The sequence below is a fragment of the Paenibacillus medicaginis genome, from assembly GCF_042138635.1.
Classification (GTDB): Bacteria; Bacillota; Bacilli; order Paenibacillales; family Paenibacillaceae; genus Paenibacillus; species Paenibacillus medicaginis.
In genome coordinates this window covers 57,672-115,342 of record NZ_JBHIRY010000008.1, presented here as the reverse complement: position 1 = coordinate 115,342, position 57,671 = coordinate 57,672, and the positions used below count along the sequence as shown (strand labels likewise).

Sequence of the window (57,671 nt, the reverse complement as noted above, 5' to 3'; positions counted from 1 at the left end):
ACCGTGTTCACAGGAACATATATGGCCGCTTTTTCGTATCCCGGGGTCGCAGCGGCACGAATCTCCCGGGTATTGTTCATAACGATATCCCATGGCTGCAGACCGGCCAGATCATATATTTCAAACAGCCATTTGGCAAAGCCGTAATCCCAGGCTCCCTCGAACTTTAGCGCCGTCGCCCAGTCATAAGGAGCGTCGAAGCCTTCCCCCGTTACCCCGAAGCGCTTCCCTTTCTTATGCCAGCTCCATATTCCGTGCGCCCCATAAGTAATGCCTGCGGCCGCGCCCGATAGCAGACTCTGCCAGGCCGCTTTGCGGACATCATAACGGGTATACCTTCCATATACCCTGCGGCTGTACCCCATCATCTCGTAGCATGGCTCCGCGTTCAGCACCGGTCGGGTCACGGGTTTGTTATAAAAATCCAGTGCCATCTCATACGACATATGCTGAAATTCGGAATTATGCCCGGACTGGTACATATAGAAGTCCAAATCCGGATCATTAACAAAAACCTCAGGCAGTTCAACCAGCCGACCCTGGATATGCAGCGTAGTGAGGCACTCCGGGCTGATCTCCTTTACAATGCTGAGTGCGGTCCGGTAATACTCTTTTGCCCGTTCAGATGGAAAATCCGTATCACCGCTGATCACATAAATCGGATGAAATTTGGAAAATAGGCTGGCAGCATACCGCACATACGGCTCCACCGCCTCAAGTGGCATTTTTTTCTCCTCACGCAGCTGCCCTGCCCAGGTGTTGGGAATATAATTGCACCAAAGCAATACCAGAGCAGGCACGAAGCCTCGATCCACCGCCATTTGCACCATCTGCTGCGCTCTGGCGAAATAAGCCTCGTTCAGGGCATGAAAGTCGAAGCTGCCGTCCGGGTTGACCGCAAACGGCTTGATATCGAGATCGCTGCCGCTCGCATCCCACTGCTGCAGCAAATTGATCTGCAGGACATTGAAGCCCTGGCTTCTGCGGTAATCCAAATAATAGACCCACTCTTCAAGCGTGATGTTCGTAAATGCGCTCCAGACTGTATCTGCCAAATAGAAAAAAGGTTTTCCCTCATGGACAAAATGCCGCCTATCACCTGATAAATCAAGCTTAATCATCTGTTAGCCACCCTTCTTTTCAAAAAAGGAAAACGGCAGGTTGCTCCACCGTTTTCCGCTGGTTCACTGGTTTTACGAAGTCACCATGCTTGCCTCTGTATCCGTCCGGCCTTCATGGCGGGCTTCTTCCTCCGCTGCGCGCTCTTTGACAAGCGCCTGTCTGTCAAGCGCTCTGAAGAACGGATAATAGATCAGCATACATACCGGGATCAGCAGCAGCTGCGCAAAGGCGAGCCGCCAGCTGCCTTCAATGATGCCCAATGCAAAGATCGGTGTGCCGAAAGGCGGATAAATCCCGATCGGCGCAGGCAGAAGTCCGACGGTCGTTGCGAAATAACCGATAATGCAGCAGACGACCGGGGCAAGGATAAACGGAACAGCCAGAATGGGATTCATAACAACCGGGATACCAAAAATCATGGGTTCATGAATCGAGAAAAACGTTCCCGGAAGGCCCAGCTTGCCAATCGTGCGAAGCTGCTTGCTCTTGGCCAGGAAAGTCAACAGCAGGGCGAAGGCAAGCATCGGCGCATAGTTGGCGAAGATCGACCAGAAGGCCAGACCAATAATGTTCGGAAGCGGGCTGCCGGCTTCGAAAGCATTCAGATTGGCAAGGTCAAGACTCATCCAGATCGGCTTCACGATGGCCAGGGTCACGATGGCTCCATGAATGCCGAACATCCAGAGCAGCTGCATGACGATCAACGCGATAATCAACGCTCCGAGCGAGCCTCCCAATCCTTCCAGTGGCACCTGCAGATAGCTGTAAATCAATTGGTGCACCGTGACATAAGGGGTCTGCATAAACACCCCGGCAATGATCACAAACACGACAACAACCAATACGGCGGGAATCAGCCCCATAAATGTTTTAACGACGGTTGGAGGCACGCCATCCGGCATTTTAATGGTCCAGTTGCGGTCAACCACCCAGATATACATTCTTGCCGCCAGAAGTCCGACGAACATAGCCACAAACAGCCCTTGCGCACCCAGCCATTGAAACGGAAGCGCCCGGACCGTATCGAAGGTTTCGACAGGCGTCAGCACAAGAAATGACAGCAGGGCGGTTGCGGCCGGAATCAGCGGGTCTTTGTCAAACGATTGCGCCAGCCTGTAGGCGATGAAAAAGACGGCATAAAGCGAGATAATGCCGGTTGTCATCGTGGACCCGAGACCGATAATGCTTTTAATCGGAGCAATCAAATTTTGATAGGGCTCCCAGGCCAGCGCAGAGAACAGCGTCGAAAACGCGCCGATGATCAGGAAAGGCAGCGTGGACATCAAACCGTTGGAGATCGCACTCATATAACGGTTTTTCTGGATTTTCCCCGCAAACTTCTGCAAATTTTTAGTGGTGTTATTTGAAATAGCCATCATGGTCAACTCCTGATTAAGAGTTATGGTAAAACTTTTTTAGAGAACGCTTTCAATTTACTGTGCTTCATTCCAGCCTTCTAAAATAAACAACGGGTTGACGCCAAGCTGCCCAATTACAGCTTTAAGGCATCGGACAGCACCTTTTCACCGTTCATCATGCCATAATCAGTAATATTGATCACGCTGACCTTGATTCCTTTCGGTTTATACTTTTGTCTGAATTCATCTTCCAGATACCCTACCTGCGGTCCGATCAGCAGAATGTCGGTTTTGTCGGCATATTCGGGAAAATTGCTTTCCGACATCGCTCTGATTTCCACATCCATGCTGTCTTTTTGAGCAGCCTTCTGCATTTTCTGAACAAGCATGCTCGTAGACATTCCCGCTGCACACACCAGTGTAATTCGCTTCATCATGATTCCTCCCCGATATTGACAGTCTGTTAGTCTTTGTGTTCGTATTGGCTGATTCTGTTGTAAAGCTCTATCATATGTGCCGCCAAGTCCTTGATTGTAATGGCCGACATCAAATGATCCTGCGCATGAACCATCAGCAGTGTTACGTTATGCTCCGTCCCTCCTGCCTCCTGTTGAATCAGACGGGTTTGCAATTTATGCGCTTTCACAAGTTCGTTTTTGCTTTCCTCCAAACACGCCGCTGCTTGTTCCGCCTGCCCCTTTTGTGCATAGTTAATCGCTTCCATGGCTTTGCTTTTCGCGAAGCCAGAGCTAGTGATAAGGCCCATAATGATTTCTTGGTACTCATCCATGACGACACCTCGTTTGTTTCAATTTACGGATTCAGTGTACCGCATACTTTTCGAGATATATATTCATTCCTTTTCCGCTGTGAACGGAAATGTCTTCGCAAGGAAATCAATAAAGCCTGTGTTTAACAATCATCCGCGAAAATTCACTGAAATTTTCGCAGTCCAGCAGCTGCCGAATCATATCCGGGCTGTCCGCGATCCTGATTAACTGATCATACATTTCCGTAGGAGAGTCGGCGCCGTTTCTGCTGATGCTGAGCAGACAAACGAATTGCACCGGCTTACCGGCCCAGTCGATAGGTTGCTCCAGCGTGCAAATCGCCCATACGGTACGGCTGCTCTGTGGAGTAATGGGATGTGGGATAGCAACAAGATTCCCGTATGAAGTCGGGGCGGCTTGCTCCCTTTCCAGCACTAAACCCACAAATGCCGCAGCCGATTGAACCAGTCCCATATCGTGAATTTTGGCGCCAAGAAAAGAAATGACCTCTTTCCGCGATGTGAAGTTTTGCCTTAAAAACACAAGTTCCTCCATAACATAACGAAAGGTAACCTCCCCTTCTTCCGTCAGCAGATTCCTGATTTTGTGCAGATCGCCGTCGCCGAGAAGTGTCTCAACGACCACAACGGGAACAGGCAGCGGGTCTTTGATCGGGATCGTGCTTACCAGAAAATCGATATTTTCCAGAGAAAGCTGCTTAAGCTTGTAATACTCGGTCGTACCGGCAATCTCCAGCTGTGAACCGAATTTGCTTTTCAGCTTGTAATAGAGAAGGCGTGCGCTTCCTACACCGGAGGTGCAAACCACCAGACAGCGTTTAGGCCGCTGCATGCCGGGGGATCTCTCCATCGCTGCCCCGATGTGAATCGCCAAATACCCCATTTCAGCTTCGGGGATGCTCGTGTTCATTTTGCTCTCAATGAGTTTGGCAGCAATGACTCCCGCCTGAAAAGCCAGCGGATAACGGGTCTTCACCTGATCCAGCAGCGGATTGCGGATACTCATGCTGTATCTGATGCGATTGAGAGCGGGCTTCAGATGCAGACAAATCCCCATGAATAGCTCCTGGTCCTCTTTTATGCCCAAATTCAACTCTCTCTCAATCTCTTCAATAATCTCTTTTCCCAGCTCATATATTTCCCGATCAATAAGCTTCTCCACATCCGTTTCTTCCTTGCCGCCTGCGGAAATTTCGTTAAACCACCTGGTGCCGCCCAGATGCATGGCAATATAAGCAATCTCTGCTTCTGGAAAAAGAAGCTTGAGTTCTTTTTCAATAAGGCTGACGATCCGCCGGGAAGCCTCGTATTCCTCCATCTTGCGAAAATGCTCCAATTCATCAGACAAACTGCATAACTGGTTTCCTTCCCTGATGCGCCTGCAGGCGATAGCGATATGAGTAACCAAATTGCTGAAAGCGATATCAGATAACACCACATTGAACTTTTGCGTCTGCTCCAAAATAATGCTCTGAATCACAGTCATTTCTTGCGGAGTAACGATGGATGCAAACCCGCTCTCACGGCTGGCGGTCCCGCCCCCCGAACGGTTCACAACAAATTCGGACATGCAAAAACGGAGCCGTACCTCGCTTCCTTCCAGACGGACGCCATAATTCGGACGCGCATCGATGCTTACCTCATAGAGCTGTAGTGTTTTTTTGACCTCCCGGAAATCGTTCTGCACCGTAGACCTGCTGACATACAATTCATCCGCCAAATCTTCAAGCTTCAAATAACCGCCTGCCAGCAGCAGCCGTCTGATCAAATAAAGCTGGCGGTATTCCGGCAAGCCCGGATCATCAGGCTCGTGGTACGAAAACAGCTGCTGCAGCAGCTCCTTGAACGCACGATCATCATGAATTTTCAATTCGTAACCTCTGGACCTTACAGGCTCAATCGTTGCTCCCCGTCCGGCCAGAAATTCGTCCAGCTCCCTGATATCATTGCGGACGGTCCGTGAAGTAACCTGTATTAATTTAGCCAAATGCTCACTCTTGACGGGCGCATCCGCAGCAAGCAAATGCTGCAGAATTGAAATCATACGGGTATTCATGCTGACCACCTTCTGAACCCTTGGATTTTGGTTGCATTACTTTATTTTAGAAAATCAGTTAGTTTCCCATCCCTTGTCATGTGATATATGAAGTTTACATCGCGCTTATTTTCAATGCAATGTTTATAAAAATTAATAAATTTAATTTAGTTTATATTTAGTTTATTTCGTGAATTATCAACTAAACTTATTATTGACACCGCTTTATATCGATGTTACGATGGCGTCATAAATGATATAACAGTCTAATGTTTAGTTTATACAACTAAACAAATCTCGATTTTTAGTTAATTCACCCCACTTTATCCATCCATGAGGAGACATGATTTATGAAAAAGTTGAAACTGGGTTATGCTCCGACACGCCGTTTTACGTTCAGCGCCGAAGATGCCTTCAAGTACAAGGTCGCCATTCGCCAGCAGATTGAAAGCTTTGGCATGGACATCGACATCGTCGATCTGGAAGGCCTGAATCAGGAGGGGCTGCTCTATGACGATCACATCAATGCAGACTTGATTATTAAACGCTTTAAAGATGAAGAAGTGGACGCCGTCTTTTTCCCGCACTGCAACTTTGGCACAGAGGATACCGTGGCCCGTGTAGGCAAGGCGCTCGGCAAGCCTGTACTGCTGTGGGGGCCGCGCGACGAGGCTCCGCTTGCGGACGGCATGCGCCTGCGCGATACGCAATGCGGACTTTTCGCGACAGGCAAGGTGCTGCGCCGGTTCAATGTTCCTTTTACTTATGTGACGAACAGCCGGGTCGAGGATGCGGTATTTGAAAGAGGCTTTACCAATTTCGTGGCAGCGGCCAACGTTGTGCGCCAATTTAAAAGCCTGCGTATTCTGCAGATTGGCCCCCGTCCCGCCTCTTTCTGGACGATGATGTGCAACGAAGGCGAACTGCTCGAAAGATTCGGAATCGAGATTCATCCGATCACACTTGTGGATATTCAGCTCAGATCCAAGAAGATCGCTTCCGACAACAGCCCTGAGCTGCTCGAAACAATCGATTACATTAAAGAAAAGCTGGATTACAGCGAGGTTACGGAAGACGATGTGAGAAGAATTGCCGCATTGAAGGTAGCCATGAAGTCCTTTGCCCGCGAAACCGGCAGCTCCGCCATCGCCATTCAATGCTGGTCCTCCTTGCAGGACGCCATGTCCATCATGCCTTGTCTTGCCAATGCGATCCTGACCGATGAACAGATCCCTGTTACCTGCGAAACAGACATTCACGGTGCCATTACTTCCATCATGGTGCAGGCTGCGGCCATGAACGAAGCTCCGACCTTTTTCGCTGACATTACGGTTCGCCACCCTGAAAATGAAAACGGCGAGCTCCTCTTCCATTGCGGGAACTTTCCCGTCTCCCTTTCCGTCGAGCAAAAACCGAAGCTGCGCAAGCATTTCCTGTTCGATGACCATTCACCGGGAACGCATGAGGGCCAAATCAAAGGCGGCGGCATGACGATTGCCCGTTTTGACGGCGACCACGGCGAATACTCCATGTTCCTCGGACGCGCAAAGGGAATCGAAGGCCCGTATACCCGTGGCTCTTACGTATGGGTTGAAGTCAATGACTGGCCGCTCTGGGAAGAGAAGCTTGTCAAAGGACCTTACGTTCACCATTCCGTAGGCATTCATGCCAACGTTATTCCTGCTCTTTATGAAGCCTGCAGTTATATTCCGGGGCTGACTCCCGACCCTGTCGATCCGACGGAACAGGAAATCCAGCGCTGGCTGCGTGGTTCTGACCTTGCTGGCAAATAAACTCCAAGGAGGACATTATGGATATTCAAGCATTGAAAATCAAAGCCGCCCAGATCCGCATGGATCTGCTGACCATTATTCACCGCGCCAAAACGGGACATACCGGTGGTTCGCTCAGCAACACGGATATTTTGACCGCCCTGTACTATGAAGTCATGAATATTGACCCGTCCAACCCGAAATGGGCCGACCGCGACCGTTTTATTGCAAGTAAAGGCCATTCCGTGGAATCGCTGTGGTGCATTCTCGCCGACCTGGGCTTCTTCCCCAAAGAGGAGCTTGAAACGTACAGCCAGTTCGGAACACGTTTGATCGGGCATCCGAACAACAAGGTTCCCGGCATCGAAATGAATACCGGCGCGCTCGGTCACGGCCTCCCCATTTCCGTAGGCATGGCCCTGGCGGCCAAACGCGATGGCCGCTCCTACCGCGTATTCTGCCTGATGGGTGACGGCGAGCAGGCGGAAGGCTCCAACTGGGAAGCCGCCATGGCCGGAGCCCACTACAAGCTGGATAATCTCGTCGGCATCATCGACCGCAACGGGCTGCAAATCAGCGGTTCAACGGAAGATGTCATGGGGCTGGAGCCGCTGGAGGACAAATGGGCTGCCTTTGGCTGGAACGTCATCTCCATTGACGGTAATGACATGGAACAGCTGGTTAGCACGTTCCGCTCTGTACCTGAAGTTGAGGGCAAACCAACACTCATCGTAGCCAACACCGTCAAAGGCAAAGGAGTATCCTTCGCTGAAAATGTGCCGGCCTGGCATCACCATGTTCCCAATGATGAACAGTTGGAGCTTGCCCTGGCGGAATTAAGCGCAACTATAGAGCAATTAAGTCAAGAAGGGCAGGTGCACAAATCATGAATAAAATTCCGAACCGGCAGGTCATCTGCGAGACATTGCTTGAACTGGCCAAAGACGATCATGACATTATGGTGCTGGCCAGCGATTCGCGCGGCTCTGCCATGATGGCCCCTTTTGCCAGCACTCTCCCCGAGCAGTTCGTCGAGGTGGGCATTGCCGAGCAGAATATCGTAGGCATGTCGGCAGGACTGGCGCACAGCGGCAAAAAACCGTTTGTCACCTCTCCCGCCTGCTTCCTCAGCATGCGCAGCATTGAGCAGATCAAGGTGGATGTCGCCTACTCCGGAACAAATGTGAAGCTGATCGGCATCAGCGGTGGTGTCAGCTACGGAGCGCTGGGCATGTCCCATCATTCCGTGCAGGATATCGCCGTGGCCAGAGCCATTCCGGGCCTGGCAGTTATACTTCCCGCCGACCGTCATGAGACCAAGAAAATGACCGAAGCGCTGGTGAACTACAACGGAGGTGTGTATGTCCGGATTGGCCGCAACCCGGTGGAAGATGTGTACGAATCGGATGACTATCCGTTCGAAATCGGCAAAGCCGTCACCATGAAGGAAGGCACGGACCTGACCATCATTGCTGCCGGAGAGACGGTTCGAGTCGCCCTGGACGCCGCCGAAGCGCTGGCCTCAGAAGGGGTCTCCTGCCGTGTGCTCAACATGCATACGATTAAACCGCTGGATGAGGCTGCGATCATCGCCGCCGCGCGTGAAACCGGACATATCATTACCGTCGAGGAGCATAGCATATTCGGCGGTCTGGGTGCAGCCGTCGCTGAGGTTGTCGTGCAGAACCAGCCTGTGCCCATGAAGGTATTGGGTATTCCAGACGAACCGGCCATTGCGGGCAAATCAGCCGAGGTATTCCAGCATTATGGAATCACCGGCGAGAATATCAAGCAGATCGCACTTGAGCTGATTAACAAGTAAAGGGCGGGTCGGAATGAAAGACAATGCGAAGTTTATATTGGCAATTGATCAGAGCACTTCCGGTACGAAAGCTCTGCTTGTCAATCATGATGGTGCCGTTCTGGCCCGCAGCTCCATGGAGCACCGCCAGTATTATCCGCGCCCCGGCTGGGTCGAGCATGATCCTCTTGAAATCTATGACAATGTCAAAAAGACGGCGCAGGCCGTTCTTGAGCAGGCCGGTGTTGAACCGGCTTCGCTGGCAGCGCTGACGATTACGAACCAGCGCGAAACGGCGCTGATCTGGGACCGCTTCACAGGGCGGCCAGTATATAACGCTATCGTATGGCAATGCCAGCGAACGGCCGCAGCATGCTCCCGCTTGAAGGAGGAAGGGCATGAACCGCTGATCCGGGCGAAGACCGGACTTATGCTCGACCCTTATTTCTCCGCTGCCAAGTTCAGGTGGATTCTGGACCATGCGGAAGGAGCGGCTGATCTGCTTGCCGAAGGAAGGCTGCTGGCAGGCACCATGGACAGCTGGCTTGTCTGGAAGCTCACGGGCGGCAAGACACACGCAACCGATTATACGAACGCCAGCCGCACTTCCCTTTTCAATATCCATACACTCTCATGGGACGAGGAGCTTGCCCGCCTGTTCGGCGTCCCCGCCTCCCTGCTGCCGCAAGTCCAATCCTCGGATGATATTTACGGATATACAGAGGATACGGATCTGTTCAAAGAGCAGGTGCCTGTCTCCGGAGTCATCGGTGATTCCCAGGGAGCCCTGTATGGACATCTCTGCTTTGAAACCGGAACAGCTAAAGCCACTTACGGCACAGGCACTTCGGTACTGATGAATGTGGGACAGCAGCCGGTTGATGGCGGCGAAGGACTTGTTACGGCCATCGCCTGGGGAGCGGGCGGAACCGTGACCTACGCGCTGGAAGCCGTCATTCGCTCAACGGGCGACTCGCTCAAATGGACACGCGACAATCTGGGGCTGTTCTCCACCTTTGAAGAAATGCAGCAGCTGGTCGATGCGACGCCGGATAACGAAGGTGTTTACCTGGTTCCCGCCTTTGTCGGCATGGGCGCTCCTTATTGGGACCCTTACGCAAGAGCGGCGATTACGGGCATGACCCGCAGAACCGGCAAAGGCCACATCATCCGTGCCGCCTTGGAAAGCACTGTCTACCAGGTGCGTGATGCCGTCGAATTCATTCAGGAGCAGTCCGGTATCCCGCTCCGGGGTCTGCGCACGGACGGTGGAGCATCGGCCAACTCATGGCTGATGCAGTTTCAGGCGGACATCCTGGGAGCGCCTGTGACCCGTTCCACCTGTGCCGAACTGTCAGCCATGGGTTCGGTCTACCTGGGGGGGCTTGGCACAGGCTTCTGGTCCGATCTGTCCCGACTCGCTTCCAATCTCACCATGTATGACTCCTACAGCCCCGCCATGGACCCAGCCCTGAGAGACCGCAACTATGAGGGCTGGCAGCAAGCCGTACGCTCCGTGGTACAGCCAGGCATCCAGCCGCCCCATTTCCATTCACAGCTTATCTGATCTTTATTCGAAGCGTTGACGCGTTTTTCTGTAAATGACCATTACAGATAAGGGGGAACCTGCTTGAATATCAGGATGAACGGGATTCACAAAACCTTTGGAACGAACCGCGTGCTGTCGGGTGTGGACTTTGAGCTCCTTGAGGGAGAGGTTCATGCCCTCATGGGCGAAAACGGGGCGGGCAAATCCACTCTGATGAACATTCTTACAGGCCTGCATAGCAAAGATGAAGGCATCATTTTCATTGACGGCAAAGAAGTGAATTTCTCCAGTCCCTCCGCAGCGGAGCAGTACGGCATTGCATTTATTCATCAGGAGCTGAATATTTGGCCCGACTTGAGCGTGCTGGAAAATCTGTTCCTGGGGAAAGAGATTACTACAGGCTGGGGATTTTTAAACAACCGCGAGATGAAAGCGCTAGCAAATGAACAGATGCGCAGGCTGTCTCTTTCTCTTCCACTTGACCAGCCTGCCGGAGCGTGCTCCGTCGGCCAGCAGCAAATGATTGAAATCGCCAAAGCGCTCATGACTGACGCCAAGGTGATCATTATGGACGAACCGACGGCCGCCCTTACGGAACGTGAAATCCGCAAGCTGTTCGAAGTGATCACCGCGCTAAAAAAAGACGGCGTCTCCATCGTATACATTTCCCACCGCATGGAAGAGATATTTGAGATTTGCGACCGGATCACCATTATGCGTGACGGGATCACCGTCGATACCCGGGAAGTTTCTCGTACTAATTTTGACGATGTTGTGAAAAAGATGGTGGGCCGTGAGCTGACCGACCGTTTTCCGCAGCGGCACACCACTCCCGGGGAAATTATGTTTGAGGTCAAGAACGCTTCCAGAAGCGGAGTCTTCCACCGGGTCAGTTTCTCTGTGCGCGCCGGTGAAATTCTGGGTATTTCCGGCCTGATGGGCTCCGGGCGCACGGAAATGATGCGGGCCATTTACGGCCTTGATCCCCTGGAAGAAGGAGAGATACGTCTGAACGGTAAGAAGGTTGCCATTAAGCATCCATATGAAGCGGTTAAACTGGGCATCGGTTTTATTACCGAGGACCGCAAGGATGAAGGACTGGTGCTCGACTTTTCAGTGCGTGAGAATATGGTGCTGCCCAGCCTGTTCAGCTTTGAGGACAATAGCCTGATCAATGAGCGCAAGGAAAAGGAATACGTTGATCTGCTGATTTCGCGGCTGACCATCAAAACGGAGTCCCCCGAGACACCGGTGCGCAATCTGTCGGGGGGCAATCAGCAAAAGGTGGTTATCGCCAAATGGGTGGGCATCGGCCCGAAGGTGCTGATTCTCGACGAGCCTACCCGGGGTGTGGACGTAGGTGCAAAGCGGGAAATCTATCAGCTCATGAACGAGCTTACCGAGAAGGGCGTTGCCATTATTATGGTTTCCTCCGAGCTGCCGGAGGTCATTGGCATGAGCGACCGGATTCTCGTCGTGCATGAAGGACGGATTGCCGGAGAGGTCATCGGCCATGAGGCAACCCAGGAAAAAATCATGACATATGCCACGGGAGGTCAGTAATATGCAGGTTTCTACAGGTGAAGTTAAAGCCGGCAGCCGCCAAAACCGTGTGGGCTCCATGCTGCAAAAGGCAGGTCCCCTTCTCGGTCTGCTTATTTTGATTATCGTTGTATCCGCACTAAATCCCGCATTTTTGGAACCGCTTAATATTTTGAATCTGCTCCGGCAGGTAGCCATTAACGCTTTAATTGCATTTGGCATGACCTTTGTTATTCTGACCGGAGGCATCGATCTGTCGGTGGGCTCCACGCTTGCGCTATCCAGCGCACTGATGGCAAGTTTGCTTGTATCCGGCTTCCATCCCCTACTGGCCATTGTGGCTGGGTGCGTTATCGGGGCTATCCTTGGAGCCGTCAACGGGCTGATGATCACCAAAGGAAAAATGGCTCCTTTTATCGCCACATTAGCCACGATGACCATTTTCCGCGGACTGACCATGGTCTTCACGGAAGGCAATCCGATCACGGGACTCAGCGACAGTCTCATGTTCCAGTTGTTCGGACGCGGTTACTTCATTGGAATTCCCGTGCCCGCCATCACGATGGCGATCACCTTTGTCCTGCTGTGGGTCGTGCTGCACAAAACCTCCTTCGGGCGCAAAACCTACGCCATCGGCGGAAATGAGAGGGCTTCCATTATATCAGGAATCAAGGTACACCGCGTCAAGATCATGGTGTATTCACTGGCAGGTCTGCTCGCCGGTCTGGCTGGCGCCATTCTCACCTCAAGACTCGATTCCGCTCAGCCGACTGCAGGGACCTCTTATGAGCTTGATGCCATTGCGGCCGTTGTGCTTGGTGGCACCAGCCTGTCCGGAGGACGGGGGCGGATTGTCGGCACCCTGATCGGAGCGCTCATTATCGGCGCGCTGAACAACGGTCTGAACCTGCTTGGCGTTTCCTCATTCTATCAGCTCGTCGTCAAAGGCATCGTGATTGTGATCGCCGTCCTGATGGACCGCAAAAAAGCCGCTTAAGGGGGATAACATGAGAAAATATAGTATTTTTCTGCTGCTCGCGCTTAGCCTGTTCCTGCTGGCCGGATGCTCGCTTGAACCCCCTTCCTGGGCAAAAGCCAAGGCTGCCAGCGATCTCAGCAATGTCAAGATCGGCTTATCCATGTCCACGCTGAACAACCCGTTTTTCGTCTACCTCAAAGACATGGTGGTGAAGGAAGCGGATAAGCAGGGCTTTGAGATCATCGTGGTGGATGCGCAAAATGATCCGGCCAAGCAAAACAATGACGTGGAGGATCTGATTCAGCAAGGGGTCAATGCTCTACTCATCAATCCTACAGATTCATCGGCCATCTCGGCGGCTGTACAAACGGCGAACGGCGTGGGCATCCCTGTCATAACCATCGATCGGGCCGCGAATAAAGGCGAGGTTGCCTCCCTCATCGCTTCCGATAATGTCGGCGGCGGTAAAATGGCCGCAGAATACATTGTGGATCAGCTTGGCGAAGGCGCAGTCGTTGCGGAGCTCGAAGGCATTCCGGGCACGTCTGCCGCGCGGGAACGCGGACAGGGCTTCCATTCCGTCGCGGATACAAAATTGAAGGTGATTGCCAAGCAGGCAGCGGATTTTGACCGGACGAAGGGCCTGAACGTGATGGAAAATTTGCTGCAGGGCAATCCGGATATTCAAGCTGTTTTTGCGCAAAATGATGAGATGGCACTTGGCGCTGCGGAAGCAATCGCGGCCACGGGCAGGGATATCCTGGTGGTCGGCTTTGACGGAAGCGCGGATGCGCTGCAAGCGGTCAAGGACGGCAAGCTGTCCGCCACCATCGCCCAGCAATTTGACCTGATCGGCCAAAAGGCGGTGCAAACGGCCGCCGAGATTCTGCAGGGCAAGAAGGTTGAAAGCAATATTCCGGTGCCCATCAAGCTGGTTACGAAGGATGACAGTAAGTAGCGTGAAGGTATAGTGCGGAAATAACTGCACATGCAGCAAACCTTGATCATAAACTTCTGGTCTGAGCCTGACAAAAGTTAATGATTAATCTCTGATCTTCAGTTAGAGCATAAGCAGGTTCAAAAAAGAGCCCTGTTCGAAATTCGTCACCAAAATTTCGAACAGGGCTCTACTCATTATTTTAAGTCAGGCTGCATTCCGTATCCTCACTCCATATACAAACGCTCCTCATCGGCTATGCTCTGGATATCCTCCGAGCTGATGCTCATATAGACATAGCCTTCCTCTTGCCGCTTCTTTAGTGCCTCTTCCTTCATAAAGCGGGGACTGCCCTCGCCGGCGTCTTCGTCATACACCAGCAGGATGCCGTCCGTCTTGCGGAACAACAGCGCGTCTCTTGCCTTGAACTGCCAGATGCCCTGATACGGCAGCTTGCTGACCAGCCCAAAGTAATCGATGCCCCGCAGAATGTGCTGAAAATATTCCTTGCGGTCATCCTTCCACTTTTCATCCATATTGGCATGTGCGGCCAAAATTGAGCATTTGAGATCAGGGTACCGCTCCTTCAGAGCAATGACGGCTTCACATGCCCACAAATCCACGCCATACTGCCCTGGTGTAATCACCCATTCCAGCCCTTCCTCGGCCAGCGGAATCAGCTTGGAGGTCAGCGCTTTTTGGATATAGGCGATGCCTTCATGCTTCTGGCTGTAGATGTTTAGCTCATGGGCTCTGTATCCCGATACCAGCAGGTTTTTGATCATGCCACTTTTCACCCGCCTTCATCATATCATCAGAATCTCCCGGATTTCTTCCTCGGACATTGAAGACAGCTCCTCCTGGCCGGGACGGATCACTTCTTCGATCAGATTTTTCTTTCTCTGCTGCAACTCGTACATCTTGTCCTCCACTGTCCCCTGCGTGACCAGGCGGATCACCTGCACGATATTCTTCTGTCCCATTCGGTGGGCGCGGTCGGCAGCCTGCTGCTCTACAGCCGGATTCCACCACAGGTCATACAGAATAACCGTATCTGCGCCTGTCAGATTCAACCCGGTGCCTCCCGCCTTCAGCGAGATCAGAAAAAAGTCGCGTTCGCCCGCGTTAAACCTGTTGCACAGCTCAACACGCTCAGCGGCTGGTGTCTGGCCATCCAAATAAAAATGGGACACCCCCTGATAGCCAAGCTCTCTGCCGATCAGTCCGAGCATTTGGGTGAATTGGGAGAAGATCAGCGCCCGTTTGCCCGCGCTGCGGCATTCCTCGATGATGTCCAGCAGCTGCTCGAACTTGGCCGAGCTTCCCCTGTAATCCTCCACAAAGAGCGCCGGGTGGCAGCAGATTTGGCGCAGCCGCGTAAGACCGGCAAGGATCTTGATACGGCTCTTCTGAAAGCCCTCCTCGTTCAAATGCTTGAGCGTCTCCTGCTGCAGCCTCGCCAGATAGGCCGTGTACAGCTTCTTCTGATCCGGCAGCAGGCTGGAAGTTTGCATCGTCTCAATCTTCTCAGGCAGCTCTGTTAATACGTCGGTTTTCAAGCGGCGCAGCAGAAAAGGCCGCACCCGCTTCGCTATCTGTTCGCGGGTGAGATCGTTGAAATCCTTGCGGCTTTGGAAAAGCTCGGGGAGCACGACGTTATAGATCGACCACAGCTCTTCCAGATGGTTCTCCACCGGTGTGCCTGTCAGGGCAAAACGATGGCTTGCCTGTACAGCCTTCACCGCATGTGCTGTCTGGGTGGAATGGTTCTTGAACGATTGCGCCTCATCCAGAATGAGCGAATGGAACGGCTGTTCTGCGTACAGGTCCACATCCATCCGCAGCAGCGGATAGGAAGTAATGATCACATCCGCCCGATAGGCGTCACGCACCAGGCTGCTGCGGGCCGTGCGGCTGCCGTCAGCGATGACGGCCCGAATATCCGGCGCGAACTTCTGCAGCTCGCTCGCCCAGTTGTAGATGAGCGAAGCCGGTGCAACAATCAGAGCCGGAAGCTTCTGCTCCCGAATGTCCGGCAGGACCGAGACGATATACGTGATGCTCTGCAATGTCTTGCCAAGCCCCATATCGTCGGCCAGCACCCCGCCAAAGCGATAGTGGGCGAGCGTCTTCAGCCAGCGGAATCCGACACGCTGGTAGTCACGCAGCACCCCGGCGAGGCTGTTCGGCACGGGAAACTCCAGCTTGTCAGGATTGCGGACATCCTCCAGCAGCCGCTGCAGCGTGCTGCCAAGCTGGAACAGGGCTGTGCTGTCGTTCTGCTCCATAAGATGGAGTCCGCGCAGGAGCGGAACACGGATATCGTTATCCTCGAGGTCACTCCTGCGGATGCCTACTTCATTCATGAAACGGACGATCTCCTGCAGCTCCTCCCCGTTCAGCGGCAGCAGCGCGCCGTTCGGCAAGCGGTAATAGCGCCGCTTCTCCTCCAGGGACTGAAGAACAGCGCGGATCTCCGATTCAGGGATACCGTCCATATCGAATTTGAATTCCAGCCAGTTCGTCCGCTCGTCCACATCAACACGAATTTTAGGTACTGCAGGCTTTGGAGCGATCCTGACTTTGACGGCGCTCGTCGCATAAACCTCCACCAGCCGCTCCAGCTGCAACACGGTATGGTGCAGGAAATCAAATTCCGCATCTTCATCCTCCATGACATAACCGCTGTCCGTCATGGCAAAAGAGCTACTGTCCATTAGCTCCAGAATACGGCCCTCCTGCTCGGTATCCCGCATCAGAATGCGCCCCGGATTCAGCCTGCGGCTGTCCGTTTCCAGCGGATTGATGGTGACTTCGCCGTAGCAAAATTCAAGCCCTGCCAGCAGCTTGCCCCGGACACGGTCCAGGTACAGCTTGGCTTTTAGCGGCTCCTGCACCACCTGCTCCGTTACAGCTTCGGAAATATGGACGGTGCCAAGCTTCATGAGACCGGGAACAACTTTATCCATAAAGGCCTCCATCTGCTCAGGCGCAATGCTGATGTGGTGCCTGTTGCGGGTTTCCAGCATTCGCTTCAGCTCCGCCAGCCGTCTTGCATACTCCGGCTTTAGCGACATGAACTTGCCCTCGCTGATGGCTAGCCCGTAATCCTCCATAACCAGCAGATCGGTCAGACCATCCACATTCATCAGATAGCCCTCTTCGTTCGACTGGTCGAAATCAAATTGAAGCGGCAGCGGCTCAAGGGAAATCTCAATCCCCTGATACATCGTTCCGTCATGCTCGAATTGCACGTCAGGGATGCGCGACAGCGCTTGCTGCATGGATGGCCAGACAGAAGGTGGTACGAGCAGCATGCGGTCGCCGCTGACACTTTTGGCGCTTCCGGTGTAAGTGCTTGCTGTCTCGCGGTACAGCTGCTCATGCTGATAAATGTCCAGCAGCTGCCGGATGACAGCATCATATTCGTCCGGAAAGCTGTGTCGTTCTGGATCGTACGTAAAGTGTTTGGAGAACACGTAGCTTTGGCGGCGGCCGACGGCGTGCAGAAACTCCCTGATCCTCTGCACGACGTATGTCCGTTTCGGACCAACCTTCATTTCGATGCCGAACATGTACTTACGGTAGGCATATGGAAACGGTCTGCAGATGAACTCCGCCTGCAGCGGCTCCCGCGTTTCGAACAGAGGACGCATGCCCGTCGGAGGCTGCGGCTTGTCCGAGAACAGATTCAGGACACTGTCAGTAAGCCGTTTATCCAGCGAAGGGCTGCTGCGTCTCGCTTCACGACTCGTGTAACGCTCTGTCATCCGGCCCGGCTGATCCTGCTGGTTCTCCGGGAATAACGCGGACTCGTAGGAACGGACCGGCGGACGGCTGCCATGCTCATGGTCATGAATTTCCAGCAGCACAGCGGCGATATGTTTGCAATATTCCCCATATGACTCAAAGGCGGGACAAGTACACTGCGCATGCACATCACCATCCTCCATATTCACAGTAACCTGGTGTAAGCTTGTGCCCCGCACCTCAGCTTCATAGAAGTGTCTGTCAGGATGATTTGCTGTGAAACGCACCCTGCCTGCGCTTTGATAAACCTCTCCCTTTTCATAAGAGAAACGGCCGCACAGTTCCTTGATGACCCGTTTGGTCAATTGAAAACTCATATCTATTGAATCCTTTCGGGAAAAAACCTGTTTTGTCTATTTTAGCATATGTGGTGGTAAGAGATGTGCAGGGGTACTTTGGTATGCGCCGGGCTGGTACCCATGGCGGATGGTAAGATGACGTCCGGGCGAGTAGCATTCGAAGATGGTGAAGATATACCCGGCAGACCACTTGAAGAGGTTGGTGGAACCGATCCTTGAGGGAACCGAAACTAAGGGGGCTTGCCGTGAGCTTAACGGACTGGAGCGCCCCTATTTGCTGCTCTTCGCCCCAAAACGCCACTATTGCGGACCGTATAGCCTTTATTCGCCCCGAATTGCTGCCGTAGAGTAATATTTTGATCAAATAGATGCATCTCAGTCCGCAATATTAGGCAATCCCCCGTATTTTTAACGAATAGGGACTTTCCAGTCCGGTTTCAATCATCCTTGTTACAGATGAAGCTGATAGGTGCGAATACGCTGCGAACCACTGGCCTTATCAAGCAGTTTCTTTTCCACTAACCCCTGCAAAATCCGCCTGGCGTGCCGGTTGGTTACTTTCAAATGCGCAGTCAACTCTCCAGGAGTGAATGGCCGAAGCTGACGTCTGGCATATCGAAGAGTTTCCGCCTCCAGCCATGTTAAAGTGGAAGGTACATCCGTCGCGACAAACCTGCCAATAAAAGCGAGCACCAGTTGCTGGCACTGCTTTGTTTCTTCCACAATCGAAGGATAGGCAATCGGAAGAAAAGTCCAGCCATCCAATGCAAGCAAGCAACGCCGACGGCATAAATCCTTAAACCTCCTGACATCAAGGTCCCTGGCATGCGGCCCGTATCCCTGGATTTCAATTCCTCCTTTGGCATCCCCGGGCGTATACGCCAAGTCCAAATACCGGTATCCGTTACTAAAATCTCTGACCTCCCATTCCGGGAATAAATGGTCCAGGCTTCCTACAGCAGGGAACCAGACTTTCCGCAGAAACTCCACCGTTCCATGTCCCAAACCTTGGCTAAGTCTCTCCCTTCGCCTAGGGTTAGATTCTATTTCAAGCTGGTTGTTTAACCAGACCTCATAGTATTCTTCAAATCGCCACAGCTTAAGTCACCTCCCGTACTTTTAAAAATCCTAAAAAAACAAAAACCGCTCTATCAATGTATCGGGAACCTGCGGTTCGGGATGCATTTTATAAAGCGGCATGTTCTTCATGACCTATACGATCGATTATACCGGAAAACATCGTGACCAACAATGAAAGAGCAGTATAAAACCGTCTTCTTGGACTGGATTAGTCTGTTTTATTATGGGGATTAACCTCTCTGCTGTGATAAAATCGTTGTATAAGAGGTTGCTGCAGGACCTCCACAGACACATTGAAGGAGTGAACCATAGATATGAGCCGGTTTATTGATCAATACATACGAAACGAGACCGAACAGCAGAGAGTCGCAAAAATCGATGAGCTGGCCGCCTCGTTTGCGGAGAGAGCTGCCCGGCATGACCGTGAGGGGGCTTTCCCGTTTGAAAATTTTGCTGATTTGCGGGAAGCCGGATATTTGAAGCTTACCGTGCCAAAAGCTAATGGAGGGGATGAAATCTCCCTCTATGAGATGGTGCAGGCACAGGAAAGGCTGGCCTACGGAGACGGCTCCACAGCGCTTGGCGTCGGCTGGCATCTCGGGCAGATGCTGTACTTGAGAACGTCGGACAAATGGCCGAAAGCGTTGTTCGCCGACTTCTGCCACGCTGTCGTAGAAGAGGGTGTCATGCTGAACGTATTCGCAAGCGAGGCTTCATCCGGCAGCCCGAGCCGAGGCGGCAGACCGGAGACGACCGCTGTCCGCACCGATGGCGGTTGGCTGATCACCGGCCGCAAAACGTTCAGCACGCTCTCCCCTGTTCTTGACCGCTTCGTCGTGACGGCCTACCTCCCGGAAGAGGATACCGTGAGCGAGTTTTTGGTTCATTCCAGCGACCGTGTAAAAATTGAGGAAACCTGGGATACGCTCGGCATGCGCGGTACCGGCAGCCATGATGTCGTGCTTGACCAGGCCTTTGCGGCAGACGATGCCCGCATTCCCGGCAAAGGAATGGATGAAGGCTCCGGATGGCTCCTGCACATCCCAGCATGCTATATGGGAATCGCATTGGCGGCGCGCGACTTTGCGGTGGATTTTGCCGCTAACTATAAACCCAACTCCATTCAGGGGCCGATTGCCGGGCTTCCGCTTGTGCAGCAATCCATTGGGCAAATGGAAGCCGAGCTGCGGACGGCGCGTTGTCTCCTTTATGCGACAGCAGACCGCTGGGACCGCCATGAAGCGCTGCGCCCCGAAATGCGTCCTGAGTTGGGACTTACCAAATACACCGTAACCCACAGCGCTTTGAAGATCGTTGACTTGGCAATGCGGATTGTGGGGGGCACCAGCTTGTCCAAAAAACTGCCGCTGGAGCGCTATTACCGCGATGTGCGGGCAGGACTGCATAATCCGCCGATGGACAATACGGTGCTGCAGATGCTGGCTGCAGATGCTCTGAAGGAAAGGGAGCAAGGCTAAGGCTGAGGAGTCCCGTCAGCCCTATAATGTGAATAGACCGCTCTCTCCTGAGTTGGAATCAGCGGTCTATTTTTCTACTTATATTATATTGAAGCAAAATGTAATAGATTAGAATATCGGGTTGTTAAAAGCCTGTATATCATTTTAAGCCTTAAAGGGCTTAGGTACTGGGCATATTTTCGCGTAACTTTCTCCCATTCTTCATCAGTTATCGAAAGATTAATACTCCTGAAAACGGACTTATCCACTAACATCAGTTCTGCTCTGTGATCATGGGCAAAGCACTTGGATTGAGTTTCTGCATTGATAATATGTTCCTCAAACAACTCTTCGGATTCCTCCAAATCGGCCAAATCCTGCTCGGTCACCCAATCAGCCAGCAAAGATGATCCATTATCAAACAATGGGGCGAGACGTACCGATCCGTCTTCCAAGCTGAGAAGCTCAACATTTCTCATATGCCGGTCATAGTTGTCAATCAAGTAATCGAACACTATTAATCTGTCCAGGCTTTCCCTAATCTCGGGAAACTCTGCTACAAGATTTCTGTATCGGTCCGAGCGGACCGCTGCCTCCAGCCCCCTGCTTACCAAATAGGAGGTTACAGAGATTTTATCTCTGTAAGGAGTTTTTATTTTGTAATCCTCGCTTGCACAAACCAAAATCTTCGCATCCGCTACTTTCAGCTCATCCAGCCAATAATCAACTACGGACACACCTATTAATCTGCCAATGTCGCTGGCCAGGCACTCCATCACGGCCTCAACATGATACGTATTAGTCTCGTTATTAAAAGCGGATGTTTTTATATAAGTGTTATTCCTGGGATCCATCCACTTCGTTAAAACGCCCGCACTTGAAGTCGAACTGCTCAACTCAATTAAATCCTCCACATAGAGCATCAGCCAGCCCCCCATTTATCCAGCACGACTGATATGTACGTGTCCTCCGGATGAAATTTAATCCAGTAAGGGCTCCCTGGTACAGCGCCACGCGTCTTTTTCAACACAGCCAAAGTGTCATATTCAGGTAAACCGAGCTCTTTTAACAAGTCTTCTGCATTTTGTCTTTCAGGCGGGAATATTCTCTCTTCCAACCAGGTTTTTATGACCGCATGGTGTAAGCGCCCGGCGTCTGGCGGGATAAACCTCCCGTTTCTGTCCTTAAAAGCCCAGGGAATGTGGTCATCCCGGCTCATATCTAATGAATAAATATATTGCCCTTCATGATCACAATCGATCATAAAGCTGCCAATAACCTCTTCCTTATACATAAACGGATACTTCTCAGGCTGAAAAAAAACATTAGGCATAATACATACCCCTTATCATTAACCTGTTTTTTCAAACTACTGACATGATATAATTCACATTCTACACTATTTGAGTCGTTCGCAGGACGCTGAACAGTTGATCAAACCTGGCTTCTACCACTCATATTGATCGCTAAAGACTGCCGCCTCAAAAATGTAGGATAAAAGAATGATTTGATAACATGTCATTCGCATAAATGGAAAAGGATGTTACTATTAATCATGGACGTTTTTAGATAAAAAGTATACAACAACATAAGTCAGGTCAAAAGATTACAAAGCTAATCATTGGTATAATTACAGCCGTGGTTGTTGGGGTGTTAAGCCGAAACAAAAAAGCCCGCCGTAAAAGCCTGTTTCGAGCTTTCATGGCGGGCGCTGTAATAGATTTAAAATGCAGGAATTGCGATATCAGCGTAGTTGTCCTCAAAAAACTTCTTCACTTCCGGACCGCTCATGCGTTCTGCCAGCTTGCGGATTGCCGCAGAATCCTTGTTATCATCACGTGCTACCAGCGTAATTGCAAATTTGGAGTCCACATCCTCTTTGATCAGCGCATCCTTTTTCGGCGTCAGACCAAGCGGAGCGGCATAGGCGGGAGTCATGGCCACCAGATCTACATCATCCAGCGTACGGGCCAGCATCAGCAGATCGACTTCCTTGAACTTGAAGTGCTTCGGATTTTCCACGATATCCGCCTGGGTGGCGTTGATGCCTGCTCCTTCCTTCAGTTTAATCAGGCCGTTCTTCTCAAACATGACCAGCGAACGACCGATATTGGACGGATCATTCGCCATAGCGATGGTCGCGCCCTCCGGCAGGTCCTCAATCTTCTTGAAGCGCTTGGAATACCCGCCGTAAATCGCGTGGTAAATCGGCTGTATCCCTACCAGATGTGAATCATTTGCTTCATTATATTGTTCCATGTAAGGGACGTGCTGGAAGAAGTTAGCGTCCACTTCACCGCTGGCCAGCGCCGTATTCGGCTGTACATTATCGGACAGAACTACAATCTCCAGATTAATGCCGTCCTCTTTGAGCAGCGGCTTCACCAGTTCAAGCACATCAGTCATCGGCGGAATCAGCGTCGCTACCTTCAGCGTCATTTCCTCCTTGGCTCCCGCAGCCTGATCGGCCTTCTCTCCTGCAGTCCCGGATTGGCCGGACTGCTGCCCGCAGCCTGCTGCAAGCAGCATCATGGCCGCAAGCAGCATCAACAGCATATTATTTTTCATATTTCGCATGGAATAGCCTCCATCTGTTCATCTTTTTCTAGTTCAGGCACAAGTCCCCCGGTTACCGCTTATCCAATAGCCTGGACAGTGCGCTGCCAGCAAATTGAATGGACTGCACCAAAATAATCATGATGATAATCGTAAATACCATAATTTCTGTCTCAAAACGCTGATAGCCGTAACGGATGGCAAAATCCCCTACTCCTCCGCCGCCGACAACCCCCATAACTGTGGAATAGGAGATGAAGCTGATCGTCGCCGTGGTCAATCCCAAGACGAGCCCGGAGCGTGCCTCCACATACAGAAATTTCACGATCATCTGGATCGTCGAGGCGCCCATGGAAGAGGCGGCTTCCATCACCCCGCGCGGAACGTCCAGCAGGGATTGCTCCACCAGTCTCGCGTAGTAGGCAATCGCCACCACAGCCAGAGGCACGGCCGCAGCCAGTGTGCCCAGCGCAGTTCCGACAATCAGACGTGTGAATGGAATCAAAAACACGACCAGCAGCAGAAACGGAAATGAGCGGACAATATTTACGAAGGTGTCCAGGACCGTAAACAGCAGGCGATTCGCATAGGGCTGTCCCTTTCTGCACAAAAACAAAACGGTCCCCAGCGGAAGACCTGCGAGCAGTGCGGCCAGTATTGAAATGCCGACCATGACGAAGGTTTCGCCGATGGCCTGCCAGATTTCGGACTGATACTTCACGACATCCGCCATCATCTGCTCAAGCATTGCCTATTGCCTCCAGTTCATCCGCTGCTACCGTCCGCACAATTTGTCCCTGCTCCATGACAGACACCCGGCTGCATATCTTCCTCACGACACTCATATCATGGGTCACGATGAGAATGGTCACACCGTAGGAACGGTTTATATGGTGCAGTACCTCCAGAATGTCCGCGGTCGTCTGCGGATCCAGCGCTGAAGTCGGCTCGTCACAGAGCAGCAGCTTCGGACCGTTGGCCAAGGCTCTTGCAATCGCAACCCGCTGCTTCTGTCCGCCGCTCAGCCGGGAGGGATACTGCTGCGCCTTATCCTCCAGTCCTACAAATCTCAGACATTCCTCGATGCGTGCAAGCCGCTCCGGCTTTGACACCCCCGCAAGCTCCATGGCCATGGAAATGTTCCGGCTGACAGTGCGGTTCAGCACAAGATTATACTGCTGAAAGATCATGCCGATCGAGCGCCGGGACTCCCGCAGCTGCCGGGCGGACAGGGCCGTCAGCTCCTGCTCCCCGACAAAGACCTTGCCCTGATCCGGACGTTCCAGAAGGTTGACCATCCGAAGCAGCGTGGATTTGCCCGCTCCGCTGGCACCGATGATGCCGTGAATCGTTCCCTTCGGAATATGAAGAGAAACGTCCCGCACCCCTTCCAGCTGACCTTCTGGCAGGCGGTAGGTTTTGCTGACATGCTCCAGTGAGATGATAAACATCTCCTCCTTCCGTCAAGCCGACACACTGTATTACTTATTTATAATACTGTTATATCGTCCGTACACCTGTAAATTATAGGCCATGAACTAATCTGTGTCACTATTTTAATCTCAGCCCCTTTTTACCACGTCAAAATTGTCTTCGATCAGCAGCCAGTTTTGCGGAAAGCTCAGGCCCAGCTTCCAATAGCTCATCCCCCGCAGTCCCAGCTCTTTGACCAAATCGAATTTGGCCTGAATCGAACGGGCATCTTCAAACCACACCTCATGCTCGCGGCCTTGCCCGTTTGTATAACGGAAAAACGGAGCCTGCGCCCTTGTACTGTATTGAATCGCCACGTTGTTGTCGGCGGCGATCCCGATCGCCTGCTGCGGGCTGACCGCCCTCGCCACAGTTCCTTGCACAAACGGCAGGGTCCAGTCGTACCCGTACAGATTTTGCCCCATCATAATTTTGGAGGCAGGCATCTCCGTCAGCGCATATTCGATGACTCTTCTTACCGGACCGATTGGGGAAACGGCCTGAGCCGGACCCCCGCTGTACCCCCACTCATAGGTCATGATCACGACAAAATCGGCAATCTCCCCATGTGCCCGGTAGTCGTGAGCTTCATACCAATGCCCCGCCTGTGTGGCACTGGTTTTGGGGGCGAGTGCGGTGGACATCAGCCAGCCTTGCCGCTGAAAGCGCGTTTTGGCTTTGCGCAAGAAGTTATTGTATGCCTCCCGGTCGGTCGGCCGCAAAAATTCGAAATCGAAATGAATATCCCGAAATCCGTATTGGCTGGCGGCGGCCACAATATTGTCCAAAAAACGGTTCTGAACGGGAATATCATTCAGTAAAATACGTCCAAGCTCACTGCTGAACTGGTCGTTCTCCTGATTCGTAATGACCATCATCAGCACAACCCGGTTGGCGCGGGCGATCTGCGGAAAATCATTCAACAGCGGCTCCTTTAACGATCCGTCCCTGAGCGCTTGAAAGCTGAATGGCGCCAAATACGTCAAATGTGGTGCGGCTGCCCGCGCTCCTTCCACCAGCCCCGGAGCAACCGCTTCCCCCCGTGGCTCCACGTAAGCGTTGAATTCGGCGCTCACTCTGGAACGGGGCGGGATGTACAGCCGAAACCCGACAGACAGTGACTGGCCTGGAGAGATCCCGTTCACGCGTGCCAACTCCTGATAAGTCATACCAAACCGCCGGGCAATCGACCATAGGCTGTCGCCCCGTTGGACCCAATAATAGCTGCCTACAATCGGAATCACCAGAGTTTGTCCGACCACGAGACGTTCCGGGTTCGGCAGTTCATTTGCTTGGACGATATCCTCATAAGGGATGCTGTATGCTGCAGCAATGCTGTAGATCGTCTGATTGGCCTGGACAACATGAATCTGCATGTTGGTCCCTCCTAACATAAGATAACACTACTACTATCCTATGAAGCGAGAGGATTGGCCTATTCCAGTGTCATCAGAACACAGGCTGGGTGATTTCGGCTTTATCCATATCCGTGCGAAAACGGAAGACGACGCTGTTCTGTATCATGGAAAAATCAGACATGATGCCCCGCTCAAAGAATATTTTATTTACAAGTTCTCCTGCAAAAAAACGAGAATAATGTTATCATTCATGACATATTAACTTTTCCGGAATTATATCGGTAATATTCATGTTAATTTTAATAACGTTAATCTATCCTGCTGCTTCGTTTGATGAAAGGAGAGGGTCTAGTGAACAGATGGCTTGGCCGGTCATTAAAGAGAAAGATGAGCTTTATTTTAATTCTGGCAATGATTATTCCAATTATATCTTTGGGTTTTTTTTCATATGATACCGCATCCTCCCTCTCAGAAGAAAAAGCCAAGCTCACAGGCATGAATATCCTGCGCCAGCTCGATACCCAGCTCCAGCTGATGGTTAAGGATGTCGAAAGCATGTCGGTTTTTCTGATCGGCGATGAAGACGTACAGCAGTATCTGCGCGCTTCCCGCAGCAATGTCGTACTGCGCACCTCCATCATCGTTTTTCTTACCAATCTGGTTTTCTCCAAAGATTATATCGCTAACATCAGCATCATTCCGAACGACAGCAAAGAAGTCATATCTTATTCAGCCAAACAGTTTCAAGGACGTTCAATTGCCCTGCCAGAGGACAGTAAGCTCCCCGAAGAAGCCCAACCCGAAAAGCTCTGGTCCATTCCTTCGGGAGAAGAAGGCGCAACTGCCGGAAGCACGATTACACTGACCCGGCCGATCCGCAGCACCTATACGTACCAGCCGTTCGGTTTCCTCGCCATCAGCCTGAACCAGAAAGTCATTTCCCGCTACCTTCATCAATCCGGCATGGAAGGTGATGGATATGTGCTGCTGCTGGATGGAAATCATCGCATCATCGCAGGACAGGAACAGGTATCCGGGGCGAGGGAACTGGCCGAACTCTTCCCCGGCATCAATCTGTCGGAGACGGCATCCGGCTTCCTGAATTACGGGAAGGGCAGTGACCGGAAGACCCTGATGTATTATAAAATGCCCAATACGGATTGGACGCTGCTGGGCGTCATTCCTTTCGCACAGTACAGCAGCGAGAACCAGTACCTGCTCCGTCTGACCGCTCTGGTCATCGCGGCTGCCGCCTTCATCATTGCGGCAATTCTGCTTTTTCTGATCTCCACCATTACGAGACCGCTACACCGGCTGTCCGTATTCTTGAAGCAGGGCAATCTGGAGGATAAGCTTCCCGTCCCCTCGACGGATGAGGTGGGCCAGCTTATTATCAGCTATAACCGCTTAAGCCGCCGCATCCGGCGCCTGACCGCGCAGGTCAAGGAGAATGAGGCCCGCAAAAAGGAAGCTGATTTGCTTGCACTGCAGGCTCAGATCAATCCTCACTTTCTTTACAATACGCTTGCTTCCGTCCATTGGATGGCCTTGATGAACAGGGACAGCAGCATCGCGGTGATGGTGGACTCGCTGAGCAGCTTTCTGCGCTTCAGTCTGAACCAGGGCGAGGAGTTCTGCGAGGTTCAACAGGAAATCGCCCATGTAGAGAGTTATGTACAGATTCAATCCATCCGTTACCCGCAGCAATTTACAGTAGATTTCGAAGTCGATCCCGACTGCAGGCACCAAAAAATGCTCAAGCTGCTGCTGCAGCCCTTGATCGAAAATGCAATCCTGCACGGGGTGCTGCAAAGCGGGGAGCATGGCCGCATAAGCATCAAAGTAAGCGCATCAGGCGAGGGGATGGAATTTACTGTTCAGGATAACGGGGCAGGCATGAGCCCTAAAGTACTGGAACAACTTCGTTCTTCTTTATCAATGGGCAGACACCCCCGCTCCGGAAGCGGAAGCTACGGACTGCGCAACGTGCATAGCCGTCTCGCGATGCATTATGCCGAAAATACGGGCCTTCATATCGAAAGTGAGCAAAGCCGCGGCACCCGGATTTCGTTTAAGATTCCAGAAAGTATAAACTTCTTGGCATAAGCTTCCTGGAATCGCAAGAAAAACTACCGCTAAACGCGGTCTGGCTTCTGTAAATGTACATCGATAGTCGTTTTTCTTACCATTCCCTGCATTGGAGGAAATGAAGCATGAAGTTGTTGATTGTGGACGATGAGATCATCATACGCAACGGACTAAGCAGTGTGATTCCCTGGAAAGAACACGGTTTTACATTGCTCAAGCCTGCCGCCTCTGCAGAAGAAGCGCTCAGCCGCTTCCCGGGCGAGCAGCCCGAGATTGTGTTTACCGACATTCAGATGACCGGCAAGAACGGGTTGGACATGACTGCCGAAATTAAAGAGGCCTATCCACAGACCGAGATCGTAGTCCTCTCCGTTCATGACCAATTTCAATTTACACAGCAGGCAATTCGCTATGGAGTGGCTGATTATATTTTAAAAACGAGCAGTCCGGAGGAAATCATCAACGCCGCCGTAAATGCGCGCAGCCGTATCCTCAGCAGACCTGTGCAGCGTCCTGACAACAAGACGGAGGGCGATCAAACGCGGCAAATCAGCGTGTTCGAAGACCTGCTGCTGAACGGCCGCATGCCCGCAAACGGCGAGCTGCACAGGCTGAACAGCCTGCTGCCTGGAATAAAGCAGCTACTGGACGAGCCCCTGCCTCCCCTGCAGGTGCTGATGATATCGCTGCTCTCCGGACAGCAAGACAGCCTGACCGATGGCGCTTTGTCCTCGGTGGAACAGCAGTTGAAGAGCCGGTTCCCCTCCGTCTGCCTCTGGAAAGGGCAAAAAATGCTGGCTGTCATTAATCTCCATGGAGTTCAGAATCCTAATGAGCGGCTCCTGGAGACAGCCGAGCACATCGAACAGGAGTTGGACCTGGGCCTGTTCATTTCCGCCGGGCCAGTTGTTCAGAGCCTGCACCAGCTCCATTCCTCCTATATTCAGGCCAAGCAGCTCCACGCTTACCGCTGGTTCGCCCATGACAGCAGGCTGGTGACGTCTGACCAGATGCAGGGCCGGAAAGGAGTCGATTTGGCTCGCTCCCCGGAAGATGAGGCCCGCTTCATACGCGCGCTTAAGAGCGGGGAAAGGGACAGCCTGCGCTTGCATGCTAAGGAATTATCCGTGGCGGTTCGGACCAATCCGCAGGCTACTCCCGAATCCTTTCACGCCTATATCCAGCTGCTGCTGATGACAGGCTACCGCTGGCTGGAGCGCTCCGCCCGGGATAGCGGTGCTGAAATGCCAGCTGCCGGGCTGCGGATGCCGTCACTGGAAACGCTGCTCACCGATCCCGAGGCAGTGCTTACCCGTCATCTGGAGGAAATGATGGACATTTATCTGACATGGTCTGACAGCACCAACCGGTACATTAAAGAGGCTATCGCTTTTATGCGCGGTAATCTTGTCCACAATATCACGCTGCAGCAGGTTGCCGCCCACATCCATGTTCATCCGAATTATCTGAGCGATTTGTTCAAACGTGAGACTGGAAGAAACTATATTGAGTTTGTTACGGCCGAACGGATGGAAAGAGCGATGACCGCGCTGTCGGCAACCTCCCTGCGCGTGAAGGAAATCGCCAAAAGCGTCGGTTATGAGGACATGAAGTATTTCACCCGGCTTTTTAAACGCCATACCGGACTCACTCCGTCTGAATACCGTAGCAACTGCTGAAATTTATCCCCCCTCCCCTTAACTCTCCCCCCTTACCTGCAGGTGGGAGTTTTTTATATTATAGGAGAAACATTTACGGATGGAGGTAAGAAAACATGACAAAAACGTTCAAAGCGCTTATTGCTGTACTTACACTGTGTCTGGTCGTGACCGGTTGCGGGGGCAGCGGAGGCAGCGACACAGGTACTGCTGGAAATACCGGCAGTGGCGGCAGCGGTGAAAAAATCACGCTTTCCATCTGGCACAACTATTCCGGTGACGATCTTCGTGCGCAAACGATGCGCCGGCTGATCGACGAATTTCAGCAGGAGCATCCAGATGTGACGGTGGATTCGCAGCCTATCCCTACCGACGCTTACCGTCAACGGATTCAAACGGTGGCAGCCGCCAAGGAAATGCCGGATCTCTTCCTTACCTATGCAGGCAGCTTCACAGATGAGTTCCAGAAGGCCAGCCTGATTCAGCCGATCACCGATGTGCTGGAAGAGCACAAAGATTGGGCTGACGGATTCCTGCCTGGTGCTACCGATATCTACACCTACGATGGCGAAACTTATTCCGTACCTGTCGCCATGTCGGCAACCTCCTTCCTCTTCTACAACAAAGAACTTTTTGAACAAAACGGCGTTGCAGTCCCTGCTACCTGGGAAGAGCTGCTGGCAGCCATTGAAAAATTCAAAGCAGCAGGCATTACGCCAATTGAGCTTGGCAATCAGGCTCCATGGGTAGCTCAATCGACCTTGTTCGGCGTATTGGCAGACCGTGTAACAGGCACTGACTGGTTCATGAACGCCAAGGATGGCAATGGAGCTACCTTCACGGATCCGCAGTTCCTGGAGTCTTTAAAATATTTTAAACAGCTGGTTGACGCAGGAGCCTTCCCGGAAGGCGCTAACAGCCTGGATAATACGCAGGCTGAGCAGCAGTTCATCCAGGGCAATGCCGCCATGATCATGAATGGTGCTTGGTCCATCAGCAACTGGGCCGCAGCCGCCTCCGAGGAGCAAATGAACAAGGTGGGCATTGCGGTATTCCCGACCATGCCGAAGGGTCTCGGCGAGGCCAACACCATTACCGGCGGTCCGGGCGGCGGCTTTGTGCTTAACGCCAATCTCGAAGGAGAAAAGCTGAAGCTGGCAAAGGAGCTGTTCTACAAGCTAAGCAATGCGGATGCGCAAAAGGCAATCGCGGAAAGCAATTCCATGGTTATGTATAACGTGGAAATCGATGAATCTAAAGTAACTCCTTTGTTTTATGAAGCGTTCAATCTGGTCAAAACGCTCCAATTCAGCCCTGTATATGATCTGTATCTGTCCGCTGCCGGCGGTGAGGCCGTCAACAACGGACTGCAGGAAATTATGCTGGGTGGAGAACCTGCCTCCGTGGCGGAGAAGCTGCAAACCACTCAAGCAGCCGCTACAGGCAAGTAATCTTTTTTGAAAATACAAAAAAATCGGTCCGCACCCCTCCGGGTGCGGCTTCCACTTGAACGGCCAAATACCGCACATTGAGTAAAACAGAAAAAGGAGGAGGAGGTTATGAGCACTGCCGCCGCGCGTTTAAGAGGCTTTCTTTTATTATGTCTGGTGCCTTCTATTATTCTCTATGGATTTTTCGTCATCGTCCCTATCATCTGGTCAGCCTACTATGGCTTCTTTGACTGGAGCGGGATCGGTACAGCCAAGTTTGCCGGCTGGTCAAACTACATTGCGGTAATACAGGACCCGCTGTTCTGGCGCTCGTTCAAGAACAACATTATCATCGTCTGTGCATCGGTGTTCGGCCAGGTTCCCATCGCCCTTGTACTGTCGCTGCTGCTGCTCCGTAACCGCTGGTTCTACCGTGTCATCCGCTCCGCCGTGTTCATGCCGATGGTGCTGTCCACCGTCGTCATCGGGCTGATCTGGAAGTATATCTACCACCCGCAAATCGGCATTTTGAACCTGCTGCTGAATTCTGTGGGCCTGGAGTCCTGGGCGCAGCCCTGGCTGTCCGATCCGGACATCAATATGTACGCGCTCTCGGTGCCGATCATTTGGGCCAACATCGGTCCTTATCTGATCATTTTTATCGCTGCTATACAAAATCTGCCGTCCGAGGTAGAGGAGGCCGCACTCCTTGAAGGGGCAACAGGACCGAAGAAGCTGTTCTACATCACGCTGCCGATGATCTGGAATACGATCAAGGTGACTGTGATTATGTGTATCGCCGGCAGCCTCAAGGCGTTCGACCAGGTATTCGTCATGACCCATGGCGGCCCGGCGCACACGACCGAGCTGCTTGCGACTTATATGTACAACAGCACGTTCGCCGTGTACCGCTATGGCTACGGTTCGGCGATTTCCACATTAATTGTTGTGCTCAGCGCTCTTCTGATCCTGCTCAGCCAGATTCTGATGAACCGAAAAAAGCTGAAGGAGAGCTGATGCCTGATGAAACAACAACTTGGTCTCACTTCCGGGCTGCCGATTGCCCGGCAAGGGGGCAGCAGGAAGCGGCAACCGGTTTCGCTTTGGATACGAAATGTCCTGCTGGCATTCTATGCGCTATTGACCCTTTATCCATTGTATTGGCTTTTTATCAGCGCCTTTAAGACTAATGAAGAATTTTTCACCCGTCCTTTCGCACTGCCGCAAACACCGTCCTTCGACAATATGATCCGCGCGTGGAAGCTGGCGGGCATGGGGCAGGCTATGATGAATTCGGCCGTCGTGACCATATTGGCTATGCTCCTGACGCTGATCCTCGGGGCGATGTGCGCGTTCGCTCTGTCGCGCTTCAAATTCCGGCTGCAGGGCGCCATCGTGGCTTACTTCCTGCTGGGCATGCTTATCCCGATTCACAGCACGCTTGTCCCGCTGTTCATCATGCTGAAAAACATCGGCATGCTCAATACGCATTGGGCGCTGATTCTGCCCTACACGGCCTTTGAGCTTTCGCTCGCCATCTTCCTGATCGCGGCCTATATGACCTCCATTCCGAAAGAGGTTGAAGAAGCCGCGCTGATCGACGGCATGGGTTACTGGGGATTGTTCCTACGCATCATTCTGCCGTTATCCGTCCCCGGTATGGCGACGGTGGCGATACTCGCTTTCCTCCGTTACTGGAACGAATTCGCCTTTGCCCTCGTATTCATCAACTCGCAGGCGCTTAAGACACTGCCGCTGAGTCTGTCCATCTTTTCGGACGGATTCGGAACAGACTACGGGCTGACCATGGCCGCCATGGCAATCGCAGTGGTGCCTACCATCGTGATTTATCTGATTTTTCAGGAGCAGATCATGAAGGGAATGGTCGCGGGAGCTGTGAAGGGGTAACCAATCCGCATGGATTGCAAATAACCGGCCCCTGAAACTTGTCACCCGGGGCCGGTTATTTGCAATTTGGGGTATCTCTCGGTTTGCTATTATGCAAGATATCTAATTAATACACCAGCAACAGTTACACCAATTCCAACAGCCCAAATTATTATGGTTAGTTTTGCCTTATTTACTTTTGACTCAACAAAAGTTTCAGAGGCTATTTTGTTTGAATTAAGTTGTTCATTTATTAACGTTTTCATACGATCTTCATTAGGAAGTTTATTTATATTCTCTTGGATAAACAACTTCAATTCTAAAGTGGAGTTTTGCAAATCAGATTTGGATGGTTTTTCTTTTAAATCAGATTTTAACTCCGCTTGATCACGTTCAAGAGTTTCAATCCTACGCAAAATTTCATCCATTCTTCCTCCACCCCCGTTTCCTGAGTTGTCTTCAAAACAAAAAATCATTCATCGTCATCATCGCTTTCTTCATTAATCTTTAAAACATAGTTATGTAATTCAATCTCATTGTTCTGTAATATAACAAAACTATATTCCCCTTCCATTTCAACAGTAAATCCCCCTTTTGTGCTGGCACTGATATTAACTCCTATCCTTGTGTCTGCCACAAAAAAAGACTGCAATCCGTTTCAAAGGCGCAGTCTTTTTTAATCAATGTATTAGTTATGAACCAGGCTCAGCCCTCTCCCGGATAACGAAGTCCCCACTGGCTGCGGCACGTATCCAGCAGTCTCATAATACCCAGCGATTCCTCCAGTGTAATCGTTGGGCTCTCGGTAAGGCCTTCGCTCAGACAGCGGCCCACCTCTTCCGCCTCAAAGGCATATCCGGTCGAAGCCCGATCATCCTGGAAAGTCTCAACCTCTTGGCCGCCGACATGCAGCTCCGCCGTTTTGGAATTCAAGAAGGACGGAATACGAATATAACCCTCAGTTCCATGGATATAGGCATCATTGGTCAGACCAAGACGCACCGCTCCGTTCAGCATCGCCGTCCGGCCCCCGCTGTAAGACAGCATGATCGAGAACTCCTCATCGACACCCGTCTCACCAATATGAGCCTTACTGTATATGTCCTCCGGCTGATAACCAAAGATCATGGAAGCGAAGGATACCGGGTAAATTCCCGCATCCAACAATGCTCCGCCGCCCAATTCAAGGTTCAGCAGTCTGCCCTCCGGATTCCAGCCGGATCGGAAACCGAACTCGGCCTTCAGCAGGCGCACCTCACCAATCATGCCGGCATCCAGCCATTCCCGCACCTTGCGGATCGTCGGCAGGTAGCGGGTCCACATGGCCTCCATCAGGAACAGATTCTTTTCCCTGGCAAGCTTGATCATTTCCTCCAGTTCACCGCTATTAATCGTAAAAGGCTTTTCACATAGCACCGCTTTGCCCGCATTCAGAGCGTCCAGCACATTTTCCTTGTGAAAAGGATGAGGCGTTCCGATATATACGGCATCCACTTCAGGATCGCTTAACAATTCCTCATAGCTGCCATAGGCATGGGGAATTTGATACTTCTCCGCAAATTCGCTGGCGCTTTCTAATGACCTGGAGCCGACTGCATACAACTCCCCATTCGCCACATGAGCAAAATCATCCGCAAATTTGCCGGCAATCCAGCCGGTGCTGATAATGCCCCATTTCACTTTTTTTCCATCATTCTGTCCCATCTCTCCGCCTCCTCAAAGTGATAATCCACACCTGCCGCAAGCTGTTCACAGAAGCTATGTAATCGATTTCTTTTCCATTCTATCAAATCAGCGCACGCAAAAAAAGGCGATGCCATAACAAATATTACATCACCTTTCTTCACCTGCCTGCTCCATCATATATCGCTTAATCCGCCTCAACATACTTCCATTCATCTTCAGGCATGTAATATTCATCTGACGAGAAGCGCTGCTCCTTGAATGGATCGGCCGTATTATGAAAACCATTGCGCTCCCAGAACCCCGGCCGGTCTTCCTTCATGAATTCGATCCCGCGAATCCACTTGGCGCTTTTCCAGAAATAAAATGCAGGCACAACCAGACGCAGCGGCCAACCATGCTTGGCGGTCAATGGTCTGCCGTCATAGTTCCAGGCCAGCAGCACGTCGTCCTTCATCAGATCCGCGAGCTTCAGATTGGTTTCGTAATCCGGATCGGCATGAATCATGACGTACTTAGCTTCAGGTTTTACCTTCATTTCCTTCATCAGATCCGTGAAACGCACACCCTCCCAAGTGGTGTCGAACTTGGACCAGCGGGTTACACAATGAATGTCGCTGACCGTCCGCGTTATAGGCAGCACCTGCAGCTCATCAAAAGTAAACGTCCGCTCCTCCTCCACCTCTCCGAAAATGCGCAAATCCCATGCGGCCAAATCATATTCAGGCACCGCTCCTTCATGCAGGATGGGAAAGCTCTCGGTCAGCGTCTGTCCGGGAGGCAAGCGGCGCGCCCGCTCCGCATCCAGCTCAGGACGCTCCGGCACCCGGGCCGCCTTGAGGCGGTCTGCTTTGTTCTGCATCTGTTTCTCCTCCTATTACGGAATTTTCGGAGCTTGGGCCGCTCCAGTCGTACTTTTATCTATATAAAACTATACCCTAATTGTCAACCTGTCAGTCCCTATTACCGCTTCGACAGGCTTCCATACTCCCTCGGAATATAGTATAATCATAAAAAAAGGGAACAAATGTTCTTATGAACAGAGGAGGAAATGCTGTAATGGCCAAAAAAACCTATGAACAGACGACAACCAAGCAAACCCTGAACCGGGTTAAGGCCGAAAGCATGCCTTTTGACTGGTCCATCAATCCTTACCGTGGCTGTGCGCACGGCTGCCATTTTTGTTATGCCAGAGCTTTTCAGAGCTATATTGGCAAAGAAGCCGACGATGAATTCCAGAACCATATTCTCATAAAAATGAACGCCCCTGAAGCGCTGGAAGCGCAGCTGTCCCGGATGGCGCGCAAATATAACTATGATATTGGTGAATTGGTGGAGCGTATAGGCCACGTTGCCATCGGCACCGCAACCGATCCTTACCAGCCCGTGGAAGGCAAAACCAGAATCACACGCGAATGCCTTAAAGTGCTCGCAAAATACCGGATTCCCACCAACATTACGACACGCTCCCCTTTGATTTTACGTGACCTCGACGTGCTGCGGGAAATGAATATTACCTCTGTAAATATCAGTCTGGGCACACTCCACACGGAAATTATCCGCAGGATGGAGCCTGCCGCCCCACTGCCGGCCAAACGGCTGGAGACTGTCGGGGAGCTGTCTGCAGCCGGGATACGAACCGGATTGTTCATCGCTCCGATTCTTCCTTATCTGACCGACTCGGCCGCAGACCTGGATGCCTTGTTCTCGGCTGCAGAGCAGCATAAAGCATCGTTCGCGATGACCTCTATCCTGAGGCTGACACCGGATGTAAAAGCATGGTTTCTGCATGCCCTGGAGCAGCACTATCCCCATCTGCTGCCCGCATACAGGAAGCTGTATAGAGGAGCTTATGCGGATTCGGATTACAGGGAGGCAAAGAAAGCGGAAATCCACAGCCTGCGCGTGCATTACGCCCTGCAGGACGAAATACCTTCCGCTCTCAGCACCGAGCCTTTTAATCAGGCAGGCTCCTGCCCGATGATGGCTTTTGAGTATTCTACATCTTCTCCTGTTCCTCGTACCGGGCCGGAGGTGGAGCAGCTCAGCTTTCAGTTTTAGCGCGATATAACACACAGGCCATAGACTTCCTCGTTAATGAACCCTGGTGCAGCAAATTTGCCGCACCAGGGTTCATTTTTTTGTATTACGAAGATCCTCCCCGGCTTTCTTGCGTTCCTGCAGCCGCATAATGATGTCATAAAGCACAGAATCGGCCGGTAGCTGGTCTTCGATCAGCTTATCGAATAAAATCGGCGGCATACTGTCATGCTTTTCAATCCAGCCGCACGCCAGCAGCGGCGGATTTGTCGACTTTTTTTGTCAAACCCGAAATCACAAAGGATTGCCGATTTCCTCATTTAAAAAGTAAAATCATTGGAAATTTGGGGTCAACAGCAATTGGAGGAATGCTTCGTTCCCGGAGCTTCTCACAACAACCTAAAGGAATGCCACGACGGGTCAAATCCGTTTTAAGGCAGCGCATTGCCTCTTGCACTGACGTACAGGGTGTACCATTCTTCCCGGGTCATCAGCCCTGCCTGACGTTCCGCATCCTGGCAGGCTGTAATGCGTTCAGGATTCGCCGTGCCAATGACAGGCTGGATCAAGGCCGGATGCTTCATTAGCCAGGCAAGCACAATCGCCTCCCGCGTCGTACCCTTTTCCTCGGCTAAACGCTTGACCAGCTCTGCCGTCCGCACGATATGCTCAGGCTCATCCGGCAGCGCTCTGCCGGAGAAGCGCCCCTGCGCAAGCGGTCCCCAGGCCTGAATCTGGACATCCTTCGTGCGGCAAAATTCCATTAAGCCTTCTGCAAATCGTACAGCCGTGCCGGCCTGCTGGTTGACATGGACCGTTTCGTCAAGAAAGTGCAGATGCGCCAGGCTCATCTCCAGCTGATTCACGACAAGCGGCATGGACAGGCTGCGCTCCAGAAACTGAATCTGTCCCACGCTCATATTGGAAACACCAAAATGGCGGACTTTACCGGATTCCTTCAGTTTCGTGAATGCAACCGCCACCTCCTCGGGCTCCACCAGCGGATCAGGGCGATGCAGCAGCAGTACATCCAGATAGTCGGTACCCAGCCGTTTCAAGGAATCTTCTACCGATTCGAGAATATGCGAATAGGAGAAATCAAACATGCCCGGCAGATCCCCTTCTGCCAGGCGGATGCCACACTTGGATTGAATCACAATCTGCTCCCGCAGTCCTGGCTGCGCTTTCAGAACCTTCCCGAACGTTTCCTCTGCCTTGCCCCTGGTGTAGATGTTGGCGTGGTCGAACATCGTAATGCCGATGGAGCGCGCGGCTTCCACCGCTTTTTCAGCTTCCTTTATATGCTCCTGCGTGATAGGCTCGCTATTCCAGCCGCCACCAAACGGCATGCATCCCAGTACGAGACGGCTGTCCGAAATCCCCCGCTTCTCAATTGGCATGATTCTCATAGTGCATCTGTTCCTCCTCCGATTGGGATAAGTATAGAATGAATTCACGATCCATTCTATCTTACACCCAACCAAAGCAGGCTGTCATGAATTAATTGAAACGTTTACATCGGGAATATTCAGCCAAAAATCCCCATGCTTATGTATCGCTCGCCAGTATCAGGAGCGATGCACAGCACCCGTTTGCCCTTGCCGAGACGCCGTGCTTCCTGCAGGGCCGTCCATACGGCAGCACCGCCGGAGGGACCGATCAAAATCCCTTCCCTGGCAGCCAGCTCCCGCACAGTCGCAAGCGCAGCCTCATCCGCAACCTGGACAATTTCATCATACACCCCGGTGTTCAGGATGGCGGGAATAAAGCCGGGACTTGTCCCCACCAGCTTGTGAGGGCCAGGCTTTCCTCCGGACAGTACCGGCGAGCCCTGCGGCTCGACCACCACGATCCGGATCTCCGGCAGATGTTCACGCAGCGCCTCGCCTGTGCCTGTGATTGTGCCTCCTGTGCCGGATGAGGCCACGAATACATCCAGCCTACCCTCCATCTGCTCCAATATTTCAAGGGCGGTCGTGGTACGATGAATATCGGGATTGGCCGGATTTTCGAACTGCTGCGGAATGAAGCTGCCTTCAATTTCCGCACCCAGCTCCTGGGCTTTGCGGATCGCGCCGGGCATGCGTTCCTCCGCCGGAGTCAGCACCACCTCGGCTCCATAGGCTTTCAGGATGTTGATCCGTTCCTTCGTCATATTGGACGGCATGACCAGGATCGCCCGGTAGCCTTTGGCGGCGGCGTTCATAGCGAGCCCGATTCCCGTATTGCCGCTCGTCGGCTCAATGATCGTCCCGCCAGGGCGAAGGAGTCCGTTCTTCTCCGCCTGAACGATCAGATTATAAGCCGCCCGGTCTTTCACGCTGCCGCTCGGATTAAACATTTCCAGCTTGACATAGACTTCAGCATCTTCCGGGCCTGTCAGCCTGCCCAACCGGACGCAGGGAGTGTCCCCGATTAATTCAGTAATATGATAAACCACTTTGGCTGTCATTTGATTTCCCGCTCCCCTTCACCGATCAGGTCCAGAAAAGCCGCTGGCAGCCTGAACTGTCGGTTATTGACAAGAATACTGCCAAACTCGTCCTCCATCTGCAGGGCATTATTCTCCTTAATCTCTTTGATGTCGGTATGGAGGCGTTCCATTTTGCGGTCCAGTTCATCTGCGGCGTCCGCGGCATCCTTCAACTCCTGCAGGAGATGGTCCGGAACGGACTGATTGTATTTGTAAAAGATTTTGTGCTCAAGACTGGCCCAGAAATCCATCGCTATGGTCCGGATTTGAATTTCTACGCACACCCGTTCCTGGCGGTCCGACATAAACACCGGAACCTCCACCAGCATATGCAGACTTTTATACCCGTTCGGCTTGGGGTAGTGGATGTAATCCTTGATTTCCAGAATCGTGAGATCATCCTGATTTTCAAGCATGCTCTTGACCCTGTAAATGTCCGAAATGAAAGAGCAGGTAATGCGGAGGCCGGCAATATCCTTAATGTTCTTTTTGATATCATCAAGCGATAAGCCGCTGTTTTTCCGGTATATTTTTTTCATAATGCTTTCCGGGGACTTCAATCTGGATTTGGTATGCTCAATCGGACTATAATCATGCAGGGATTGAAACTCTTCCTTGAGAATTTCCACTTTGGTTTCAATTTCATCGAGCGCAAATTTGTACATCATCAGAAAACGTGTTAACTCGGTTTTAATCTTTTTGAACTGTTCTATCTGTGCTTGTTCACCCATACGGAATCTCCTTTGCTTGTAAAGCGCGTGCCATGGTGCCGGATAGCTATACGAAAATCTTATCCATGCTGATTAGGCGGCAAACGATTATGTAAATATAATAACATTGTTTCGCTCAGCTTTCGAATTTCAGCCTGCATGCAGACGAACCGCCGCAGGTTCTTCAAATTTTTACGTTTTCCTTTATCCACGACAGGCTGTCAAATGCTATACTAAACAGAAACCAACAGATACATACAAAAAAAGGATAGGAGAATGACTCTTCCATGAATACCAGACCTCAAAAAGTAAAGGGAAAAGAGCGTTTTCCCTTCTCTTTGCTGTGCCTGACGCTTGGGGCCTTCGCCATCGGGATGACTGAATTCGTCATTATGGGTCTGCTCCCCAATGTGGCCCAGGATTTAGGGGTGACGATTCCCCAAGCCGGGCAGCTGATCACCAGCTATGCCATCGGTGTCGCTGTCGGCGCGCCTGTTCTGACGATCCTCACCCATAAGGTGCCGCAGAAAAAGCTGTTATGTCTGCTGATGATCATTTTTATTGTTGGCAATGCCTTGTCCGTCATCGCGCCCAATTATGGCTTTCTGATTGCTGCGCGTATAGGAACGGCCTTTGCTCACGGCACTTTTCTCGGTGTCGGTTCTCTGATGGCCGCCCGTCTTGTCCGTCCGGAGAAGCGGGCCGGTGCCGTGTCACTGGTTCTGTCCGGCCTGACCGTCGCCAACATAATTGGCGTCCCTTTCGGCACGTTCATCGGACAGCAGTTAGGGTGGCGTGCATCTTTCGCTGCTATCGTCATTATGGGGTTAATCTCCCTGGTGGGAATTATACGCTTTATCCCGGTCATGCGACAGGACCAGCACACAAGTATTGCCCAGGAAATCCGTAGCCTTGTGAATCCGCAGGTGTTGCTGATGCTGCTGACGGGAGCATTCGCCTGTGCCAGCCTGTTCGCGGTATTTACTTATATTACCCCTCTGCTGATGGACATCAGCGGTTTTACCGAAGCAAGCATCACGTGGATTCTGGTCTTGTTCGGCATCGGAGTAACTATTGGGAATATCGTTGGCGGACGGCTGGCTGATTGGAAGCTGATGCCGTCCCTGATCGTCAACTTTGGCGTACTGGCCGTTATTCTGGCTGTGTTGACCTTTGCTCTCCAGAGCAAAGCCCTGGCGATCATCACCGTCTTTGTTTGGGGAGTCGCCGCGTTTGGCATGATGCCTGGACTGCAGGTTCGCATCATGAACCTGGCGTCCGAGGCTCCTTTGCTCGCAACGACCAGCACCCACTCCGTGCTGAACCTCGGCAACGCCAGCGGCGCTTTTTTCGGTGGTGTGGTCATCACGTACATGGGACTGCACAACCTGCCCTGGGTATCCGCAGTCATTGCTCTGGCCGGGATGGCGGGAGCAATTGGCAGCCTGGCGCTTGAGCGCCGCCTGAATTCCGCGGGCAAGCCGCAGGTGAAGCTGGGCAGCTCTGCTTAATAAAATCTTACACACTGAAAAGGACTTCCAAGAAGGCTTGGAAGTCCTTTTTGGCTTCAACCAGAAACAGCTTGAGCTTAACCCTAACTTTACCCTATAAGCTCCTCACGTGACAGTGGTTCACCAATCATCTGCTTCAACAGCTTCTTCATCATGACAGAAGACTTCACCTTGATCTCCAGGCAAGGAGAGACTTCAACCGCATATGCTCCTGCGGCTACAGCTGCCTTCAATTCAGCCGCCGTTTCACATGTCTGTTCCAGACGATTGACTACACTGCCATACTGCAAGCATTGATGAGTATCGCTGCCTCCCACGACCGGCAGTCCGAGCGAAGCTGCAAATGCTTCCACCTTGCTCCGGCATGCGCCGACCCCCTGTTTATACATATCCTTGGCATTGAGATCAAAGGCATCGAGCCGCAGCAGCAGCTCGCGGTCCAGGTGATGAAGGGGCGTGGAGTCCCGGAACGGATGAGCCCCGATTTTCCATAAAGAATGGGCATCCGCCAGATCAAGCAGCTCCCGAAAAGAAATGAAATGACCCTTGCGAGTAAACTCGTCAAGACCCGTACGGGCAGCGATGACATCCTCCCTGCGTCCGATGAGCAAAATATGCCCCGTCTCAGCAATATCCACCTCCATGCCCGGGAAAATTTTGACCCCTTCGGCTTCATAATAGTGCCCGTTATAGGGATACGTGCTGTCCAAAGTTTCATACAGATGATAAAAATTCGAGGTATTAAAATGCTCCGTAAGCGCCAGCGCATCCAGATCATTATGTTTGGCTTCAGCTATCATTTCACGGAAATAGTCCAATGAAAATGCGGACTTTTTGGATAGCTTGCCATGGGTGTGAAAATCAATATTCATAAAAAAACTTCCCTTCACTTGTTAGTCTCCTTCTGACCCGGTACAGGCTTAATAAATCAGGGACGGAAAACGGTATCCCAGCCAGCATAGAGCTGCCACCAGCAGGCGCAGCAGGTAAACACCCTTTCGCCAGTATATATCCGATATAACGGGACAACTCCGCGACACCCTGCCGGGTTGAAGATTGCCCGCATACCGTCACTTCACCACTGAAATCCCCACTGTAATAATGCGGGATCAGTCCGTTAAACAGCTTGCACAAGGTCGATTTGCCGGAGAAAGCTGGAGAAGCTTCAACAGCTCCGTTCGCGTTACAGCAGCAAGCTCCCGCGAGGCTAATCAACCTGTAAAATGGGGCCAACTAAGCGTACGTTTAAACCTCTCCTCCCATGGATATGCTTAAATTTGACATCGAGGTAATCTACAGGAGGTGCTTCATCCATGCCAGAGTGGGTTTTAGTCATTTTACATACGCTTGTTGCCATTGTTGTACTGTTCGTAATGACCAAGCTGCTCGGGAAAAGGCAAGTGTCGCAGCTCTCTCTGTTCGAGTACATCACCGGGATTACGATTGGCAGTCTTGCCGCATACATCCCGCTTGAAAGCCGTGAAACCTGGTATCTTGGCGTCATCTCGCTCGTTGTATGGAGTCTCGTCTCCCTGGTCATCGAGTATGTTCAAATCAAAAGTAAAAAGTTCAGAGATACCGTAGATGGAACCGGGACCGTTCTGATTAAAGATGGAAAGGTACTGGAGGATCATCTTAGAAAAGAACGCGTTACTATGGATGAGCTTATGAGCCAGCTGCGCAGAAAGGGCGCCTTCAAAGTGGCGGATGTGGAGTTTGCTGTCATGGAAAACAGCGGCGAAATCAACATTTTACTGACCAAGGAGAATCAGCCGCTTACTCCTAAAATGATCGGGCTTGCCCTGCCTCCCGAAAAGGAGCCGCAAAGCATCGTAGTTGACGGTGAGATCCAGGAGCGGGAACTATCCGAAGCGAGCAAGGACAAGAAATGGCTGCAATCCGAGCTGGGCAAACGCGGAGTAGAGCTGAGCGATGTATTTCTCGCACAGGTGGAATCGAATGGCCGCCTGCACCTTGACTTGTATGATGACAAACTGCAGTCCGGCCAGCCTGCTCAATCCAATTCACTGCTGGACGCCCTTGAGTCATGTCAGGAGGAGTATAAAAAGCTGGCTGCAAATGCCGAGGATCAGCACGGCAAACAGATCTATGAAGAAGGTTATGCCCAAATGACAAGGCTCATCAAGGAGACCCGGAATAAGTTAAACACCAAGAGTTAAAAAAGTCTGCCCCCGTCAAAAACCGGCTTTTCCTCACATCCCGGCATCCGCCTACATAGGATGTTAGCAAAACATCTGGACACTAACGGATCGGGGGCAGAACATACAGATGGCAAGATTCTCATTTGAAACGTCCTTGCGCAGCGCAATCGTTGCGGCGGCGCAAGCGTTAAACCGCAGCGGTGCCTCTTTCTCCACCTTTGAGCGCGCTTACTGTAACGAACGATACTGGATACGCACTCCCCAAGGCGGATTTCAGATCAGACCTGAGGTTACCCCCGCTGATGGGATACGCAATCTATTTATAGAAGGCAGAAAATACGGGTTCGAGTGCGCCACCGCCATGGTCATAGTCCTCTATAAGGCCGTGCTGGATTCCATCGATGAGAGCGAGTTTAACCGCTTGTTCGCCGACATGTTGCTCTATGATTGGCATTATGACAGCGATTTGCAGCTTATTGAATCCCAAGGCAGCAGCCAGGCAGTTCCAGGCGATATCATGTATTTCAAAAATCCCGAAGTATCACCCCTGAGGCCTGAATGGAAGGGCGAAAATGTCGTCAAGCTTGATGAGTACTCTTATTACGGGCATGGTATAGGCATCCGCACTGCGGAACATATTATTCGCACACTGAACAGCCATCGCTGGCCTGGCAGCATCGTTTCGGCTTATTTGACGGATCAGATTATTCATCCGGATTTCAATTACCTATCCCATTTTGCCCCAGGCAACAACCTGAATACGGATATAACACCCTTGCAGATCGAAGCAAACGAAAGAGCGGTGCTCGCTGCTGTTGGCAGACGCCAATATATTCGGTACTGAGTGCGTAAAAGACTGCAGTTTCTCTTCACATTGGGCACATACCCAAATGATCTTATCCCTTCGACAACTCCCGATGAAGTAGCGACAATACACTCCGTAGTTCTCCAACCGGAACCTGACCCGGAGCGGACGAACGGCCGGCAGAGCCGAAGGTGACCGCCGAGCCGAATAGCTCGCCAGCCAGGCGGCTGATCACCCCTCGGCCCGTCATGGACATCGTAATGAGCGGACGATCGGCATGCTGCTCCCGCATGACGCGCGTGGCCTCCAGCAGGGTGAGGACATCCGCCGTGCTTCCCGGCATGACTGCAATTTTCACGATATCCGCGTCCAGCTCCTGCGCTCTGCGCAGTCTGGATACGATCTCTTCTGCCAGAGGGGTTTTGTCAAAATCATGATTGGACAAAATGACCTTCACTCCGGCGGCATGAGCCGCTTCGACCAGCTCGGGCACGTACTGCTCCTTGTTGAACCACTCGACATCGATCAAATCTGCCTGCCCCGTGGCCGCGGCCGCTTTATTTAAAGCCACATAGTCGGCAGGAGCAATGGGCCGCTGCCCTCCCTCATCGGCAGTCCGGAAAGTAAACAGCAACGGAATATCTCCTAGCTTCGCGCGCAGCTCATTCAGCGCTTTCTTCACCATTTCCATATCATCCGCATGCTCGTAGAAATCGACACGCCACTCCACAATATCAAGATCAAGCATGCGCAGCTGCTCCGCTTCCGCGATCAGCCTGGGCAGGGTCTCCCCCGTGACCGGCACGCATACCTTGGGTTCGCCTTCCCCGATGACTACGTTTTTCACCTGGACTGTTTTGTACATCGTTTCCGCTCCTTTGGCATGTCTTCGTCTGTTATTAATCTACAACGACCCGTGTACAGCAAGAAAGCAGGCCTGCTGCGGCCTGCTGCTCCACGTTTTTCCTATTATATCTTTACACTTCGTCGGCTGCAAAGCGTAGCCCCATCTGCCGTCTCGCTTCATCCATCACTTCGGCCACTGCCAGTGAGTTGGCATGGGAATTGATTTTGCTGTCCCGGTCACTGCACTTGATCATATCGATAAACTCAAGGGCTTCATAATACATCGGCTCATGAATTTGCGGTTTGGTGAGGTCTTCCACATTGCCGTCCCGGTAATGAATTTTCACATCGTACGGCTGATTGATCTTGTCAATGACCATCGTCCCGAGCTCGCCCTGGATTTCCGCAGGAAGATAGGAGTTCGAGATTTTGGAGTGCATCACCACACCCTCCATATCCGGGTAACGCATGATCAGACTTCCTTCCCCGTCCACACCGGAAGCCAGCATGACACCGGTAGCCTTCACCAAGTCAGGCTTTCCGAACAGTGTGACCATTGGATAAATACAGTAAATACCCAGGTCCATCAATGAACCGTTGGAAAATTGAGGATTGAACGCATTCAGCACTTTTCCTTCTTTATAAGCATCATAACGGGAGGAATACTGGCAGTAGCCGGCAAAATAGCGGCGGATCGGACCAAGCTTGAAAAGATTTTCCTGTATCACTTTAAAGTTCGGCATGAGCGTAGATTTGAGGGCCTCCATCAGCACCACATTGTTCTTCTCCGCTGCGGCGATCATCTCCCGCACCTCGCGCGCATTCGAAGCCATCGGCTTCTCGCACAGGATATGCTTGCCATGATTCATGCACAGGATCGCCTGCTCCGCATGAAGCGAATTCGGACTTGCAATATAGACGGCATCCAGGCTGCCTTTCTCCAGCATTTCCTGCAAATCCGTGAAAACCTCAGGCTGATTGTATTGCGCAGCAAATTCTCTGCCTTTCTCTTCAGTGCGTGAGTACACAGCGGTCAAAGCGAACTGCTCGGTTTCAAACGCACCTTTAATGAAACGCTCCGTAATCCAGTTCGTCCCGATGATGCCGAATCGTATCAAAACATCTCATTCCTTTCACGAGTAGTTATCATGATGACTATTTTCTCACTTGCGCATGTACCTGTCCATACAAATCCTGTATGTACCAATATTTTTAGCGGACGGTTCCGCTAATGGACCAGAGCGCCCTTAATAACGGCATTCCAGTCCGCCAGGATGATCACGTGCGCCGTCTGGTCTTATCAAGCTCCGATTTCGGTTTTGAATCAAAAAAAAGAGAGACTCTACTAGGAGTCCCTCATATATCATCACGATTAATCATCTTTCAGAGGCAGCTTCAACAAGTATAATACAGGCTGATTGCAGGCCGAGACTTCATGTCATTCGATTTTTGATCCACCTGTTCTATTTGCTCACTTCAACCTTGGCCAGTTTTTCATAATATTGCACCAAGCTGCCGTGGTCGCAGTCTCCCAGGCCATCCACCTTCAATGCCTGCATCATTTCCATGACGCTGGCCGTCAGCGGTAAAGGCACACCCACCTCATGGGACGTTTCCAAAACATTGCTTAAATCCTTAATATGCAGATTAATCCGGAAGCCGGGGTCAAATTTGCGCTCCATGACGAGTGGCGCTTTGGCATCCAATACCGTGCTGCCTGCCAGCCCACCGCGAATAGCCTGATATACGAGCTCCGGTTGAACACCGATTTTACTCGCCAGAACAAATGCCTCCGACATTGCCGCTATATTAATGGCCACAATGATCTGATTCGCAAGCTTGGTCACATTACCCGCGCCGATATCACCTGTACGAACGACCGAGCCGGCCATGGCCTTCATCACATCATAACATTGATCAAAAGTTTCCTGTTTTCCTCCAACCATGACGGAAAGCGTGCCTTCAATAGCCTTGGGCTCTCCCCCGCTGACTGGAGCATCAAGCATTTCAATGCCTTTTTCCGCCAGTGCTGCCGCAATCTCTTGACTGGTCAAAGGAGCAATAGAGCTCATATCGACCACCACCGTGCCAGGCTTGGCTCCTTCGATAATTCCGTCTGTGCCAAGCACAACTTCTTTCACCTGGGGTGAGTTGGGCAGCATGGTAATCACGATATCCGTCAGCTCCGCTACGCCCTTGGGTGTAGATGCGGCCGATGCGCCTGCTGCCACCAGCTCTGCCGCCGCTTTATTGGTCTCAAGTACGACCAGTTCATAACCTGCTTTGATCAAATTTTGGCTCATCGGTTTACCCATAATCCCAAGCCCGATAAATCCTATCTTCATCAACTATCCCTCCAAAGGTTTAAAATTGAATATCAGAGCGCACCCATATCCGTTAAAATGTTTTTCAGTTTAGCTCGATTCACTTCAGAAGCAGCCGTATTAGGAAGGATTGAAGCACCTACAGACACACCAATCAGATTCATGGCTTCTTTGGTGACCACAGGAAAGCTGGCCAGATTGAACGCCATCCGGAGTGGCGCCAGCTTAAACTGTGCTTCAAGTGCACCCTGCAAATCTCCATTTATATACTTATCATATATTTCAACTACGAGAGCCGGCACGATGTTGGCTGTTGATGCTACGCAACCCACAGCTCCATAAACTAAAGAACCTAAAATCATGACATCTCTGCCAGCCATTACTTTAAAGTCTTTGCTTCGGGTCCTGCGTATATATTCTGCAGTCAAGGTCATGTCCCCGCTGCTGTCTTTCACGCCAACCAGATTCGGGATATCAGCTAATCTTTCAATCAGGTTGGCGGAAATATTATTTCCGACACGATCCGGATTGTTATATAGAAGAACAGGGAGAGGTGTTGCTTCTGCTATTTTGCGAAAATGCTGATACAATTCTTCCTCCGTGGGGGTGAGGAACATAGGTGGAAGGATCGTCAATGCCTGTGCCCCCAGGGCTTCCCCCATTCTTGCCAGTGTCACACATTCCTTCGTCGTAATCGCACCGATTCCCATGTATACGGGAACTCTGCCGTTGACCTGCTCAATGGTCGTTCGAACGGCTCTTTCCTGCTGCTCACGGTCCAGACCATAAAACTCTCCATTGCTGCCAAGTGACAAAATCCCGTGTACCCCTCCGGCAATAACATGCTCTACCACACCACGAAGCCCCTGTTCATCCACAAGTTCATTTTCATCTACCGGTGTCACAATTGGCGGGATGACTCCCCGAATCCAGGTTGTATCCATCTGCACTCTTCCTCTCACGAATTATTTTTCAGGTTACAGGAGCTGGGTTAAATAGCGCCAAATCGTTGTGAATCCCCCAATGATCCGCCCATGTCTGCTTGTGTCCGCTGGCGACGTCCAGGATCAGGTGGAATAATTCCCAACCCACGTCTTCTATGGTCGCTTCTCCTGTTGCAATTCGGCCCGCATTGAGATCAATGAGATCATGCCATTGCTCTGCCAAAGAATTTCTGGTAGCAACCTTAATCACAGGAGCTACAGCCAAGCCGTAGGGCGTCCCTCTGCCCGTAGTGAACACCTGTAAATTGATGCCGGAGGCTAGCTGCAAAGTTCCGCATACAAAATCGCTGGCAGGTGTTGCTGCAAAAATCAAGCCTTTTTCTGCAGCCCTTTCCCCGGGAGATAAAACGCCAACAATGGGGCTGTTGCCTGATTTTACAATGGACCCGAGCGATTTTTCCACAACATTGGCAAGCCCGCCCTTCTTATTCCCTGGTGAGGGATTGGCGCTCCGGTCTGCTTGCCCCCGCTGTAAATAATCGTCATACCACTGCATCTCGCGAATCAGGGCACGGCCGACCTCTTCATTGACTGCGCGGGGGGTTAACAAATGAACGGCGTCCCTTACTTCCGTAACCTCTGAAAACATGACCGTAGCGCCTGCGCGTACTAATAAATCAGCGGCAAAACCTACTGCCGGATTCGCGGTCACCCCGGAAAAAGCATCACTCCCGCCGCACTGCAAACCGACAACCAGATCGGAAGCGGGACATGTGACACGCTGACGCCGATTCAGCTTATCCAGCCGGGCTTCAGCCATCTCCATAATGGACTTGACCATGGGAACAAATCCGGCGTGCTGCTGTAAGGAGACGATCTTGCCCATGTCTCCGTCCGGCACCAATCTTTCGGGAACCAGCTTCTCGCAGCCTAACCCGACAACCATGAGCTCCCCGCCAAAGTTCGGGTTTTGCGCCAGATTTTGCAGGGTTCGAATCGGAATCACGGCATCCGGAGCGTTAATTGCAACCCCACAGCCATAGCTATGTGTTAATGCTACGACATCTTCGACATTCGGATATTGGGGCAGAAGCTCTTCTTTGATTTTCTTTACGGCATATTCCAGCACACCAGCAACACATTGCACACTGGTCGTAATGCCCAGTATATTTTTCGTTCCGGCACTGCCATCCTCATTGCGATACCCCTCAAACGTGTAGCCCTCCAACGGAGGAAGCCGCTTCGGCACATGGGTTGCGATAGACAGCTCCTCCAAACGGGGCGGGGTCGGCAGTTCAACTAAAGACTCCTCAATCCAGCTCCCTTTTGCAATCGTTTTCAATGCGAAACCGATCATTTCTCCATAACGAATAATGGGCTCACCTTCACTAATATCGTTCAGAGCTACTTTATGCCCTTGGGGAACGTTGCTGATCAGTTCGAGGCCGCAAGGGAATTTCGTCCCTTTAGGCAGCCCGCCCGTATTAACGATGATGGCAATGTTATCTCTTGGATGCACTTTTATATAAAGGGGGTCTTCCCTTTGTGTCTGTTTTAAAGTCATGTCGGTTATCTCCTATCCATACGAGATTCCAGAAAATCAGATTGGCTTTAACTCAAAACGTTTAATCTCTCCAACGATGAGCAAATAACAAATGATTACCATAAAGGCATTGGCCCCGACAAAAATGAGCGCCCCATTAAAAGAGCCTGTTGCCTGAAGAATATACCCGATAACAATTGGGGTCGTAATACCCGCAATATTGCCAAACGTATTGAACAACCCGCCGCTAAGTCCCCCCATCTCTTTTGGAGAAGTGTCCGATACAACCGCCCATCCTAATGCGCCTATGCCCTTTCCGAAGAAAGCCAAAGCCATAATGGAAACGACCAGCCAATCCACTTCTACATAATTGCAGATCACCATGGAGGTCGACAGCAGCATGCCTATAACGATTGGAGTTTTTCTCGCTGCGGACAAGGACTTCCCTTTTCTCAGCAGGAAATCGGAAATGATTCCTCCCAAAATACCACCGGCAAATCCGCAAAGAGCGGGCAATGAAGCAACAAATCCGGCTTTCAGAATGGACATCCCACGCTCTGTAACTAGATAGACAGGAAACCACGTCAAAAAGAAATAAGTAAGCGTATTCAAACAATATTGGGCTATGTAGATTCCCAGTGTCATTCGGTTGGTAAGCAGCTGCTTTAAGTAACCCCATTTGGGCGTGCTTTGCTGATTTCCTTCCTTTGCCTGATCCAGATGAACAAGGGCCCCGCCTTCTTCAATATATTCCAGTTCCGCTTGATTTACTTTGGGATGATCTTTTGGGCCATACACCATCTTGACCCATATTGCACACATGGCCATTCCGACAAGCCCCATAATGATAAACACGAATTTCCATCCAAAAGAGCTTGTGAGCCAGGCCATAATAGGGGCAAAGATGACGGTTGCAAAATATTGGGCTGAATTAAAAATGGCTGATGCCATGCCGCGTTCCTTGGTCGGGAACCAGGCGGATACGATTCGGCTGTTGGCCGGAAATGACGGCGCCTCCGCCAAGCCCACCATAAAACGAAGCACAAATAACATCACGATCGCAATACCTGCGCTAAAGAACCCTACGAAACCCTGCAATAACGTAAACAGTGACCAGAAAAAAATGCTGAAGGTATAGATCTTCTTTGAGCCAAAGCGGTCAAGAAGCCATCCTCCGGGCAGCTGACCCAACACGTATGCCCACGAAAAAGCTGAAAACACATATCCCATGAGAACCGGATCCAGACCAAGCTCTCGCGACATCGGAGTCCCGGCGATCGATATCGTTGCACGATCCGCATAGTTAATCGTTGTGATCACAAACAATATAAATAAAATCATGTAGCGAACACGGGTTTTCCTTCCATACTCTACTCCAGGAGAAACTTGGTTTGAAACCTTCGGACTGTTTATAGCCATGCTTCAGTAGCCCTCCCAAAAATGTTTTAGTAGTACGTGTACATAAAACATCTCACCCGTGAGTCTTATAAAACGCTTTCAAAACACCTCCTCCATATCTTGTTCTTTTTCCAAAACCATCGTAATCTGTAATCATAAAAGAAGTAAAAGTCATAAATTTTAGTTTTCTCTTAATAAATTTAAGAGCACGGGAGGGGAATTCTGATCATGGACTTAAAGCAGCTGGAATATATGATCCAAATTGCAGAAGAGAACAATATCACGAAAGCCTCGGAAAAGCTATTCATTACCCAGTCCGCATTAAACCAGCAGCTTTTAAAGCTTGAGAAAGAGCTTGGCACACAGCTATTTGTCCGTTCAAGGAACAATTGGCACCTGACACAAGCCGGCGAAATTTATGTAGAAAATGCTAAAAACATGCTGCGAATCAAAAAAGATACGTATAACCAGATCAACGATATGATCGAAACAAGGGAAGGCAACTTGGTTATTGGGTTAACGCCGGAACGTGGTACGCAAATGTTTGCCGCTATCTATCCAATTTTCTACAAAAAATATCCTAAAGTAAAAATGGATCTGATCGAGCTGCCCGTCAAAAAACAGCAGGTTGAAATATTACAGGGGAACATCGATATCGGGTTTCTAACTCTACAGGACTTTCAAAAAACGAATGATAACTATATCCATTTATGTTTTGAAAGCATTATTTTGGGTGTTCCCTCTGCTCATCCCCTGGCAGATCTGGGAGGCAAGCTCGGCGAACCCCTTCCGGAAATCAGTCTGAAGCTTTGGGAAAATGATTCGTTTGCTGTCATGCAAAAGGGATCGACCCTTCGCGATATCTTTAATCATTTGATCAACGAAGAAAACATAAGCCCTCATATTTTATTGGAAACCAGAAGCTGTCATACCTTATTCGAAATGGCGGCTCAGGGGATTTGCTGTGCAGTATTCCCCATTACTTATGCCAAGCCCGACGCTGCGGTATCCTACTTTTCCATTCGTCAGAATCCAGTGTGGGAAGTAGCTGCCAGTTATAAAAAAGACAGCTATTTGAGTCATGCGGCAAAAGAGCTGATATCCATTGCTACGGATTATTGGTTGGAAAAGGTGCGGTGAAGTTGGCGTACTTCTTTGTGTTGTTTGTGGGCGCTCCGGCTCCCTACCTTTGTACGAACTGGATGAGAGTATGACGACAACTTTCTATGATTTTCTGTCAAAATCATAGAATTTGTATTGATATTTTCCAGGCTGGCTATTAAGATAGTTTTGAAAGGAGGTGTGATACATAATTTCTTAATGCAGTCTCCAACCGGAGTCAGAACTCTTGAGCCCTCCCCTTGGTACATAACGCGCGGCGTCCAGCGAAATCCGGAATTTGTAACCGGCCTAGGCTAAAACGCTTTCTTACGGCGAAAGTCTGACCTCCCATCGTTTTAAATTTAAAACAGGAGGTATACGTAACCATGACCAAAGCTGGCATCCGCAAATTTTTCTTGATTTTCCTCATTACACTTCTCATAACAACAAACATAAGCATTAATATAGGTACACAGCATGCATCAGCGGCATCCAACGCAACGATTACATTAACAGCCGATAATGAATTTACCCTGTATCACAATGGTGCCTTGGTAGGCTCAGGAAATCAGTGGACGCAGGCCAACACTCTTAATTTGAACCTGCAGCAGGGCAAAAACGTGATCGCCGTCAAGGCGACCGACCTTGGAATGCAGGCGGGACTGCTCGCTGATCTTGTATACCAACAAGAAAGCATCGTTTCCGATTTTAACTGGAAAACGACGGCCACCTATACCGCCGGGTGGGAGCAAAGCAATTTTAATGATTCCTCCTGGCAGCACGCCACCGATTTCGGAATGTACGGCATATCTCCCTGGAATAAGCAGGTCGCAGGAATGCCGGACAATACATCCGCCCGCTGGATCTGGATAGGTGATACCTACAATAATCCTGCGGTGAAAGAGGCCTATTTCCGCATGGAGTTCACGGTGTCTGGCGACGGTCTTGATGTCAGCAATCCGATTACAAACGTAGGCGAATTCGCCAATGTGCAATATAAACTCAAAAGCAACGTTCCTATGCCAAGCCTGATCAGGCAGAAAATAGGCATTACAGGAGACATGTTTACTGAAATCCCTGCAACCGGCAGCTTCTCGATTACTGCGGCTGAATATGCACAGCTTTCGTCCACACTTGCAACCAATCAAATTTACCTGGATGAAGCGACCGACCAATCCATTAAAATTACCGAGGTGGCTGCCGTCCCTGCTTCATCCGGCTATGTTGTCGAGTACGCTATCCCCCAATTTGAAGAAGTATTTGAATATTACAGCATTCCTGAACAAACCGTCACGTTTGATCAGAACAACCTGGTCTATCCGTCCGGCGGCTCCATTGTCTCCTTTTCAGATGTCTCATCCTCCGTCTATAGTGACGTTCCATCAGCGGTTTATTCGGATGTCCCCTCGTCTGTGTACACGGATATGGTTACATTCGGTGCCGATGATTTCATATCCTGCAGCAAATCCGGCTCTGACTTCATCTGCAATTTCAAAAAAGAGCTGATCAACCAAAAGAACGGCGGCAAGGAAACTCTCGTGGAAGCAGGCGGGACGCTGACCCTCAAAGCTCCAAAGCTCAAGGGAACTTACAAATATAATAAATTTGATCTGAAATTCACTGCAGGTGAAAGCGCCAATGTGTACGTTAAAGGCAAGGCACAGTTTGAAAAGGAAATTAAAGTGCCGCTTTACGGACTGGAGCTGGATGCCGGAAAAGTGGGAAAGGCGACGGTTGGCATCTTCCTTGTCATCGGTATTGACGGAAACGTCAGCTTTGAATTTGTGGTCGACCAGGGTTATTCCCTTGAAGCAGGAGTAAAAGGGAAAAATGTCCTGTACATCCCTCGGCTTGGCACCATTAAGCCTTACAGCAGTGTGGACAGACATTTAAACGTTACACACCAGATTGAAGGCACATTAACCGCCAGAGCGGGCGCACAGGCGGAAGTGGGGTTAGAGGTGCTCGGTATCAGTCTTGTGGGTATCAAAGTGTTTGCAGGAATCGAAGGCAAGGGAACCTGGACAAGCAACCTCAACGTTCCATATACCATGACTTTGACGATTGACGCGCTGGTAGAAGGGGACGCTAGTGCTATTGGCAAAAATTTTGATCTGTTTGAATTCCGCTGGAACCTGGTGAACCTGAGAAAAGAGCCGTCATCCGGCAGTTCAACCAATCTGGCATTGGGGGCAACGATTACCGCCGATTCCACCTATCCCGGATATTCGGTAACCAGGATCAATGATGGTGACCGCAACACGACGGTCGGCGGTGCTTATAGCTGGGCCAATGATAACAGGACGCCTCTGCCTCAATATGTAACGGTTGAAATGCTCAAGCCGGCCAGCATTAACCGGATTGATCTGTACACCACTGCCGAGTATCCGTTGGCCGATTATGATCTCGACTATTGGAACGGATCGGCCTGGATCAGCCTCGTGAAGGTAACTGCCAACACGCAAACGTACAGGACGCATTCATTCGCAGGCGTACAAACCTCCATGGTGCGGGTGGTTGCCCGTAAAGGACCTACCAATCAGCTTGGTTATGTCCGTATCAATGAGCTGGAGATTTACGGAACGGTCAACGTAGCCCGGTCCGCCTCCATTACAGCGGATACGACCTTTCCCGGCTACTCTGTTGCCAGAATCAATGATGGTGACCGCAATACGACGGTTGGCGAGGCCTATAGCTGGGCCAACAATTACAACTCGCCTCTGCCGCAGCATGTTGTCGTCGCTTTCAGTCAGCCCGCCACCATCAGCAAGATTGACCTTTATACATCCACCGGCTACTCAATGGCCGATTACGGTTTCCAATACTGGAACGGTTCGGCATGGGTAAATCTGGTCACTGCTACAGGCAATACGGATGTGTACCGGAGCCACTCCTTCCCGGCAGTCCAGACATCCCAGATTCGGGTAGTCGCGAGCAAAGGGCCGATCGATCAGCCTGGATACGTCCGTATCAATGAGCTGGAGATTTATTAAGCTTATAAAAACATGTAAAAGATGCCGTCTTGTATTCGAAAGACGGCATCTTTTATTTAAACCAGCCCTTATCCTTAAAGCGGGTAATGGCCTCGATCCGGTTGCTGACATTAAGCTTGTCAAGGATAACCGAAATATAATTGCGGACCGTGCCTGCCGTCAGAAACAGCTCACCGGCAATCTCTTTGGTCGTCTTGCCCTCGGCAATCAGCATCAACACTTCCTTCTCCCTGTCGGTCAGCGGATTCTCTTCACCGAATGTTCCGTCTACCAGCTCGGGAGCATATATTCTTCGTCCGGCCATGATGCTGCGGATCGAGGAAGCCAGTTCCTCGCTGGGGCTGTCCTTCAGCAGGTAACCGTGTGCGCCTGCCTTCAATGCCCGTTCAAAATAACCTGGCCGTGCAAAGGTCGTTAGAATCAGCACCTTGCAGCCGAAGCCCTTCAATTCCTCCGCCGCCTCCAGCCCACTTTTAAGCGGCATCTCGATATCCATGATACAAATATCCGGACGGTGTTGATGTACCAGCCTTACGGCTTCCTCACCATTGCCCGCTTGACCGACGACCTTCATATCCTCTTCTAAATCCAGCAGAGAGGCCAGTGCCCCGAGAAGCATACGTTGGTCTTCAGCGATTACAATCGTGATCATTTCTCTGCCTCCTTTACCGGCTGCTCCAGGACATTGGGGACCTGTATGACCAGCTTTGTGCCGTTGTCTGAACGAACATCTATACTTCCGTTCACAAACTCAAGGCGCTCTTTCATCCCACGCAGCCCATTTCCCCGGAAATGAGCGCTCTCCTTAGGCAGGCCTGTTCCGTTGTCTTCCACTGTTAATGTCAGTTCGGTTCTGGACGGCTCGATCCTGACGTAACAGGCGCTCGCAAAGCTGTGCTTGACAATATTCGTCACTGCTTCCCTGAGGCACATGCTCAGCACATTCTCATTCAGCAAGGAAACATTTGTCAGATGGGGATCACCCTCTACAGTAAGCGTGATTTGGGCCGCCTTCAGCATTTGCCGAATACGGGAAATTTCATCCTCCAGACTCGTTCCCCGCATCTCGGTAACCATATCCCGTACTTCCTTCAATGCACTCCTGGCTGTCTGACGCACATCTTCGATTTCGGCCCTGGCCCGTTCCGCATCCTGAGTGATCAGCTTGCCTGCCAGGTCACTCTTCAGCCCGATCAAAGATAGCTTCTGACCGATCGTGTCATGCAGATCCCTGGCAATTCGCTGCCGCTCCTCCAGCTTGACCAGCTCGGAGATTCTTTTGTTCGCGTTATTCAGTTCTCCCAGCAGACGGTCGCTTTTATTCCGGGTATACGTAGTGACAGGCAAAAGAATAACCCCAATGGTACTGACCAGAACGAAAGGCAGCTGTGAAATGAATAACGGATTCCGTGAAACGAAGCCGTAATTGATCGTTGCGATGGCAGTCACAAGATGAATCGTGTATAACGTGACAAAACCGGCCCGGTTCCGGATATTCCCGATAAAGAACGCCAGAAAGAGTGAAAAATACACATATCCGAACAACAGCGTCATCGTAATGGAAATCAAAATTTGCATGCTGGTCCAGAAGTATACGAGCCAGCCCTTTGACAGAAAAGACAGAACATAGCAGGCAAAAAAAGCGATAATCATAATACAGCCCAGTACGACCTGATACGTAGAGGACGAACGAAAAATAAAGTAGAACGGGAGAATGTACAGGACAACCCATATATAAGGGCTGAGCCCTGTACTGCGGTGAAAAATCTGATACCATTTCTGCATTGCCGTCCTCCCAGCACCGTGCGTTATAACTGAACCATTTATATTTAGCGTTTCAATCATTTTAACACAATCTCGGCGGAGGATTATTCGCCCTGAACATTAGGTTTGGTAATTAACCGATTAGCCGCAGCATCGTGATGATGTGCTTTCCGTTTCACATTGCTGTAGCCTACAAAAGTCTTCCTCTCCTCATCCCACAGCCGGAAGCGGAGCGATTGCAGACTTGTCCGAATGGTGATGGTCGTCGCTTTTTGCAGCGGAGGCGCGGCATGATGGGCCTTTTCCAAATTGTAATTTGGTACTTTCGGGCTCAAATGGTGAACATGATGGAAGCCAATATTACCTGTGATCCATTGCAAAGGCTTCGGCAAT

At 51.2% G+C, this 57,671-nt stretch carries 51 protein-coding genes (2 of these 51 cut by a window edge); 19 read left to right on the top strand and 32 right to left on the bottom strand.

The features are described 5' to 3' along the window. The 5 genes from ACE5LO_RS10785 to ACE5LO_RS10765 all read right to left on the bottom strand — a co-directional run. On the bottom strand, nucleotides 1–1,121 hold the 5' portion of the coding sequence (locus ACE5LO_RS10785; protein ID WP_375520025.1) for a glycoside hydrolase family 140 protein. Its footprint begins 160 nt before the window's first position; the window shows 1,121 of its 1,281 coding nt (coding positions 1–1,121); its start codon is at nucleotides 1,119–1,121; its stop codon lies beyond the left edge, outside the window. A 72-nt stretch (nucleotides 1,122–1,193) separates the two neighbouring features. Then, nucleotides 1,194–2,498, bottom strand: a complete 1,305-nt coding sequence (locus tag ACE5LO_RS10780) for a PTS sugar transporter subunit IIC (RefSeq protein ID WP_375520106.1) — start codon at nucleotides 2,496–2,498, stop codon at nucleotides 1,194–1,196. 116 nt (nucleotides 2,499–2,614) lie between these two features. Continuing rightward, nucleotides 2,615–2,914: a PTS sugar transporter subunit IIB gene (locus ACE5LO_RS10775; protein ID WP_375520024.1), complete on the bottom strand. Its 300-nt coding sequence runs from the start codon at nucleotides 2,912–2,914 to the stop codon at nucleotides 2,615–2,617. Between the two features lie 29 nt (nucleotides 2,915–2,943). Next, the gene (locus tag ACE5LO_RS10770; protein ID WP_375520023.1) at nucleotides 2,944–3,270 is read right to left on the bottom strand and encodes a PTS sugar transporter subunit IIA; all 327 of its coding nucleotides are present in this window, start codon (nucleotides 3,268–3,270) and stop codon (nucleotides 2,944–2,946) included. Between the two features lie 106 nt (nucleotides 3,271–3,376). Continuing rightward, complete coding sequence (locus tag ACE5LO_RS10765) at nucleotides 3,377–5,326, bottom strand: BglG family transcription antiterminator (protein WP_375520022.1); 1,950 nt, start codon at nucleotides 5,324–5,326, stop codon at nucleotides 3,377–3,379. A gap of 329 nt (nucleotides 5,327–5,655) precedes the next feature. On the opposite strand from ACE5LO_RS10765, the gene ACE5LO_RS10760 reads away from it, so the two are divergent. The 7 genes from ACE5LO_RS10760 (at nucleotide 5,656) to rbsB (ending at nucleotide 13,906) form a co-directional block, all read left to right on the top strand. Continuing rightward, nucleotides 5,656–7,098 (top strand): L-fucose/L-arabinose isomerase family protein, encoded by a 1,443-nt coding sequence (locus ACE5LO_RS10760; RefSeq protein WP_375520021.1) that lies wholly within the window; start codon nucleotides 5,656–5,658, stop codon nucleotides 7,096–7,098. Between the two features lie 17 nt (nucleotides 7,099–7,115). Beyond that, a complete protein-coding gene (locus tag ACE5LO_RS10755; protein ID WP_375520020.1) occupies nucleotides 7,116–7,967 on the top strand; it encodes a transketolase in 852 nt (283 codons plus the stop codon). Beyond that, a complete protein-coding gene (locus ACE5LO_RS10750) occupies nucleotides 7,964–8,899 on the top strand; it encodes a transketolase family protein (protein WP_375520019.1) in 936 nt (311 codons plus the stop codon). The genes ACE5LO_RS10755 and ACE5LO_RS10750 overlap by 4 nt, the downstream gene beginning before the upstream one ends. A gap of 13 nt (nucleotides 8,900–8,912) precedes the next feature. Further along, complete coding sequence (gene glpK, locus ACE5LO_RS10745; protein WP_375520018.1) at nucleotides 8,913–10,445, top strand: glycerol kinase GlpK; 1,533 nt, start codon at nucleotides 8,913–8,915, stop codon at nucleotides 10,443–10,445. A 63-nt stretch (nucleotides 10,446–10,508) separates the two neighbouring features. Then, nucleotides 10,509–11,990: a sugar ABC transporter ATP-binding protein gene (locus tag ACE5LO_RS10740; RefSeq protein WP_375520017.1), complete on the top strand. Its 1,482-nt coding sequence runs from the start codon at nucleotides 10,509–10,511 to the stop codon at nucleotides 11,988–11,990. Between the two features lie 58 nt (nucleotides 11,991–12,048). Continuing rightward, nucleotides 12,049–12,966 carry a ribose ABC transporter permease RbsC gene (rbsC, locus tag ACE5LO_RS10735; protein WP_375520105.1) on the top strand — a complete coding sequence of 306 codons (918 nt, stop codon included), beginning with the start codon at nucleotides 12,049–12,051 and terminating at the stop codon, nucleotides 12,964–12,966. Nucleotides 12,967–12,976: 10 nt separating this feature from the next. Beyond that, nucleotides 12,977–13,906 (top strand): ribose ABC transporter substrate-binding protein RbsB, encoded by a 930-nt coding sequence (rbsB, locus tag ACE5LO_RS10730; protein WP_375520016.1) that lies wholly within the window; start codon nucleotides 12,977–12,979, stop codon nucleotides 13,904–13,906. A 206-nt stretch (nucleotides 13,907–14,112) separates the two neighbouring features. Here the strand turns inward: rbsB and ACE5LO_RS10725 are convergent, their stop codons facing one another. From ACE5LO_RS10725 to ACE5LO_RS10715, 3 genes are all read right to left on the bottom strand, one after another. Then, entirely contained in the window at nucleotides 14,113–14,670 is a 558-nt protein-coding gene (locus ACE5LO_RS10725; protein ID WP_375520015.1) for an SLOG family protein, read from the bottom strand. Nucleotides 14,671–14,691: 21 nt separating this feature from the next. After that, on the bottom strand, nucleotides 14,692–18,012 hold the full coding sequence (locus tag ACE5LO_RS10720; RefSeq protein WP_375520014.1) for a DEAD/DEAH box helicase: 3,321 nt from the start codon (nucleotides 18,010–18,012) through the stop codon (nucleotides 14,692–14,694). Nucleotides 18,013–18,444: 432 nt separating this feature from the next. Further along, nucleotides 18,445–19,092, bottom strand: a complete 648-nt coding sequence (locus ACE5LO_RS10715; RefSeq protein WP_375520104.1) for a transcriptional regulator — start codon at nucleotides 19,090–19,092, stop codon at nucleotides 18,445–18,447. A gap of 296 nt (nucleotides 19,093–19,388) precedes the next feature. Here ACE5LO_RS10715 and ACE5LO_RS10710 point away from each other — a divergent pair, with 296 nt between their 5' ends. Then, complete coding sequence (locus ACE5LO_RS10710) at nucleotides 19,389–20,552, top strand: acyl-CoA dehydrogenase family protein (RefSeq protein ID WP_375520013.1); 1,164 nt, start codon at nucleotides 19,389–19,391, stop codon at nucleotides 20,550–20,552. 83 nt (nucleotides 20,553–20,635) lie between these two features. Here the strand turns inward: ACE5LO_RS10710 and ACE5LO_RS10705 are convergent, their stop codons facing one another. The 6 genes from ACE5LO_RS10705 to ACE5LO_RS10680 all read right to left on the bottom strand — a co-directional run bounded on the left by ACE5LO_RS10705 (nucleotide 20,636) and on the right by ACE5LO_RS10680 (nucleotide 25,936). Continuing rightward, the gene (locus ACE5LO_RS10705; protein WP_375520012.1) at nucleotides 20,636–21,454 is read right to left on the bottom strand and encodes a HipA domain-containing protein; all 819 of its coding nucleotides are present in this window, start codon (nucleotides 21,452–21,454) and stop codon (nucleotides 20,636–20,638) included. Then, a complete protein-coding gene (locus tag ACE5LO_RS10700) occupies nucleotides 21,454–21,825 on the bottom strand; it encodes a hypothetical protein (RefSeq protein ID WP_375520011.1) in 372 nt (123 codons plus the stop codon). The genes ACE5LO_RS10705 and ACE5LO_RS10700 overlap by 1 nt, the downstream gene beginning before the upstream one ends. A gap of 428 nt (nucleotides 21,826–22,253) precedes the next feature. After that, nucleotides 22,254–23,099 (bottom strand): MetQ/NlpA family ABC transporter substrate-binding protein, encoded by an 846-nt coding sequence (locus ACE5LO_RS10695; RefSeq protein WP_375520103.1) that lies wholly within the window; start codon nucleotides 23,097–23,099, stop codon nucleotides 22,254–22,256. A gap of 61 nt (nucleotides 23,100–23,160) precedes the next feature. After that, the gene (locus tag ACE5LO_RS10690; RefSeq protein ID WP_375520010.1) at nucleotides 23,161–23,835 is read right to left on the bottom strand and encodes a methionine ABC transporter permease; all 675 of its coding nucleotides are present in this window, start codon (nucleotides 23,833–23,835) and stop codon (nucleotides 23,161–23,163) included. Further along, nucleotides 23,828–24,532: a methionine ABC transporter ATP-binding protein gene (locus tag ACE5LO_RS10685; RefSeq protein ID WP_375520102.1), complete on the bottom strand. Its 705-nt coding sequence runs from the start codon at nucleotides 24,530–24,532 to the stop codon at nucleotides 23,828–23,830. The genes ACE5LO_RS10690 and ACE5LO_RS10685 overlap by 8 nt, the downstream gene beginning before the upstream one ends. A gap of 117 nt (nucleotides 24,533–24,649) precedes the next feature. Further along, nucleotides 24,650–25,936 carry a LysM peptidoglycan-binding domain-containing protein gene (locus tag ACE5LO_RS10680; RefSeq protein WP_375520009.1) on the bottom strand — a complete coding sequence of 429 codons (1,287 nt, stop codon included), beginning with the start codon at nucleotides 25,934–25,936 and terminating at the stop codon, nucleotides 24,650–24,652. A gap of 333 nt (nucleotides 25,937–26,269) precedes the next feature. Here ACE5LO_RS10680 and ACE5LO_RS10675 point away from each other — a divergent pair, with 333 nt between their 5' ends. From ACE5LO_RS10675 to ACE5LO_RS10655, 5 genes are all read left to right on the top strand, one after another. Beyond that, nucleotides 26,270–28,024 carry a cache domain-containing sensor histidine kinase gene (locus ACE5LO_RS10675; RefSeq protein WP_375520008.1) on the top strand — a complete coding sequence of 585 codons (1,755 nt, stop codon included), beginning with the start codon at nucleotides 26,270–26,272 and terminating at the stop codon, nucleotides 28,022–28,024. Between the two features lie 107 nt (nucleotides 28,025–28,131). Continuing rightward, nucleotides 28,132–29,685 (top strand): helix-turn-helix domain-containing protein, encoded by a 1,554-nt coding sequence (locus ACE5LO_RS10670; RefSeq protein ID WP_375520007.1) that lies wholly within the window; start codon nucleotides 28,132–28,134, stop codon nucleotides 29,683–29,685. A gap of 95 nt (nucleotides 29,686–29,780) precedes the next feature. Beyond that, a complete protein-coding gene (locus tag ACE5LO_RS10665; protein WP_375520006.1) occupies nucleotides 29,781–31,115 on the top strand; it encodes an extracellular solute-binding protein in 1,335 nt (444 codons plus the stop codon). A 108-nt stretch (nucleotides 31,116–31,223) separates the two neighbouring features. Further along, entirely contained in the window at nucleotides 31,224–32,111 is an 888-nt protein-coding gene (locus ACE5LO_RS10660; protein ID WP_375520005.1) for a carbohydrate ABC transporter permease, read from the top strand. 6 nt (nucleotides 32,112–32,117) lie between these two features. Next, nucleotides 32,118–33,002, top strand: coding sequence for a carbohydrate ABC transporter permease (locus tag ACE5LO_RS10655; RefSeq protein ID WP_375520004.1), 885 nt, complete (start codon nucleotides 32,118–32,120; stop codon nucleotides 33,000–33,002). A gap of 89 nt (nucleotides 33,003–33,091) precedes the next feature. On the opposite strand, the gene ACE5LO_RS10650 is transcribed toward ACE5LO_RS10655, so the two are convergent. The 4 genes from ACE5LO_RS10650 to ACE5LO_RS10635 form a co-directional block, all read right to left on the bottom strand. Further along, a complete protein-coding gene (locus tag ACE5LO_RS10650) occupies nucleotides 33,092–33,409 on the bottom strand; it encodes a hypothetical protein (RefSeq protein ID WP_375520003.1) in 318 nt (105 codons plus the stop codon). A 44-nt stretch (nucleotides 33,410–33,453) separates the two neighbouring features. Next, nucleotides 33,454–33,618 carry a hypothetical protein gene (locus tag ACE5LO_RS10645; protein ID WP_375520002.1) on the bottom strand — a complete coding sequence of 55 codons (165 nt, stop codon included), beginning with the start codon at nucleotides 33,616–33,618 and terminating at the stop codon, nucleotides 33,454–33,456. Between the two features lie 68 nt (nucleotides 33,619–33,686). Continuing rightward, complete coding sequence (locus tag ACE5LO_RS10640) at nucleotides 33,687–34,685, bottom strand: Gfo/Idh/MocA family protein (protein WP_375520001.1); 999 nt, start codon at nucleotides 34,683–34,685, stop codon at nucleotides 33,687–33,689. A gap of 166 nt (nucleotides 34,686–34,851) precedes the next feature. Beyond that, nucleotides 34,852–35,526: a sulfite oxidase-like oxidoreductase gene (locus tag ACE5LO_RS10635; RefSeq protein ID WP_375520000.1), complete on the bottom strand. Its 675-nt coding sequence runs from the start codon at nucleotides 35,524–35,526 to the stop codon at nucleotides 34,852–34,854. Nucleotides 35,527–35,723: 197 nt separating this feature from the next. On the opposite strand from ACE5LO_RS10635, the gene ACE5LO_RS10630 reads away from it, so the two are divergent. Next, on the top strand, nucleotides 35,724–36,725 hold the full coding sequence (locus tag ACE5LO_RS10630; protein WP_375519999.1) for an SPL family radical SAM protein: 1,002 nt from the start codon (nucleotides 35,724–35,726) through the stop codon (nucleotides 36,723–36,725). 72 nt (nucleotides 36,726–36,797) lie between these two features. On the opposite strand, the gene ACE5LO_RS10625 is transcribed toward ACE5LO_RS10630, so the two are convergent. The 4 genes from ACE5LO_RS10625 to ACE5LO_RS10610 form a co-directional block, all read right to left on the bottom strand. Then, on the bottom strand, nucleotides 36,798–36,959 hold the full coding sequence (locus tag ACE5LO_RS10625; RefSeq protein ID WP_375520101.1) for a hypothetical protein: 162 nt from the start codon (nucleotides 36,957–36,959) through the stop codon (nucleotides 36,798–36,800). Between the two features lie 176 nt (nucleotides 36,960–37,135). Next, nucleotides 37,136–38,113 carry an aldo/keto reductase gene (locus ACE5LO_RS10620; protein ID WP_375519998.1) on the bottom strand — a complete coding sequence of 326 codons (978 nt, stop codon included), beginning with the start codon at nucleotides 38,111–38,113 and terminating at the stop codon, nucleotides 37,136–37,138. A gap of 119 nt (nucleotides 38,114–38,232) precedes the next feature. Further along, entirely contained in the window at nucleotides 38,233–39,156 is a 924-nt protein-coding gene (gene cysK / locus ACE5LO_RS10615; protein ID WP_375519997.1) for a cysteine synthase A, read from the bottom strand. Continuing rightward, entirely contained in the window at nucleotides 39,153–39,908 is a 756-nt protein-coding gene (locus ACE5LO_RS10610) for a GTP pyrophosphokinase (protein WP_375519996.1), read from the bottom strand. Before ACE5LO_RS10610 ends, cysK begins: the two co-directional genes overlap by 4 nt. Before the next feature lie 266 nt (nucleotides 39,909–40,174). Here ACE5LO_RS10610 and ACE5LO_RS10605 point away from each other — a divergent pair, with 266 nt between their 5' ends. Further along, complete coding sequence (locus ACE5LO_RS10605; protein WP_375519995.1) at nucleotides 40,175–41,398, top strand: MFS transporter; 1,224 nt, start codon at nucleotides 40,175–40,177, stop codon at nucleotides 41,396–41,398. 89 nt (nucleotides 41,399–41,487) lie between these two features. Here the strand turns inward: ACE5LO_RS10605 and ACE5LO_RS10600 are convergent, their stop codons facing one another. Continuing rightward, nucleotides 41,488–42,288, bottom strand: coding sequence for a PHP domain-containing protein (locus ACE5LO_RS10600; protein WP_375519994.1), 801 nt, complete (start codon nucleotides 42,286–42,288; stop codon nucleotides 41,488–41,490). A 423-nt stretch (nucleotides 42,289–42,711) separates the two neighbouring features. Between ACE5LO_RS10600 and ACE5LO_RS10595 the strand changes: the two genes are divergently transcribed. Together ACE5LO_RS10595 and ACE5LO_RS10590 are read left to right on the top strand one after the other, a co-directional pair. Then, entirely contained in the window at nucleotides 42,712–43,578 is an 867-nt protein-coding gene (locus ACE5LO_RS10595; RefSeq protein ID WP_375519993.1) for a DUF421 domain-containing protein, read from the top strand. 109 nt (nucleotides 43,579–43,687) lie between these two features. Further along, a complete protein-coding gene (locus ACE5LO_RS10590) occupies nucleotides 43,688–44,404 on the top strand; it encodes a protein-glutamine gamma-glutamyltransferase (RefSeq protein WP_375519992.1) in 717 nt (238 codons plus the stop codon). 52 nt (nucleotides 44,405–44,456) lie between these two features. On the opposite strand, the gene aroD is transcribed toward ACE5LO_RS10590, so the two are convergent. From aroD to ACE5LO_RS10560, 6 genes are all read right to left on the bottom strand, one after another. After that, complete coding sequence (gene aroD / locus ACE5LO_RS10585; protein ID WP_375519991.1) at nucleotides 44,457–45,230, bottom strand: type I 3-dehydroquinate dehydratase; 774 nt, start codon at nucleotides 45,228–45,230, stop codon at nucleotides 44,457–44,459. Nucleotides 45,231–45,342: 112 nt separating this feature from the next. Next, entirely contained in the window at nucleotides 45,343–46,326 is a 984-nt protein-coding gene (locus tag ACE5LO_RS10580) for a Gfo/Idh/MocA family protein (protein WP_375520100.1), read from the bottom strand. A gap of 348 nt (nucleotides 46,327–46,674) precedes the next feature. Beyond that, nucleotides 46,675–47,556 carry a 2-hydroxy-3-oxopropionate reductase gene (gene garR, locus ACE5LO_RS10575; protein ID WP_375519990.1) on the bottom strand — a complete coding sequence of 294 codons (882 nt, stop codon included), beginning with the start codon at nucleotides 47,554–47,556 and terminating at the stop codon, nucleotides 46,675–46,677. Nucleotides 47,557–47,588: 32 nt separating this feature from the next. After that, nucleotides 47,589–48,479 (bottom strand): 4-hydroxy-tetrahydrodipicolinate synthase, encoded by an 891-nt coding sequence (dapA, locus tag ACE5LO_RS10570; protein ID WP_375519989.1) that lies wholly within the window; start codon nucleotides 48,477–48,479, stop codon nucleotides 47,589–47,591. Nucleotides 48,480–48,507: 28 nt separating this feature from the next. Next, nucleotides 48,508–50,043: a galactarate dehydratase gene (gene garD, locus ACE5LO_RS10565; protein ID WP_375519988.1), complete on the bottom strand. Its 1,536-nt coding sequence runs from the start codon at nucleotides 50,041–50,043 to the stop codon at nucleotides 48,508–48,510. A gap of 36 nt (nucleotides 50,044–50,079) precedes the next feature. Next, the gene (locus ACE5LO_RS10560; RefSeq protein WP_375519987.1) at nucleotides 50,080–51,441 is read right to left on the bottom strand and encodes an MFS transporter; all 1,362 of its coding nucleotides are present in this window, start codon (nucleotides 51,439–51,441) and stop codon (nucleotides 50,080–50,082) included. A 207-nt stretch (nucleotides 51,442–51,648) separates the two neighbouring features. Here ACE5LO_RS10560 and ACE5LO_RS10555 point away from each other — a divergent pair, with 207 nt between their 5' ends. Both ACE5LO_RS10555 and ACE5LO_RS10550 read left to right on the top strand, forming a co-directional pair. Then, nucleotides 51,649–52,560: a LysR family transcriptional regulator gene (locus tag ACE5LO_RS10555; RefSeq protein WP_375519986.1), complete on the top strand. Its 912-nt coding sequence runs from the start codon at nucleotides 51,649–51,651 to the stop codon at nucleotides 52,558–52,560. Between the two features lie 347 nt (nucleotides 52,561–52,907). Continuing rightward, nucleotides 52,908–55,514: a discoidin domain-containing protein gene (locus ACE5LO_RS10550; protein ID WP_375519985.1), complete on the top strand. Its 2,607-nt coding sequence runs from the start codon at nucleotides 52,908–52,910 to the stop codon at nucleotides 55,512–55,514. Between the two features lie 52 nt (nucleotides 55,515–55,566). On the opposite strand, the gene ACE5LO_RS10545 is transcribed toward ACE5LO_RS10550, so the two are convergent. The 3 genes from ACE5LO_RS10545 to desA all read right to left on the bottom strand — a co-directional run. After that, nucleotides 55,567–56,166, bottom strand: coding sequence for a response regulator (locus ACE5LO_RS10545; RefSeq protein ID WP_375519984.1), 600 nt, complete (start codon nucleotides 56,164–56,166; stop codon nucleotides 55,567–55,569). Beyond that, nucleotides 56,163–57,299, bottom strand: a complete 1,137-nt coding sequence (locus ACE5LO_RS10540; protein ID WP_375519983.1) for a histidine kinase — start codon at nucleotides 57,297–57,299, stop codon at nucleotides 56,163–56,165. Before ACE5LO_RS10540 ends, ACE5LO_RS10545 begins: the two co-directional genes overlap by 4 nt. An 83-nt stretch (nucleotides 57,300–57,382) precedes the next feature. Next, on the bottom strand, nucleotides 57,383–57,671 hold the 3' portion of the coding sequence (gene desA, locus ACE5LO_RS10535; protein ID WP_375519982.1) for a Delta(5) desaturase DesA. Its footprint extends 767 nt past the window's final position; the window shows 289 of its 1,056 coding nt (coding positions 768–1,056); its start codon lies beyond the right edge, outside the window; the stop codon is at nucleotides 57,383–57,385.

Coding starts and splice junctions, on each gene's coding strand:
- ACE5LO_RS10780 (WP_375520106.1), bottom strand. CDS start 2,498: ATGGCTATTTCAAATAACACCACTAAAAATTTGCAGAAGTTTGCGGGG.
- ACE5LO_RS10775 (WP_375520024.1), bottom strand. CDS start 2,914: ATGAAGCGAATTACACTGGTGTGTGCAGCGGGAATGTCTACGAGCATG.
- ACE5LO_RS10770 (WP_375520023.1), bottom strand. CDS start 3,270: ATGGATGAGTACCAAGAAATCATTATGGGCCTTATCACTAGCTCTGGC.
- ACE5LO_RS10765 (WP_375520022.1), bottom strand. CDS start 5,326: ATGAATACCCGTATGATTTCAATTCTGCAGCATTTGCTTGCTGCGGAT.
- ACE5LO_RS10760 (WP_375520021.1), top strand. CDS start 5,656: ATGAAAAAGTTGAAACTGGGTTATGCTCCGACACGCCGTTTTACGTTC.
- ACE5LO_RS10755 (WP_375520020.1), top strand. CDS start 7,116: ATGGATATTCAAGCATTGAAAATCAAAGCCGCCCAGATCCGCATGGAT.
- ACE5LO_RS10750 (WP_375520019.1), top strand. CDS start 7,964: ATGAATAAAATTCCGAACCGGCAGGTCATCTGCGAGACATTGCTTGAA.
- glpK (WP_375520018.1), top strand. CDS start 8,913: ATGAAAGACAATGCGAAGTTTATATTGGCAATTGATCAGAGCACTTCC.
- rbsC (WP_375520105.1), top strand. CDS start 12,049: ATGCTGCAAAAGGCAGGTCCCCTTCTCGGTCTGCTTATTTTGATTATC.
- rbsB (WP_375520016.1), top strand. CDS start 12,977: ATGAGAAAATATAGTATTTTTCTGCTGCTCGCGCTTAGCCTGTTCCTG.
- ACE5LO_RS10725 (WP_375520015.1), bottom strand. CDS start 14,670: ATGATCAAAAACCTGCTGGTATCGGGATACAGAGCCCATGAGCTAAAC.
- ACE5LO_RS10720 (WP_375520014.1), bottom strand. CDS start 18,012: ATGAGTTTTCAATTGACCAAACGGGTCATCAAGGAACTGTGCGGCCGT.
- ACE5LO_RS10710 (WP_375520013.1), top strand. CDS start 19,389: ATGAGCCGGTTTATTGATCAATACATACGAAACGAGACCGAACAGCAG.
- ACE5LO_RS10705 (WP_375520012.1), bottom strand. CDS start 21,454: ATGCTCTATGTGGAGGATTTAATTGAGTTGAGCAGTTCGACTTCAAGT.
- ACE5LO_RS10700 (WP_375520011.1), bottom strand. CDS start 21,825: ATGTATAAGGAAGAGGTTATTGGCAGCTTTATGATCGATTGTGATCAT.
- ACE5LO_RS10695 (WP_375520103.1), bottom strand. CDS start 23,099: ATGAAAAATAATATGCTGTTGATGCTGCTTGCGGCCATGATGCTGCTT.
- ACE5LO_RS10690 (WP_375520010.1), bottom strand. CDS start 23,835: ATGCTTGAGCAGATGATGGCGGATGTCGTGAAGTATCAGTCCGAAATC.
- ACE5LO_RS10680 (WP_375520009.1), bottom strand. CDS start 25,936: ATGCAGATTCATGTTGTCCAGGCCAATCAGACGATCTACAGCATTGCT.
- ACE5LO_RS10670 (WP_375520007.1), top strand. CDS start 28,132: ATGAAGTTGTTGATTGTGGACGATGAGATCATCATACGCAACGGACTA.
- ACE5LO_RS10665 (WP_375520006.1), top strand. CDS start 29,781: ATGACAAAAACGTTCAAAGCGCTTATTGCTGTACTTACACTGTGTCTG.
- ACE5LO_RS10660 (WP_375520005.1), top strand. CDS start 31,224: ATGAGCACTGCCGCCGCGCGTTTAAGAGGCTTTCTTTTATTATGTCTG.
- ACE5LO_RS10655 (WP_375520004.1), top strand. CDS start 32,118: ATGAAACAACAACTTGGTCTCACTTCCGGGCTGCCGATTGCCCGGCAA.
- ACE5LO_RS10650 (WP_375520003.1), bottom strand. CDS start 33,409: ATGGATGAAATTTTGCGTAGGATTGAAACTCTTGAACGTGATCAAGCG.
- ACE5LO_RS10640 (WP_375520001.1), bottom strand. CDS start 34,685: ATGGGACAGAATGATGGAAAAAAAGTGAAATGGGGCATTATCAGCACC.
- ACE5LO_RS10635 (WP_375520000.1), bottom strand. CDS start 35,526: ATGCAGAACAAAGCAGACCGCCTCAAGGCGGCCCGGGTGCCGGAGCGT.
- ACE5LO_RS10630 (WP_375519999.1), top strand. CDS start 35,724: ATGGCCAAAAAAACCTATGAACAGACGACAACCAAGCAAACCCTGAAC.
- ACE5LO_RS10620 (WP_375519998.1), bottom strand. CDS start 38,113: ATGAGAATCATGCCAATTGAGAAGCGGGGGATTTCGGACAGCCGTCTC.
- cysK (WP_375519997.1), bottom strand. CDS start 39,156: ATGACAGCCAAAGTGGTTTATCATATTACTGAATTAATCGGGGACACT.
- ACE5LO_RS10610 (WP_375519996.1), bottom strand. CDS start 39,908: ATGGGTGAACAAGCACAGATAGAACAGTTCAAAAAGATTAAAACCGAG.
- ACE5LO_RS10605 (WP_375519995.1), top strand. CDS start 40,175: ATGAATACCAGACCTCAAAAAGTAAAGGGAAAAGAGCGTTTTCCCTTC.
- ACE5LO_RS10595 (WP_375519993.1), top strand. CDS start 42,712: ATGCCAGAGTGGGTTTTAGTCATTTTACATACGCTTGTTGCCATTGTT.
- ACE5LO_RS10590 (WP_375519992.1), top strand. CDS start 43,688: ATGGCAAGATTCTCATTTGAAACGTCCTTGCGCAGCGCAATCGTTGCG.
- aroD (WP_375519991.1), bottom strand. CDS start 45,230: ATGTACAAAACAGTCCAGGTGAAAAACGTAGTCATCGGGGAAGGCGAA.
- garR (WP_375519990.1), bottom strand. CDS start 47,556: ATGAAGATAGGATTTATCGGGCTTGGGATTATGGGTAAACCGATGAGC.
- dapA (WP_375519989.1), bottom strand. CDS start 48,479: ATGGATACAACCTGGATTCGGGGAGTCATCCCGCCAATTGTGACACCG.
- garD (WP_375519988.1), bottom strand. CDS start 50,043: ATGACTTTAAAACAGACACAAAGGGAAGACCCCCTTTATATAAAAGTG.
- ACE5LO_RS10560 (WP_375519987.1), bottom strand. CDS start 51,441: ATGGCTATAAACAGTCCGAAGGTTTCAAACCAAGTTTCTCCTGGAGTA.
- ACE5LO_RS10555 (WP_375519986.1), top strand. CDS start 51,649: ATGGACTTAAAGCAGCTGGAATATATGATCCAAATTGCAGAAGAGAAC.
- ACE5LO_RS10550 (WP_375519985.1), top strand. CDS start 52,908: ATGACCAAAGCTGGCATCCGCAAATTTTTCTTGATTTTCCTCATTACA.
- ACE5LO_RS10545 (WP_375519984.1), bottom strand. CDS start 56,166: ATGATCACGATTGTAATCGCTGAAGACCAACGTATGCTTCTCGGGGCA.
- ACE5LO_RS10540 (WP_375519983.1), bottom strand. CDS start 57,299: ATGCAGAAATGGTATCAGATTTTTCACCGCAGTACAGGGCTCAGCCCT.